Annotated in this window: 42 protein-coding genes (1 of these 42 running past the window's edge); 19 read left to right on the top strand and 23 right to left on the bottom strand. The window is 65.0% G+C overall.

Features of this window, described 5'->3' with window-relative positions; genetic code table 11:
- On the bottom strand, window positions 1-733 hold the 5' portion of the coding sequence (locus ABJO18_RS17630) for an ABC transporter ATP-binding protein (protein ID WP_348508437.1). The gene continues 8 nt to the left of window position 1, outside the view; the window shows 733 of its 741 coding nt (coding positions 1-733); it begins with the start codon at window positions 731-733; the stop codon falls past the left edge of the window.
- Window positions 734-944: 211 nt separating this feature from the next.
- On the opposite strand from ABJO18_RS17630, the gene ABJO18_RS17625 reads away from it, so the two are divergent.
- Complete coding sequence (locus tag ABJO18_RS17625; protein WP_348516039.1) at window positions 945-4,097, top strand: S8 family serine peptidase; 3,153 nt, start codon at window positions 945-947, stop codon at window positions 4,095-4,097.
- Window positions 4,098-4,242: 145 nt separating this feature from the next.
- Window positions 4,243-6,843 (top strand): EAL domain-containing protein, encoded by a 2,601-nt coding sequence (locus tag ABJO18_RS17620; protein WP_348516038.1) that lies wholly within the window; start codon window positions 4,243-4,245, stop codon window positions 6,841-6,843.
- Here ABJO18_RS17620 and ABJO18_RS17615 read toward each other — a convergent pair whose 3' ends face one another.
- The 7 genes from ABJO18_RS17615 to ABJO18_RS17585 form a co-directional block, all read right to left on the bottom strand.
- Window positions 6,844-8,928, bottom strand: a complete 2,085-nt coding sequence (locus tag ABJO18_RS17615) for a S9 family peptidase (RefSeq protein WP_348508440.1) — start codon at window positions 8,926-8,928, stop codon at window positions 6,844-6,846. It abuts the gene before it with no gap.
- Window positions 8,929-9,048: 120 nt separating this feature from the next.
- Window positions 9,049-11,952 carry a TonB-dependent receptor gene (locus tag ABJO18_RS17610; RefSeq protein ID WP_348508441.1) on the bottom strand — a complete coding sequence of 968 codons (2,904 nt, stop codon included), beginning with the start codon at window positions 11,950-11,952 and terminating at the stop codon, window positions 9,049-9,051.
- 125 nt (window positions 11,953-12,077) lie between these two features.
- Window positions 12,078-15,239, bottom strand: coding sequence for a TonB-dependent receptor (locus ABJO18_RS17605; protein ID WP_348508442.1), 3,162 nt, complete (start codon window positions 15,237-15,239; stop codon window positions 12,078-12,080).
- Between the two features lie 148 nt (window positions 15,240-15,387).
- Window positions 15,388-16,416 carry a FecR domain-containing protein gene (locus tag ABJO18_RS17600; RefSeq protein ID WP_348508443.1) on the bottom strand — a complete coding sequence of 343 codons (1,029 nt, stop codon included), beginning with the start codon at window positions 16,414-16,416 and terminating at the stop codon, window positions 15,388-15,390.
- Between the two features lie 7 nt (window positions 16,417-16,423).
- A complete protein-coding gene (locus ABJO18_RS17595) occupies window positions 16,424-17,002 on the bottom strand; it encodes a sigma-70 family RNA polymerase sigma factor (RefSeq protein ID WP_348508444.1) in 579 nt (192 codons plus the stop codon).
- A gap of 139 nt (window positions 17,003-17,141) precedes the next feature.
- The gene (locus ABJO18_RS17590; RefSeq protein WP_348516037.1) at window positions 17,142-18,548 is read right to left on the bottom strand and encodes a lyase family protein; all 1,407 of its coding nucleotides are present in this window, start codon (window positions 18,546-18,548) and stop codon (window positions 17,142-17,144) included.
- Window positions 18,545-19,849 carry a TetR/AcrR family transcriptional regulator gene (locus ABJO18_RS17585; protein WP_348509655.1) on the bottom strand — a complete coding sequence of 435 codons (1,305 nt, stop codon included), beginning with the start codon at window positions 19,847-19,849 and terminating at the stop codon, window positions 18,545-18,547. The genes ABJO18_RS17590 and ABJO18_RS17585 overlap by 4 nt, the downstream gene beginning before the upstream one ends.
- A 344-nt stretch (window positions 19,850-20,193) precedes the next feature.
- On the opposite strand from ABJO18_RS17585, the gene ABJO18_RS17580 reads away from it, so the two are divergent.
- From ABJO18_RS17580 to ABJO18_RS17565, 4 genes are all read left to right on the top strand, one after another.
- Window positions 20,194-21,108 carry a hypothetical protein gene (locus ABJO18_RS17580; RefSeq protein WP_348509654.1) on the top strand — a complete coding sequence of 305 codons (915 nt, stop codon included), beginning with the start codon at window positions 20,194-20,196 and terminating at the stop codon, window positions 21,106-21,108.
- 1 nt (window position 21,109) lies between these two features.
- Window positions 21,110-22,579 carry a DASS family sodium-coupled anion symporter gene (locus ABJO18_RS17575; protein ID WP_348509653.1) on the top strand — a complete coding sequence of 490 codons (1,470 nt, stop codon included), beginning with the start codon at window positions 21,110-21,112 and terminating at the stop codon, window positions 22,577-22,579.
- A gap of 269 nt (window positions 22,580-22,848) precedes the next feature.
- Entirely contained in the window at window positions 22,849-23,721 is an 873-nt protein-coding gene (locus ABJO18_RS17570) for a glycosyltransferase family 2 protein (protein ID WP_348509652.1), read from the top strand.
- A 3-nt stretch (window positions 23,722-23,724) separates the two neighbouring features.
- The gene (locus ABJO18_RS17565) at window positions 23,725-24,516 is read left to right on the top strand and encodes a glycosyltransferase domain-containing protein (RefSeq protein WP_348509651.1); all 792 of its coding nucleotides are present in this window, start codon (window positions 23,725-23,727) and stop codon (window positions 24,514-24,516) included.
- Here ABJO18_RS17565 and ABJO18_RS17560 read toward each other — a convergent pair.
- Genes ABJO18_RS17560 through ABJO18_RS17545 form a run of 4 tightly spaced genes read right to left on the bottom strand, consistent with a single transcriptional unit; the run spans window position 24,513 to window position 29,241 of the window.
- A complete protein-coding gene (locus ABJO18_RS17560; RefSeq protein ID WP_348509650.1) occupies window positions 24,513-25,052 on the bottom strand; it encodes a nuclear transport factor 2 family protein in 540 nt (179 codons plus the stop codon). The genes ABJO18_RS17565 and ABJO18_RS17560 overlap by 4 nt on opposite strands.
- Before the next feature lie 13 nt (window positions 25,053-25,065).
- Window positions 25,066-26,547: a carotenoid oxygenase family protein gene (locus tag ABJO18_RS17555; protein WP_348509649.1), complete on the bottom strand. Its 1,482-nt coding sequence runs from the start codon at window positions 26,545-26,547 to the stop codon at window positions 25,066-25,068.
- Between the two features lie 15 nt (window positions 26,548-26,562).
- The gene (locus tag ABJO18_RS17550) at window positions 26,563-27,369 is read right to left on the bottom strand and encodes a DUF1295 domain-containing protein (RefSeq protein WP_348509648.1); all 807 of its coding nucleotides are present in this window, start codon (window positions 27,367-27,369) and stop codon (window positions 26,563-26,565) included.
- A 27-nt stretch (window positions 27,370-27,396) separates the two neighbouring features.
- Window positions 27,397-29,241, bottom strand: a complete 1,845-nt coding sequence (locus tag ABJO18_RS17545; protein ID WP_348516036.1) for an AMP-binding protein — start codon at window positions 29,239-29,241, stop codon at window positions 27,397-27,399.
- Window positions 29,242-29,406: 165 nt separating this feature from the next.
- Here ABJO18_RS17545 and ABJO18_RS17540 point away from each other — a divergent pair, with 165 nt between their 5' ends.
- The 9 genes from ABJO18_RS17540 (at window position 29,407) to ABJO18_RS17500 (ending at window position 36,651) form a co-directional block, all read left to right on the top strand.
- The gene (locus ABJO18_RS17540) at window positions 29,407-29,835 is read left to right on the top strand and encodes a nuclear transport factor 2 family protein (protein ID WP_348509646.1); all 429 of its coding nucleotides are present in this window, start codon (window positions 29,407-29,409) and stop codon (window positions 29,833-29,835) included.
- Between the two features lie 57 nt (window positions 29,836-29,892).
- A complete protein-coding gene (locus tag ABJO18_RS17535) occupies window positions 29,893-30,381 on the top strand; it encodes a nuclear transport factor 2 family protein (protein WP_348509645.1) in 489 nt (162 codons plus the stop codon).
- Window positions 30,378-31,721, top strand: a complete 1,344-nt coding sequence (locus ABJO18_RS17530) for an MFS transporter (RefSeq protein WP_348509644.1) — start codon at window positions 30,378-30,380, stop codon at window positions 31,719-31,721. The genes ABJO18_RS17535 and ABJO18_RS17530 overlap by 4 nt, the downstream gene beginning before the upstream one ends.
- A 144-nt stretch (window positions 31,722-31,865) precedes the next feature.
- Window positions 31,866-32,831, top strand: a complete 966-nt coding sequence (locus tag ABJO18_RS17525) for a helix-turn-helix domain-containing protein (protein WP_348509643.1) — start codon at window positions 31,866-31,868, stop codon at window positions 32,829-32,831.
- Between the two features lie 63 nt (window positions 32,832-32,894).
- On the top strand, window positions 32,895-33,818 hold the full coding sequence (locus tag ABJO18_RS17520; protein WP_348509642.1) for an SDR family NAD(P)-dependent oxidoreductase: 924 nt from the start codon (window positions 32,895-32,897) through the stop codon (window positions 33,816-33,818).
- Entirely contained in the window at window positions 33,815-34,888 is a 1,074-nt protein-coding gene (locus ABJO18_RS17515; RefSeq protein ID WP_348509641.1) for a hypothetical protein, read from the top strand. The genes ABJO18_RS17520 and ABJO18_RS17515 overlap by 4 nt, the downstream gene beginning before the upstream one ends.
- A complete protein-coding gene (locus tag ABJO18_RS17510) occupies window positions 34,885-35,349 on the top strand; it encodes a limonene-1,2-epoxide hydrolase family protein (RefSeq protein WP_348509640.1) in 465 nt (154 codons plus the stop codon). Before ABJO18_RS17515 ends, ABJO18_RS17510 begins: the two co-directional genes overlap by 4 nt.
- Window positions 35,346-35,906, top strand: a complete 561-nt coding sequence (locus ABJO18_RS17505; protein ID WP_348509639.1) for a nuclear transport factor 2 family protein — start codon at window positions 35,346-35,348, stop codon at window positions 35,904-35,906. The genes ABJO18_RS17510 and ABJO18_RS17505 overlap by 4 nt, the downstream gene beginning before the upstream one ends.
- 1 nt (window position 35,907) lies before the next feature.
- Window positions 35,908-36,651: an SDR family oxidoreductase gene (locus ABJO18_RS17500; RefSeq protein ID WP_348509638.1), complete on the top strand. Its 744-nt coding sequence runs from the start codon at window positions 35,908-35,910 to the stop codon at window positions 36,649-36,651.
- 90 nt (window positions 36,652-36,741) lie between these two features.
- Here ABJO18_RS17500 and ABJO18_RS17495 read toward each other — a convergent pair whose 3' ends face one another.
- On the bottom strand, window positions 36,742-39,057 hold the full coding sequence (locus tag ABJO18_RS17495) for a TonB-dependent receptor (RefSeq protein WP_348509637.1): 2,316 nt from the start codon (window positions 39,055-39,057) through the stop codon (window positions 36,742-36,744).
- Window positions 39,058-39,565: 508 nt separating this feature from the next.
- Here ABJO18_RS17495 and ABJO18_RS17490 point away from each other — a divergent pair.
- Window positions 39,566-40,825: an acetyl-CoA acetyltransferase gene (locus ABJO18_RS17490; RefSeq protein ID WP_348509636.1), complete on the top strand. Its 1,260-nt coding sequence runs from the start codon at window positions 39,566-39,568 to the stop codon at window positions 40,823-40,825.
- A 6-nt stretch (window positions 40,826-40,831) separates the two neighbouring features.
- The gene (locus ABJO18_RS17485) at window positions 40,832-42,037 is read left to right on the top strand and encodes an acetyl-CoA C-acyltransferase (protein ID WP_348509635.1); all 1,206 of its coding nucleotides are present in this window, start codon (window positions 40,832-40,834) and stop codon (window positions 42,035-42,037) included.
- 21 nt (window positions 42,038-42,058) lie between these two features.
- Here ABJO18_RS17485 and ABJO18_RS17480 read toward each other — a convergent pair whose 3' ends face one another.
- From ABJO18_RS17480 to ABJO18_RS17455, 6 genes are all read right to left on the bottom strand, one after another.
- Window positions 42,059-43,294, bottom strand: coding sequence for an HlyD family efflux transporter periplasmic adaptor subunit (locus ABJO18_RS17480; RefSeq protein ID WP_348509634.1), 1,236 nt, complete (start codon window positions 43,292-43,294; stop codon window positions 42,059-42,061).
- A complete protein-coding gene (locus ABJO18_RS17475; protein ID WP_348509633.1) occupies window positions 43,270-44,751 on the bottom strand; it encodes a TolC family protein in 1,482 nt (493 codons plus the stop codon). The genes ABJO18_RS17480 and ABJO18_RS17475 overlap by 25 nt, the downstream gene beginning before the upstream one ends.
- Entirely contained in the window at window positions 44,741-45,937 is a 1,197-nt protein-coding gene (locus ABJO18_RS17470) for an ABC transporter permease (RefSeq protein WP_348509632.1), read from the bottom strand. Before ABJO18_RS17470 ends, ABJO18_RS17475 begins: the two co-directional genes overlap by 11 nt.
- Window positions 45,934-46,557, bottom strand: coding sequence for an ABC transporter ATP-binding protein (locus tag ABJO18_RS17465; RefSeq protein WP_348509631.1), 624 nt, complete (start codon window positions 46,555-46,557; stop codon window positions 45,934-45,936). The genes ABJO18_RS17470 and ABJO18_RS17465 overlap by 4 nt, the downstream gene beginning before the upstream one ends.
- Window positions 46,558-46,738: 181 nt before the next feature.
- Complete coding sequence (locus ABJO18_RS17460; protein WP_348516035.1) at window positions 46,739-47,176, bottom strand: hypothetical protein; 438 nt, start codon at window positions 47,174-47,176, stop codon at window positions 46,739-46,741.
- A 734-nt stretch (window positions 47,177-47,910) separates the two neighbouring features.
- Complete coding sequence (locus tag ABJO18_RS17455; protein ID WP_348508607.1) at window positions 47,911-50,937, bottom strand: TonB-dependent receptor; 3,027 nt, start codon at window positions 50,935-50,937, stop codon at window positions 47,911-47,913.
- A gap of 328 nt (window positions 50,938-51,265) precedes the next feature.
- Between ABJO18_RS17455 and ABJO18_RS17450 the strand changes: the two genes are divergently transcribed.
- Window positions 51,266-51,886 carry a TetR/AcrR family transcriptional regulator gene (locus tag ABJO18_RS17450; protein ID WP_348508608.1) on the top strand — a complete coding sequence of 207 codons (621 nt, stop codon included), beginning with the start codon at window positions 51,266-51,268 and terminating at the stop codon, window positions 51,884-51,886.
- Window positions 51,887-51,889: 3 nt separating this feature from the next.
- Here the strand turns inward: ABJO18_RS17450 and ABJO18_RS17445 are convergent, their stop codons facing one another.
- The 4 genes from ABJO18_RS17445 to ABJO18_RS17430 all read right to left on the bottom strand — a co-directional run bounded on the left by ABJO18_RS17445 (window position 51,890) and on the right by ABJO18_RS17430 (window position 55,000).
- The gene (locus ABJO18_RS17445; RefSeq protein WP_348508609.1) at window positions 51,890-52,318 is read right to left on the bottom strand and encodes a DUF2147 domain-containing protein; all 429 of its coding nucleotides are present in this window, start codon (window positions 52,316-52,318) and stop codon (window positions 51,890-51,892) included.
- A complete protein-coding gene (locus tag ABJO18_RS17440) occupies window positions 52,315-53,172 on the bottom strand; it encodes a metal-dependent hydrolase (protein WP_348508610.1) in 858 nt (285 codons plus the stop codon). The genes ABJO18_RS17445 and ABJO18_RS17440 overlap by 4 nt, the downstream gene beginning before the upstream one ends.
- Window positions 53,173-53,277: 105 nt before the next feature.
- Window positions 53,278-54,483 carry a gephyrin-like molybdotransferase Glp gene (gene glp, locus ABJO18_RS17435; RefSeq protein WP_348516034.1) on the bottom strand — a complete coding sequence of 402 codons (1,206 nt, stop codon included), beginning with the start codon at window positions 54,481-54,483 and terminating at the stop codon, window positions 53,278-53,280.
- Between the two features lies 1 nt (window position 54,484).
- Complete coding sequence (locus ABJO18_RS17430; RefSeq protein WP_348507492.1) at window positions 54,485-55,000, bottom strand: molybdenum cofactor synthesis domain-containing protein; 516 nt, start codon at window positions 54,998-55,000, stop codon at window positions 54,485-54,487.
- A gap of 250 nt (window positions 55,001-55,250) precedes the next feature.
- On the opposite strand from ABJO18_RS17430, the gene katG reads away from it, so the two are divergent.
- Window positions 55,251-57,425, top strand: coding sequence for a catalase/peroxidase HPI (gene katG, locus ABJO18_RS17425; RefSeq protein ID WP_348516042.1), 2,175 nt, complete (start codon window positions 55,251-55,253; stop codon window positions 57,423-57,425).
- Window positions 57,426-57,671: the final 246 nt, after the last annotated feature.

Here is a 57,671-nt window from a genome sequence, read left to right as displayed (position 1 = left end):
CCAGATCCTCCGGATTGGCGCGTTCGGTGTTGACGCGGACATTGCCGACCTGCCCGTCGGAAAAGGTGATGACGCGATGCGCCATGTCCGCGACGCCGGCATTGTGGGTGATGATGATCGTCGTCGCGCCCAGCGTCTCGTTGACGGTCTTGAGCGCCTGCAGCACGCGGATACCGGTCGCACTGTCGAGCGCGCCGGTCGGTTCGTCGCACAGCATGACCTCGGGCCGCTTGGCGATGGCCCGCGCGATCGCGACCCGCTGCTGCTCGCCGCCGGACAGTTCGGCGGGAAAATGATCGGCACGCTTTTCCAGACCGACCAGCTCGAGCGCCTCGCCGGCGGACAGACCGTTCTGCGCGATCTCGGTCACCAGCTCGACATTTTCCCGCGCCGTCAGCGAGGGCATCAGATTGTAGAACTGGAAGACGAAGCCGACATGCCGGCGCCGGTAGAGGGTCAGCGCCCGGGTCGAGGCCTGAGTGAGATTCTCACCCCGGAACAGGAATTCACCGCCGGTCGGCCGGTCCAGACCGCCCAGTATGTTGAGCAGCGTGGACTTTCCCGAACCGGACGGCCCCAGCAGGACCACCAGATCGCCCTCGGGAATGTCCAGATCGACGCCACGCAGGGCATGCACAGCAGACGCACCGCTGCCATAGACTTTCGTCAGGCCGCGCGTGCGAAAACACGCCGTGTCCCGGTCTCGACCGCTCTGGCCCTGCGTGTCCTGCATGGGCTCCATCCACCCTTCACCGGCTCTCTATAACACGATGCGGCAGGCAGGGTGTGCGCCCGGACGCCGCAGAGTTTCGCCTCGCGCCGGGGCCGCACACGCTGTCGGGCCCGATGTATAAAATATCGAGCATAAATTGCGCCTCGCCCCTAGCCGAGCCACTGAAAGCTCTGTTAATATTCTCTTAACGGGCCAAGCGAACGGGATGTCCATGAAACGTCAGTTGTTGAGCGGTGCGGCTGCAACCGCGCTCGTCGTGTCTTCCGCAATCTTCAGCCAGGGCGTTCTGGCGCAGGAAGCCACCGGCCAGGGGCCCGTCCGGGCCATGGGCGGCGACATCAATCCCTTTGGCGGGGACATCAATCCCTTCGGCGGGGACATCAATCCCTTTGGTGGTGACATCAACCCCTTTGGTGGTGACATCAATCCGTTCGGCGGGGACATCAATCCCTTTGGCGGCGACATCAATCCGTTCGGCGGGGACATCAATCCCTTTGGCGGCGACATCAATCCGTTCGGCGGGGACATCAACCCCTTCGGTGGCGACATCAATCCGTTCGGCGGGGACATCAACCCCTTCGGTGGCGACATCAATCCGTTCCAGGCGTCCCAGAGCCCGTTCTACGGTTTCGTCAGCCCGTTCTGGGGCAATGTCGAACCCTATTGGGGCGACATCAATCCCTTTGGCGGTGACATCAATCCGTTCGGTGGGGACATCAATCCCTTTGGCGGCGACATCAACCCCTTCGGTGGCGACATCAACCCCTTCGGTGGCGACATCAATCCGTTCTGGGGCGATCTCTCGACCGTGGGTGGCGACATCAATCCCTTCGGCGGGGACATCAACCCGTTCGGCGGGGACATCAATCCGTTCTGGGAGACCGCCGGCGGTGTCTGGGGTGTGATGAATCTCGGCTGGGACCAGATCGACCCGGAAACCGGCGACTACCAGCCGATCGCCGACGGTCTCAACCTGATCTTCGACGAGGCGGAAAACGTCTTCGGCGAGGCCATCCAGAGCGCGACCGGAAAGTCGATGAACGAGGCTTTCCTCAACGCGCTGCTCGACGATTTCGGCATCGATCCGGCCAATCCGGCCTCTCTGGCGAGCATGGATGCCGCCGACCGGTCCGAGTTTTTCCTGACCTTCTACGACAATCTGATGTCCTATACCGGTATCGACCATGTCGATCACTGGATGGCGGCGACCAACTGGTACCCGGCGCTCTCGCAGATGTATGGCGGCGGCGATCGCGTCCGCATCGGCCTGATGGACTTCTCCACGCGGTCGGGCGACGGCTATTTCCAGCTCAGCCAAGGCGATTTCGGCTCGCGTGACTTCCATCACGGCGCCGCTGTGCGCAGCCTGATCAACGCACCGCTCGACGGCAGCGGCGTGATGGGTGTGGCCCAGAATGCCGACCTCATCTCCTTCGACCCCTATGACGACACCCAGACCACCGACTGGGGCACGGTCGAACTGGGGATGAGCTATCTCGCCCTGATGCAGACGGACATCGTGAACCTGTCGATGGGCGTGTCCGGCTGGACGCTGGCGCCGGAATGGGAGCGTATCTTCACCAGCCCCTTCGTGCGCCTGTTCGGCGACGACACGCTTTTCGTCCTGGCCGCCGGCAATGACGGCGCTGCCCAGACGGTCGATGTGGACTGGACCGGCGTCAACACCGTCGAGAACCTCCTGATTGTTGGCTCTGTCGATCCGGGCGGCCATATCTCCAGCTTCTCCAACCGTCCGGGCGATGCGTGCCTGACGGTGCGCGGCAGCTGCCAGCCCGGCCATCGCCTGATGGACCGTTTCCTGGTCGCTCCGGGCGAGCTGATCCTGGTCGATGATAGCGATGGCGGTGTGGTCCGCGTGTCCGGCACGTCCTTCGCCGCACCGCTCGTTTCCGGCGCCGCCGCGCTGGTCAAGGGGCATTGGGGCTGGCTGGAAGGCGCCGACCTGGCCGATGTCCTGCTGCAATCTGCCACCGATCTGGGCGATGAGGGTGTCGACGCTGTCTACGGCCACGGCCTTCTGAACGTGGCCGGCGCCATGGCGCCCATCGATGCCGGCGATCTCTACGTCGTCGACCGCCGCGGCCGCCAGGTTTCGGCCAGCGACGTGATGATCGATGGCGGCCGCCTGCGCTTCCGCTACGGCTCCAGCGACACCGTCGTGCTGTTCGAGAACGTCAACGACACTTTCCGCGATTTCGAAATCTCGGTGGACGCGCTGACGGCCGGTTCCAGCCTGTCCGACAATGTCTCCAGCATCTATGCCGAGACCTATATCTACGAACGCACCACCGGCAGCTCGGGTGCCAGCTTCACCGATGCCGGCCTGATGGACCGCCCGGTCCTGCGCCGCGGCAATCTGGAAGTCACCGCCTTTGCCGGCGCCACCGATCTGCAGGGCCGCGGCCTGTCGCGCGAGCTGGGCTTCCAGACAGGCCTGCGCTTTGCCGACCGCAGCACGGGCCGCGATGTCATGCTGGGTGTCGGTGAAGGGGCGCTCGCCCTGACGGGGAATGACGGGTTCGGCCTGTTCTCGGATCACCGTCCGGAGACCGGCGGCGTGAACCCTGTCCTCGGCTTCGCATCGGGCGGCGTCTTTGCCGCCAGCGGCTTCCAGCTCTCCGAACGGACGCGCCTGACAGTCGGCTCGACCATGAATCACGAAGAGCGGACCTATCTGATCCCCGGCACGGGCGAGGAGCGGCCGCTGCATGACGGTCTGGCCGCCTATCAGGCAATGGCGCTGAACGTGGCGATTGAACACCGCCTGTCGGACACGACGACGCTGCATGGTGCAGTGACCCAGCTGCATGAAACCACCGGCCTTCTGGGGGCCCAGGGCACCGGTCCGCTGGACTTCTCCGGCGGTGCCGATACCAGCGCCTTCTCCATGGGCGTGGACACCGAACTCACGCCGCGCCTGCGGCTGAGCGCCTCGACCACGGCCGCCGTGACCCGTCAGACCGCGTTCGACAGCGGCCTGCTGGATCTCGACGACAATATCGTCTCGACCGCGGCGCAAATGAGCATCCAGTATTCCGGCATCGCCGGTGAAGCCGACGCCATCCGCGTCAGCCTGATGCAGCCGCTGCATGTGGAGACGGGCTCCCTGCGTTACACGGCAGCCCGCGTGACCGACCGGGAGACCGGGGCGCTGGGCTTTGACAGCCAGGTGTGGGAACTGGGTGGCGAGCGTCCGCTCTATACCGAGTTCCTCTATTCCACGCCGCTGCCCGGCATTATGGGCGAAGCCAGCCTGTTCGCCCGCCAGCAGGTCGCCGGCAATGCCTTCGACCGGGCCCGGAACGACCTGGCCGCCGGCGCCAGCTTCCGCATGCGCTTCTAAACATCATTTCCGCCCACCGGCGGACGTGATTTGCAAGATGAATCAAGGCCCTTTCGCAATCGCGAAGGGGTTTTGGTTTATATTAACTTGCATGCCCTAACTTCCGGCGCGGTGGACCTGCCGAGTTGGGGAGGCAAGTGAGTCAATGCAGCGGCTAATCCTGGCGATTGCAGGCGTGTGTCTGCTGCTCGGTGCAGTGTGCGAACCTGCGTCCGGTCATGTCCGCACGGACGATGCCCCGCCCGCAAGCAGCTATCGTCAGGCCGTTGAATCGGCCCAGGCGGTCATGATGGCCTCGCCGCAGGAAGCGCTTGAGCGCGCCCGCACGGCCGAAGCCCTGATCCCCACCATCACCGATTTCACCGATCCGGCCACGGCCCAGGCAACCGTCTGGTGGCTCCAGGCCGAAGCCCTTCTGCGCCTGGCGCGGTTCGAGGACGCCCTGCCCGTCGCCAGACGCGCGCTCGAGGCGCTGGGCGAAAATCCGCCGAACAGCAAGCTTCACGCAGATATCCTCACCGCGCTCGGCCGCATCAACAAGATGCTCGGCGGCCATGGCGAGGCGCTGGAAAACTACCAGAATGCCTATGACATCTATCGCGATATCGGCGAGCCGCGCAGCGAATCCATCACCCTGCAGGGCATTGCCTCGCTCTACACCGATGCCCGCCAGTATGAGCGCGCGGTCGAGTATTTCCGTCATGCGCTTGAACGCTATCAGGACCCGGCGCTCGGCCTGTCGGCCAACAATAATATCGCCAATGCGCTGACCCAGCTGGAACGCTATGACGAGGCGGAACTGGCCTTCGAGGCGGCGCTGACCCTCGCGCGCGACATGGAGAGCGCGTCGCTGGAGGCCCGGATTCTCGAAAACCTGGCGATCATGCAGGCCGAGGCCGGTCATTATGACGATGCCACTGCCAGTATCGACCTGGCCTTCGAGCGTGTCAGCGACATGCCGGACCTGGAATGGACGCGCTTCTTCTGGGGCGTGCGCTCCCAGATTGCCTATGCCCGCGGCGATATCTCGACCGCCATCCAGCACATGGAACGCGTCTTCGAAGGACGCGACCTGACAACGACCACGCAGGCCTACATCACCTATCACGAGATGGCGGCCCAGCTGTACGAGTCCGAAGGCGACTGGCGTCACGCCATGGCACACCTGCGTGCCTTCAAGCGCCTCGACGACGACCGCGCGGAGTTTGCCACCTCGGCCAATACGGCGCTGATCAACGCCCAGTTCGACTTCGCCATCCAGGAAATGGAGATCGACCGGCTGCGGATCGAGGGCCTGCAGCGCGAGCTCGCCCTGCAAAGCTCGCGTGCCAGCCAGCGCGTGATCGTCGCGACCGCGGCCTTGGCCCTGGTGCTGATGCTGCTGATCGTCGCCGTCGTGCGCCAGCGCTCGGCCAAGGAGCGTGCGCGGATCCTGGCCCGCACGCTGTACGAGGATTCCCAGACCGGCCTGCCGTCACGCGCCGCGCTTGAGCGCAGCCTTGAAGAGCGGGCCGTGCGTTCGGACGTGCCGCCGAATGTCATCGCCCTGCAGCTCAATCGCCGCAAGCATCTGGAAAGCGTTCTGGGCTTCACCAAATTCGCCGAGATCCAGGCCCGCATGGCCGCCCGCCTGCGCGAGATCGAGCCGGTCGACACGGTCTACAGCATCTCGCCCGGCATGCTGGGCATTCTGGCGACCTGCCGCACGGCCGACGACGCCCTGGCGCTGGCCCGGGCCTGTGTGGAACGGCTCGCCGAGCCCGTCCGGATTGCGGATCTGGATATCGATGTCTCGGTCCGCGGCGGTGTCGGGATTGGCGACGATCCGGAATTGTGCATCCGCCACGCCACGATCGCCGTTCACCAGGCGCAGCAGCACCGCGAGGCCGCCGCCCTGTTCGACGCTGGCCAGTACGGCGATCCGTCGCGCAATCTGACCTTGATGACCCGCATGCTCCAGGCGACCCGGTCGGGCGATATGAGCATGCACTACCAGCCCAAGCTCAACCTGCGCACCGGCCGCTACCAGTCCGCCGAAGCGCTGTGCCGCTGGTTCGATCCGCAGCAGGGCTTCATTCCGCCGGCGGCCTTTATCCATCAGGCCGAGGAGATGGGGCATATCCGCGCGCTCACCGAATGGGCCATCCAGCGGGTGATCGACGACCAGCGCCGCTTCGCCGAAGCTGGTCACGATATCTGCGTTGCGACCAATATTTCCGGCGCACTCGTCTGCGATACGGATTTCGTCAATATCGCCCTCGATCTGATCAAGACCGCCGCCGGCCGGATCACGTTCGAGATCACGGAAACCGCCGTGATGGACGATCCGGAACTGGCCATCGCCAACCTGAACCGCATCAATGAGGCGGGCGTGCGCCTGTCGATCGACGATTATGGTTCGGGCCTGTCCTCGCTGGCCTATCTGCGCACGCTGCCGGCGCGCGAACTGAAGCTGGACCGGGCCTTCGTGCAGCATGTGGCGACGTCGGAACGCGACCGCATGGTGGTGAAGTCGACCGTCGACCTCGCCCACAATCTGGGTCTCGATCTCGTCGCCGAAGGCGTCGAGGACGATGCAGGCCTGGCGATCGTGAAACTGCTGGGCTGTGACTGGGCACAGGGCTTCGGCCTGTCCAAGCCGCTGCCGGTGCCGGAACTGGTGGCCTTCCTCGATGCCGCAAAGGCGGCGGGAGCCGTCAACCTGCCGGCCCCCACCTTCACCCCGCGCCAGATCGGCACGCGGTAGTTACGCACCGTCATCCTCGTCATCGGGATCGACGGGCAGAGGCTGCCACTCATAGGCTTCCCGCCCCAGATGCCGGGCATACCAGTCCAGTTCGGCATTGATGCGGAACAGGCGGTGAGACAGGTCCGAGAAGGAATGCCCCTCGCCCGGCGCCAGGTAGAGCCGCGTCTCGACACCCAGATTGCGCAGCGCCTGGTAGAGCATGATGGATTGTGACGGGTGCACCCGCTCGTCATCCTCGCCGGCAAAGATCAGGGTCGGCGTGGTCACGCGGTAGAGATCCCGCAGCAGGGATTGCGGCTGGAACACGGTTTCCAGCGCCCCCTCGGCCCAGGCATCGGCGCCGAACAGCAGACGGCGGGCCTGGCGGGTGTCGCTGGTGAGATGGTGCACTGCCCAGTCGACAGCCCCGGCCCCGGACGAGGCCGCTCGGAAACGGTCGGTCGTGGTGATCAGCCGGTTGGTCATGTGACCGCCGGCGCTCCAGCCCGACATGATCAGCTGCTCCGGATCGGCGCGGCCGGTCTCGACCAGATAATCGACCCCGCTCATCACATCGCGGTCGGCATGGGCGAAATAGGTGCCGTGCATGGCCTGCATGAAGGCATCGCCATAACCGGTACCGCCGCGATAATTCACCCACAGCACGCCATAGCCCTGCGCCGTCATCACCGGCACATAGCGGCCCCATTTCCACATGCCGAACTCGTCTGCCGAGCGCGGCCCGCCATGGGCCTGCACCACCAGGGGCGGCGGACCGTCACCGGTGTGGACGAGCGGCGGGAAGTAGAAACCTTCGATCACCTGGCCGTCATGGCTGGGCCAGCGGATCAGCTGCTGTTCGGGCAGGTGATAGGGCGCGACGGTGGCCGCACCGATCGTCGTCAGGCGGGTTTCCGTACCGTCGGCCGTGATCCGCCAGAGATCGCCATTCGTCGTCGGCGTCTCGAACAGGGCGACGGCATTGCCCGCCGCATCCAGCGACCAGTCGGCCAGGTGGCGATCGTGCAGCGACAGCGCCGTCACCTCGCCGCTTTCTGCATCGATCCGCACCAGGCCGGAGCGCACGCCGGCCTGCACCGCCATGACCAGGCTCTCGCCATCGGGCAGCCAGGCCATGCCGTCCACTTCGAAATCGGCACCATCGGTCAGGATCCGGCTTTCATTGGTCTCCAGATCGATGACGATGAGATTGTTCTGCACATAGTCCAGCCCGGCGCCGCTGACGCGCGCCTTGTAGGCAATCCGCCGGCCATCGGGCGACAGGCGGGCATTGCTTTCCATCCAGTTGTTGGCGGTGATGCGGCGGAACTGGCCGCCCGGCTCGGGCGTCTCGCTGATCCACAGCTCGCTGTCATAGGCGGAGTCCAGATCGGCGGCCGGCGCGATCCGGATCAGCACGGCGCCGCTGGCAGCCACATCATAGCTGCGCACCGACCAGTCGCCCTGCGTCATGCGCTGGCGTGCGCCGCTGTCCACATCGACCCGCCAGAGATGACGGTGCCGCGTGGTCTCGAAATAGGGCTCGATCAGCTCGACCCGGTCACGCCGGTCGCGCTGCTCGTCACTGAGATCGTCGGTCGCCAGGTAGTAGATGAACTGCCCGTCCGGCGACCAGGACATGCTCTGCACAGCGGTGGGATGCCGGGTCAGCCGGCGCAGATCGCTGCCATCGGCATTGGCCAGGAAGACCTCGTCCTCCTTGCGACCCTCCGGCGGCTGGTCCGCCGCCAGCATCCGGCCGTCGGGCGAGAAGGCCACCGTATCAGCCTCGTCGAAGCCGGACAGATAGGCCAGCTCGCCGGAGGCGATATCAAGCACCCAGTACCGGTCGGCCCGTTCGTCCTCGACCCAGTCGGCATGGGTCAGCGTGACGATGGCGCGCCGGCCGTCATCGGCCAGCGAGACCTCGCCGATACTGCGAAGCGCCACCATCTCGACCGGTGTCATATACCGGTCGGCTACCGGGATGTCCGGCCGGGCTGCGAGCGTTGCAGGCAGCGGGTCTTCGGCGAAGGCAGGATGCAGGGATGCGCTCGCGGCCAGCATCGCGGCCACGGCGGAAGAAGCGAATTGGCGGAACATGTTATCCTCGCGACGCCTTGCCGGCGCCGTCCAGTCAAAGCGTTGGAAAAGTGCCCGGCACCCCGCCCTGCCATAAAGACAGGACAGAGTGCCGGACCCAATCGTCTCGGAGGAGGAGACTTAGAAGCGGGAGCGGAGGCCGACGTAGAACTGGCGTCCGATCGGATCGTTCTGCGGCCCCTTCAGGTTGGACGTGCTGCCCGAGTTGAAGTTGCTCGGCAGGAAGGTGCCGTAATCGTCGAACAGATTGTTGATGCCGGCATAGACCGTGGTGCGGTAGTCGTCGCCGAAGCGGTAGCGGGCATAGATGTTCGACACGAAGCGGTCGTCGGCCTCGAAGTAATACGGATCGCTCGGATCCACATCGAGATCGTCAATGCCGCCGGACTCATACTTCAGCGTATAGCTGGCGTAGAAGTCGCCGCGGCTCCAGGACAGGCGTGCCCGGGCTTCGTGGGTCGGGTCGTACATGGAGCCGTTGGAGTCCTCGCGCACCGGCGTACCGGCCTCACCGATGAACTCGTACTCGTCAGCCAGCGAGCGCGAATAGCGCAGGTCGAGGCCAAACTCGCCCGGCACGGACTGCACTTCAAAGTCCCACAGCACCGACACGTCGATGCCTTCGGACAGCAGCTCGTTGAGGTTCTCCTCGCGGTTGATCACCTCGATCACCCGGCCGTTCGACGTGTCGCGCGTGACGACATCGCAGAAACGGTTGTTCGGGAAGTTCGGCGAGCCATAGCAAAGGTCGACCGTGGTCTGGGTCGAGACCGAGCCGATCGCGTCTTCGACCTTGATATTGTAGTAGTCCACGATCAAGACGAGATCTTCGGCAAAGGACGGCGCCCACACCGCACCGATGGTGAAGGTGTCGGCGGTTTCCTCGGTCAGCGTGTTGTTGCCCGCGTTCGGCGCATTGACCGAACCGTCGAACTCGAACGGCTGTCCGGCATTGTTGGGATCGGCGAAAAAGGCCTGAATGCCCGGATTGCTGAGACAGTTGGCGGCGATCACGGCCGGATCGAAGCCGGTACCCGGCGGGGCGGTGACGCCCGAACCGTCCGGCCTCAGGCCATCACACGGATCGCGCAGATCGTCGGCGTCCTGACGCGGTGCCGAGTAGAATTCGGTGATCGTAGGTGCGCGTTGCGAGCGCGAATACTGCGTGCGGAAACGCAGCGTGTCGGTCGGTTCCCAGTAGCCGCCCACATTGTAGGACGAGATCGTGCCGATCGTGGAGTAGTCGGCCACCCGCGCGGCAAGCTGTGCCGTGACATTTTCCAGAACCGGGATCTCGACTTCGGCAAACGCTTCCACGACGTCGAAGCTGGCTTCGATTTCCGGGATCACCGACAGGCTGGTGGTCTCTTCCAGAATGATGGCGTCGACATTCGTGTCCTGGGTTTCTTCACGCCATTCCACACCGAAGGCGGCGGACACCGCACCGGCGGGGGCCTCGAAGAGCTCGCCATTCATCGAGCCGCCGATCACGGTCTGCTCGCGGATCTGCTGCACGTGACCGTCGATACGGATGTAGTCGGCCATTTCCGGCGTGATCGAGCCCTCACCGAAAATGTTCAGCGGGATACAGCCATCCGCACGGGCACCGGCATCGGCGCATTGATAGCCGCCGGCGCCATCGGACTCGACATCCAGCGCGTAGTGGATGTTGAGGTAATTCAGGTTGTTGCCCTGGATCTGGTTCTGCTCGAACCGGCCATAGGTGGCAAAGGCGTTCCACTGCCAGGTTTCACCCAGCTCGCCCGTCAGACCGGTGGCAAAGCGCATCGTCTCGCGCTCGTTGTCACGGGTTTCCTGGCCCACTTCGACAAAGCGGCGATACCAGCTCACCGAACCGGAGCGCGTCTCTTCGACGGCCGCCGGGATGAAGGGATGGTCGCTCGCGATCTGGCCGATATCGAACGTATTGCCGATCGGGCCGATATCCGTCGAATAGATCGCGGACTCGTAGGAGCCCTCATAAAGGCTGTCCACGCGCGACCAGAGCAGATCCGCAAACACCTCGATCCGCGGCGTCAGCTCGTAACGGCCACGGGCGGCGGCGGTGTAGGCCGTGACTTCCGGGGACAGGGTCCGGCCGGGGCGGTAGTTCCAGCCATCCAGTTCGGTTTCGAAGCCGATGGCCGGATCGCGGCCATCGTTCGGCGCCAGCGATTTGTCATTGTACCAGACGCCATCGACATTCCAGGCATCGTCGCTCTCGAAACGGCCGCCCGGCAGGTAGGAGGTCAGCGAGTAGTCATTGTACTCGCCATTTCCCGACCAGTCGTCGGTGCGCAGCGAGTCCGGACGCGTCTCGTCGGCATAGACCGCAGTCTCATGGTCGTAGCTCAGTGCCACCATGATATTGCCGCGGTCATTGTCGAAATTGCGGCCCATGGTCAGTTCGAGCGTGGTTTCCCGTTCGCCGCTCGCATCCGCCCAGCCATAGCGGGCGTCGACCTCGACGCCTTCCATGTTGCGCTCGAGGATGATGTTGGCCACGCCGGCAATGGCGTCGGAACCGTAGATCGCCGAGGCGCCGCCGGTGGTGACTTCGATACTGTCGACAAAGCCGGCCGGAATGGTCTGCAGGCTGACGCGTTCGCCATTGCCCGAGTTCGACACGGCGCGGCGGCCATCGATCAGGACCAGCGTCCGCTCGGAGCCCAGGCCCCGCAGATTGATCGTCGAGAGGCCCGAATTCTGGATGCTCAGATCGGTGCTTTCCGGCGACAGGCTGGAATCGACGCCCGGGATATCGACCAGGATTTCACCGACATCGACCGTGCCGGACTCGTCGATATCGTCCGTCGTGAAGATTTGTGTCGGGATTGCCGTGGTGGCGTTGGTCCGGCGGATGCGCGAGCCGGTGACCACGATCGTGTCTTCGCTGGACGCTTGCGGATCGGCGGAAGCGTCCTGCGCGACAGCGGCGCCGCCGAGCAGCATGGCGGCAGCGGACACACCGCCCATCAGCATGGCCCGGCCCGTGGTCCATGCGGTTCGATTACCCAAACTCATCGGAAATCCCCTTGTTTTTCGCACCGTCCCCTCGACTGCGCGTAGTGTTGGTAGAGGGGAGACACGCAAGGGACCGCATCGGGTACCCGGGTTGTCACAAATTTTGAGAAAAAGATGGCGGCGGCCTACCAGCGCGCCCGGATACCGGCATAGACGCGCCGCCCGGCTGCATCATAGCCCGGACTGAAATTGCGCCGGCCGCCGCTTTCCGTGCCACTTGGCAGGAAGGGGCCGTAATCGTGGAAGACATTGTTGATGCCGCCGAAAATCTGCAGCCGGCCATCAGCGCCGGCGAGATAGCGCACATGCAGGTCGTGCTGCATCCACGGATCGATTTCGAGGAAGAGCATATCCCCGGCATTGGCCTTTGCGGCGCGGTCATGCCCGTCGATTGCCGCCCCCTCATAGCGCACCCGCCACTGCACCAGCCAGGGCCCGCGCGTCACGCCCAGGCGCGCTGTCCAGCGATGGTGCGGCGCGCCAACCTCGCCGTCCCAGACCGATCGGCTGACATCGCCGTCCGAGCCTTCAAACACCTGCTCGAGACGGTCGGTATAGGCGTAGAGAATCCGCAAATCCCAGTCACCGGCCCAGATCGAGGCGGGCGACACCTGCCAGGCATAGTCCAGCGTCACGTCGGCTCCGGCAGACCGGATCTCGTTGAGATTGGCGACGCGGTTCTGCATCTCCAGCAGCTGGCCCGTCTCGCCGCGCTGGATGTCGGCGCAATACCGGTTGGCGGATATCGCGACCGGCGCGCCATAACATTCCGACAGCAGCGCCCGGCTGGACAGGGACGAGATCGCACCGGACACCCGGATGTCGTAGAGATCGACGGACAGGCTGAGCCCTTCGGCCCGCACCGGTGTGTAGACCAGCCCCAGCGTGACGGCATCCGAGCGCTCTTCCTCGAGATCCGGATTGCCCGAATTGGGCGCATAGACGCTGGTGATCGTCTGCTCGTAGATGCCGTCCTCGGCGATCGCCCGGGCAATACCCGGCTCGGAGCGGCAGTTTTCGGCGATCCGGCCGGAACTCGCGCCGGTCACGCCGTGGCAGGGGTCGCTGACGGTGTCATAGTCGCCGCGCGGCCCGGAATAGAGCTCGGTCAGGCTGGGCGCACGCTGGGCACGGGAGACCTGTCCGCGGAAAGCCAGCGCATCACTGGGCGACCACACACCGCCGAGGCGATAGCTGCCGACAAGGCCGACCCGGTCGATATCATAATGGGCCAGGCGCACGGCTGCGGTTACGTCGAAACGGTCCGGGACAACCGGCACCAGGGCCTCTGCGAAGACTTCGCTCGCATGGCCAACCGCATCCAGATCGGGAACGCCGACATAGCCGGTCTCGCGGTTCAGCGCCGCCGCATCGCCGCGCGTGCGCTGGCTGTCGACACGGTGTTCCGCCCCCCAGGCCAGCGAGATCACACGCCCGTCCGGCAGCGCGACATCGCCCAACGCCGACCCGCCCAGCGTCCATTGCTCGACCTCGACCTCCAGCCGGTCGGTGGCGCGGATATAGTCGGCCGCCTCTGCCGAGATCGCATTCACGCCGAACATGTCCAGAGGCGCACACCCGGCGGCGCGCGCAGCGGCGCTGACACAGCGATAATTGCCGGGACTCGCCGGATCGGCCTCAATGTCCAGAGCGTTTCGGATGCGGGCGTAATTCACCTCGCCGCTGCGCAGCTGATCCTGGTCGTAGCGGCCGTGGCCCAGGGCGATGTCCCAGCTCCAGATACCCGCCTCGCCCTGCAGCCCGGCCCAGAAGCGCTGTGTCGTCCGGTCGTTCCGGCGGTATTCCTCGCCCAGCTCGCTGAAACGCCGGCGCCAGGTGATGCCGGACAATCCCCCGTCCAGCGCGGCCTGGCGGATCGGTTCGGGCACCAGCGGATGGTCCACCGGAATCATGCCGATCCGCTCATTGTCGAGCCCGAAGCGCTCATTGTAATAGGCGGTCTGGGCTTCCCGCGAGGACAGGCTCTCGCTGTGCGAGAACAGGCCCGTAAAATAGGCCGACACGCCGCCATCGAAATCATAGTCGAGTTTCAGCGCGAACAGGTCCCGCTCGCGCGGCACCGAGATCGTGGCGAAGGAGCGGGTGTCATAGCCATCGACAGCGATATCGAAATCCGTCTGCAGCCCGGCCTCGTCATACCAGAAGTCATAGCCGATGAAGCGTCCGCCCGGCGTATAGCTCGACAGGTCCGCTTCCAGCGTCTCGCCATCGCCCGCCAGGCTGACCGGAACCTGCGCCCAGTCGCGGTCCTCGGCACCGATACGGCGCATGTGGTCACGGGTGACGTTGAACAGGAGGCGCCCCCGGCCATCACCGAACCGCCAGCCCTGCGTAGCGCTGAGCACGTGATACTGACCGCCGCCGTCCTGGGTCATGCCGGCCTGGGCGAGCAGGCGGCCGCCTTCCAGACTGTCGATCAGGACGAAATTGACCACGCCCGCAATCGCATCCGAGCCATAGACCGCAGACGCGCCGCCGGTGGAGATTTCCACCCGCTCGACAAACTCCGCCGGGATGGTGTCCGAGCCGAAGCGGCTGGCATTGCCGCTGTTTGCCACCGTGCGCCGCCCGTCGATCAGGACCAGCGTGCGCGTCGTGCCCAGACCGCGCAGCCCGATCGAGGACAGGCCGGCATTCTGGGCGCTGAGATGCGTGGAGGCGTTGGAGAACTCCAGCGTCGCCGGCGACTGGCTGGCGATCATCTCGCCGATCTCGATAGCGCCCGAGGTTTCCAGCGCCGTGCGGCCGATCACCTGCACCGGCAGCACCGCCGCCCGCCCGGCCCGCTCGAAGCGCGACCCGGTGACCAGGATCACTTCCTGCGGATCGATATAAGCGGACGCCGCGGGCGTTCCGGCCGGATCGTCACTCACCGGGTGCCCGGACAGGCGGACAATGCCGGGCCGCGCATCCGTAGACACACCCGCGGACGGATTGCCGGAGCGCCGCCCGAGCACATGGGTCCGGGCATCGACGGTGCTGAACTCCAGCCCGGTTCCGGCGAGTAGCCGTTCGAGCCCTTCCTCGGCGGAATACTGCCCCTCGGCACCCCGGGTCTGCACACCGGCGACCAGATGCGATTCCGCCAGCAATTGATGGCTCGTCACCAGGGCAAAGCGCGACAGCGCGGGCCCCAGCGGTCCGGCCGGAATGTCGAAGCTGAAAGCGTCCGGCGCGGCGGTTTGCGTCTCCTGGGACACAGCCGGGACGTGCGGCATCATCACCGGGAGCAGCGCACCGAGGAGGGCTGCCCGGACGCCTTTCATCCTGACTGATGTCCTGCCGCTGACGCGCATCCCCGCACCTCGATACGGGGACGCCCGATCCCCCTCATGTGACAACTTGCCAGAAGCCATGTGACATCGCTGTTACCGAAATGTCGCATTGCTGCCGGAAGATGCACGTGCGGGCCAGTCAGGGTTGTATATTTCCCTCGGACGCGTGGATCCGGATACCGTCGCCAACCCGCTCGATGCGCAGCGACTCGGTCGCCGACAGGGCCGCCAGGAACGCCTCGCTGTCGGACGGGTCGAAGGAGCCTGAGATCTGCAATTCGCCCAGCTGCCCGTCGGCGAAGGCAATGTCGAGATCGTTGTAGCGGCGGAATTCACTGACCACCTCGCTCAGGCGTCGCCCGTCGAACACAAGCCGCCCCTGACGCCACGCGGTCGCAGCGACGACATCGACCCGCGCCGGTTCGGGCGCCGGCTCACCCGGCACAAGCTCGACCTGGTCACCGGCGCGCAGCAGGGCCGCCGATGCCGGACCGCTCTCGATCCGCGTCTGCACCAGACCCTCGACCACCGTCACAACCGTACGCCCGTCATCGCGGGAATAGACGTTGAACGCGGTGCCCACGGCCCGGACTTCGTGTCCGCCCGCCTCGACGATGAAGGGCCGCGAGGGATCGTGCGAAACCTCGAACAGGGCCTCCCCCGCTTCCAGCACGACCCGGCGCTCATCGGTGGCAAAAGCCGTCGTGACCCGGGAACCGGTGTTCAGCGTCATCACCGACCCGTCCGGCAGGGCGATCTCCTGCCGGTCACCCCGCGCCGTGGAATAGGTTTCCAGAGCCGCGACCTGCACAGCTCCGTCAATGTCAGTCGGCCGATCCCCGCCCAGCATGCCTGTCCACACAGGCAAGGCAATCGCCAGGGCGAGCATCGCCGCCATGCCGATCACGGCCGGCACGATCCAGGCCGGACGGCCGGGCGCCTCGTCCGCCGTCAGTTCCGCCTCGGTGGCGGCGATCAGACCGTCGGCCCAGTCGCTGCCGTGCGCGGCATCGATCATGCCCTCGAGCTCGAGACAGGCATTGAGTGCCGCCTGGTGCTGCGGATCGGCCTGCAACCAGGCTTCCAGCTCGGCTTCGACGGCTGCGTCCAGCGCACCGTCGGCCATAAGACGCTCGGCCCAGACAGAGGCGGTGTCGAAGATGTTCATATCGCGATCAGCCGGCATCGTTCGCCGCCCTTGCTGTATCCCCGTTCCCGTCCGGCATCCCGTGCAGATGCTCGGCCAGACGCGCCATGCCGCGCTGAACGTGTTTCTTGACCATGTGGATCGAAATACCCATCCGCTCTGCGGCCTGCTGATAGGTCATCCCCTTCAGCTTGCAAAGCACGAAGGCGTGCCGGCATTTCGGCGGCAGCTGCCCGATGGCTTCGGACAGGGCCGCGCGCCGGGCCATGTCACGTTCTTCATCCGTTATGGTGTCCGCAGGCGGTGCGAATGGGGCAATAACGTCACTGTAATGATGCGCTACTGCGGCAGAATGGCGCCGCACCGTATTGCAGTGCCGCAGATGGTTTCGCGCAAGATTGGTCGCGATCGTCGTGACGAACGCGCCCTCATTCCGCACCGGTCCGGTATCGCCATCAACCTCGAGCAGGCGCTCGAACGCGGCGTGGGTGATGTCGTCCGCATCCTGGGCATTGCCGACAATGCGCCACACGATCCAGCGCACGCGCCGCCCGTGCACGCGGTACAACTCTTCCACATTTACGGCATCACTGACGGCCGCCACCATTCTTACGCTTCCCCGCAGCCGGCCGCCCCCTCTGGCGCCCTGTCCCAGGACAGTCCGGCATGCTCTACCAGAGCCGATGCAGGCGCAAGGTACCCGATCCGGAGCGTCGAGTGTCTCATATCGAATGCGGTGGAGTCTGTCAGTCGGCGGACGGGTCCGTCTCGCGCGCCGCACGCGCTGCGGCGATCACGGCATCGACCTGCTCTCCGGCCAGGCCGATATAGGTTTCCGGATCCAGCAGGGCCTCGACTTCCGCCTCGCCAAGCGCTTCGCGGATAACGGCATTTTCCATCGCCGCCTCACGAAGCCCGGCACCGTTTTCATGCGCCTCGGCGGCGAGATCGCGGATCAGTTCCTCCGCTTCGGTCCGGCCGATATGCGGCGCCAGCGCGAACACGAAACGCTGCGACAGTATCCAGCCGCCGGAGCGATCCAGATTGCGGCGCATCGCTTCGGCGTCGACATGCAATCGCCCCACAAGCCGGTTGGCCGCGGACAGCATGTCCTCGGCTTCGATCGACAGCTCGCCGATGGCGTCATTGGGCCGCGAAGTGTTGTCGCGCTCGAAGAAATTGATCATGTCGTCCGCGACGATGTCCGACAGCGCCGGAATGGTCCGGGAATAGTGGATCAGCGCCTCGGACAGGGACGGATTATTCTTGTGCGGCATCGTGCTCGATCCGACCGCCGTGCTGCTGCGCTGTTCGATAACCTCCGCGATATCGGTCATCTGCAACAGGAAGACCTCCTGCCCGACCCGACCGTAAAAGCGCGCGAGCAGACCCAGGGTGACGGCATATTCGGCAAACACGTCGCGCGAGGCGTGCCAGTCATCGGCATAGGGTTCCGACAGACCCAGTTCCTCACCGAACCGGCGCTCGACCGCCTGGGCCCGGTCGCCCAGACCGACATAGCTGCCGACCGCGCCCTTCATGATGGCTGACCGTTCGACCCGGTCGAGCAGGTCGGCAAGGCGCTCGATATGACGGCGGTTCTCGCCGATCCAGCCGGACACTTTCTTGCCAAACGTGATCGGCAGGGCATGCTGGCCCAGCGTGCGGCCGATCATCGGCGTGTCACGGTGCGTCTCGGCAAGATCGATCAGCTGCAGCTCGATCGCCCGCAAGTCCTCGATCAGAAGCAGGATCGACTGCCGCACCTGCAGGATCGCCGCCGTGTCATAGATGTCGACCGTGGTCGCGCCATAGTGGAGATAGTTGGCCGCGTCAGCGTCGAGCGAGCGCGAAAACACGTTGAGGAAGGCAACCATGCGGTGGCGGACGATCGCATATTCCGCCGCCAGCGCATCTGCCGGAACCGCTTCCGGCCGGGCTGCCGCCGTGATCGCGTCAGCCGCCGATTGCGGGATCACGCCTTCGGCCGCCTGGGCGCGCGCCAGGGCAGCCTCGATCTCCAGCACATAGGCATTCAGCCGCGCATCCGAGAAGACGTCCTCGATACTCTCAGACTGTGCGCCTGCAGCGCCGGGAGCCAGCCCCGCGCACAGGATGACCGCGGCGCAAACCGCCTGCCGCAGTCGGCTCACTGCCCGGCTCCCAGACCACGCATCAGGATGTAGACATAGTCGATGGTCGCGGTGAGCGGATCTTCGGATATCCGCCAGTCGGTGAAACTGTTCGCGGCGGCAATCGTGTAGCCGCCATTCAGGAAGACAGCGTGTGTCAGGATGCGCTCGGCCGCCTGGATATCCACCGGCCGCGCCTCACCGGCCTCGACGGCATGCTCCAGCGCGTCGCCGAAGCGCCGGGCGATATTGCGCAGCCTGGCCGCATGCCGGCGCTGGCGCGCTTCCGGCAGGGCTGCGGCCAGCGAGGGCCGCAGCAACGGTGTGACACCGCTGGCCTGCTGATAAATCAGGTCGCGAATGGCATGCTCGATCACACCGAGCCCGGAACGGCCGCCGCCCTCAGCCCGGTCCAGCGCCTGCTCGACAGCCGTGAAGGACCGTTCGAGACATTGCTCCAGCAGCTGCTCCTTGTCGGGGATGTGATAGTAGAACGCGCCGCGGGTGACCCCGAGCGAGGCGGCCACTTCCGACAGGGCAACACCGCCGAAGCCCTTCTTGTTGAAGAAGCGCGTGCCAGCCTTGAGGAAGGCTTCCCGCTTCATGCGGTTGCGGGCTTCGCGGTCAAAGACCTGCGGCACGCCGACATCGGGCGATCCAGGCTGAAGGGCGGCCGGCTGCCAGTCGCCGCCCGCCTTGAGACCGCCGGCGAGGATCTCGAGGAGTGTGTCTGCCGCCGTGTCGATATTCCAGTCGCGCTTGCGCCGCGGCCAGGACCCCATCCAGTCGAGCAGCTCGAAAACAAGGAAGGTCGCCGGTTCAGGCCGTCCGAGTGGCGCCCCGCTTTCCCGGACCCAGCTGGCGATCATGTTATTGACGTCCGAGACGCAGCGCGACAGCTCCGCCGCGATGCTCGCGTGGAGTTCGTCCCCCAGCGCATCGAGATCATTCATCGCCGCGAGATTATGCCGCCGGCCTTCCGACACGGCCCGCATGTGATCGGCGAAAACCTCGAACAGCTTGCGCAGCTGGGCGGCGGCACCGTCTGCCGTACGCGCAATCTCGACCGCCTCGGCCAGGGCCCGCGCCGCTGCACGGTAAACTTCGCCGGCCAGGTCTTCCTTGGACGCGAAATAATAGCTGATCCCGGTCTTCGTCAGCCCCAGATCCCCGGCGATGTCCTCGAGCCGCGTCGCATGGACACCTTCGGCGTCAAAGCGCCGCGCCGCCGCCGACAGGATGGCCGCCTCCTTGCGCTGTCGCTCCTGTTCGCGCGAAAACGGCGAAGAATGGTCGGGGAAGTCGGGACGGAGTACGCTCATAGATCGTGCCTCTTTCCTTTGAGTACGGAACCGGAAAAGACCGACCCCGCGGGCATTTGCGACGTTCCGAAGAGTCGCGCGCCCGTCTTGCTCCTCCCCATACAACCCCAGCCCGGCATTGTTGACAAGCCCGAGGGAAGGCAATTTGAACGACGTGTACGTTTTTTATTGACACCGTCGGAACTTCGCCGTCACTGTCATCGAAACACAAAATGCGGGGAGGGCAGCATGAATTCAAGGGCACGCTCGAAGTGTGACCAGTTCGCCCGCATGCTCAGCAACCGGGCGATCTAGCACGCCATACATCCAGCCTGCCCTCCCGGCCCGAATCCGGACCGTCTATCATGCGCTTCTCCCACATTGCCACGCTCGCCGCCCTGTCCGCGATGACAGGCATCGCTGCTGCACAAGGCACGGACTCGAGCTTTGCCATCCCCACGGGTCGCGCCTCGCTGGTCTATTCCGGATGGGGCGGGCCCGATCTCAGCGTCGAAACCTACCGGCCCGAAAACCTCCCCGCCGACGCCCCCATCATCTTCGTGATGCACGGTGTGAACCGCAATCCCGACGATTATCGAGACGCCTGGATCGACCTGGCCGACGCCTGCGGACTGGCAATCATCGCCCCCGGTTTCGACCAGGACGGCTTTCCAAGATCTTCCGGATATAATCTGGGCGAACCGCTTCGCGGCACCGATGCGGTCTCAGCCTTCGACGCCATCGAGCCCCTGTTCGCAACCATGCGTGCCGGACTGGGTTCGACACGCAACGGGTATTCGATATTCGGACATTCTGCCGGCGCGCAATTCGTCCATCGTTTCCTGATGCTGACACCGGATACGCACGTCGAAGCCGCAGTGGTCGCCAATGCCGGCTGGTACACCTGGCCGGACATGTCGGCCGAATGGCCGTACGGGTTTGCCGGCGCGCCGCGCACGCCGCTCGATCCGGGCGATATTGCCGCCCTGCCGGTCACCCTGCTTCTGGGCGAGGCCGACAATGATCCGAATGCATCCAATCTGCGCCAGACCCCCGAGGCCCGGGCCCAGGGCGCACACCGGTTCGAGCGCGGCCTGAATACTGCCGCCCTGGTGGATCGATTGGCTGCCGATGCCGGACTGGAACACGGATGGGCGGTCGCGACCGTGCCCGGCGTAGCCCACGACAACACCCGGATGGCGCCCGCCGCCGTCCGCTATCTGGTGTCCGAACCGGTCTACAATACAGCCGCCTGCCAGCTTGCCACGAACGGAGACTGACATGACTGACGCGACGCATGACGACGCGCCCGCCCTCTATCAGCGCATCGGACTGGCCGCCGGCCCGCTGGCTGCAATCCTGATCGGTCTCTTTCTGCGCCCGGAAGGCCTGTCGAACGAAGGCGTGTTCGTCGCCGCAATCGGCGCCTGGATGGCGATCTGGTGGGCAACTGAGGCGATTCCGGTCGCGATCACGGCCTTCCTGCCGCTGGTCCTGTTTCCCGTCCTCGGCGTTTCGACGATCGGCGAGATCTCGTCACCCTACGCCCATCCGATCATCTATCTTTTCTTTGGCGGCTTCGTCGTGGCCCTGGCCATTGAGCGGTGTGGCCTGCACCGGCGCATCGCGCTCGGCGTCTTCCGCATGGTGGGCACGAATGCACGCGCACTGGTCGGCGGTTTCATGCTAGCAGCGGCGATCGTCAGCATGTGGATCTCCAACACGTCGACGACGCTGATGCTGCTGCCCATCGCAGTTTCCGTGGTCACGGTGATCGGCGAGACCATGCCGGATCTGGACGTTCGCCAGCGGAGCAATTTCTCGATCGCACTCCTGCTCGGACTCGCCTACGGGGCCACGCTGGGCGGTGTCGCCACCCTCGTCGGCACCCCGCCTAACGCATTCATGGTCGGCTTCATGTCAGACAGCTATGGCGTCGAGGTCGACTTCGCGCGCTGGATGCTGGTGGGCGTTCCGGTGAGCGCCGTGCTGCTCCCGATCGCCTGGCTGACGCTCACCCGCATCATCTTCCCGGTCAGCTTCACCGCCTCCGCAGACGCCATGAAGCATATCGGCCATATGCGCACAGCCCTCGGCCCGATGAGCACGGCCGAGGTGCGCACGGCCATGCTGTTCGCCTTTCTGGTGATCGGCTGGGTCGGACGGGGCTTCCTGTCGGGCGTGCCGGTGATCGGTTCGATCTCGGACACCGGCGTTGCCATGATCGCTGCAGTCGGCGCCTTCCTCATTCCCTCCGGCAAGGACGGAAAGGCGCTCATGGTCTGGGAGGACATGGGCAAGCTGCCCTGGGGCGTGCTGATCCTGTTCGGCGGCGGCCTGGCGCTGGCCTCGGCCGTCGCCAGTTCGGGCCTCGCGCTCTGGCTGGGTGAACAACTGGCGCCGCTCGGCGCGCTGAACCTCGCCCTGCTGGTGATCGTCGCGACAGCGCTCGTGATCTTCCTGACCGAACTGACCAGCAATCTCGCGACCACCGCGACCTTCCTGCCGGTCATCGCCGCGATTGCGGTGGAAACCGGTCAGGATCCGCTGGTCTTTGTCATCCCGGTCACGCTGGCGGCCAGCTGTGCCTTCATGCTGCCGGTGGCGACACCGCCGAATGCCATCGTGTTCAGCTCGGGCCTTGTCTCGATCCCGCACATGGCCCGGGCCGGCTTCCTTCTGAACATCGTCGCCATCGCCGTCCTGGCCATGGCCGCGCTCTGGCTCTCGCCGGTCGTGTTTGGGGGGTAGGGACACCGTTAAGCCGCGAAATCCGGAACGAAACGCAGGTCCGTGGGGCCTGATGCGGCTTGTCCGTCTTTCCCTGATATGCAATCAAGACCAGTGGGTTCCGGGCGCATTGATTGGGGCGTTGTTGTGTCGAGCATCAGAGGTCGATCAGACGCTGTAGCAAAGGCTCTGCGCCCGGACCGAGCCTCCACCTTTGTATACAAATCAGGACGCTCATGGCGAGCGCACGAGCAGGCCTTTTGCAGCGCTGCCGAAAAGGTCTGACCAAGATGCCTTCCCTTTCGATCGTTGTAACGACCTACAATCGCAAGGATCTCGTCGCGCAGCTGATCGCCGAGCTGGAACAGCAGTCTGATCCGGATTTCCAGCTGATCGTCGCGATTGACGGATCGACGGATGGCACAGCCGACATGCTTGCCGGAAGCCGGACACCTTTCGACCTGAAGTGGATTGACACCGAATGCCGCGACTATGGCCTCGCCGTGGCGCGCAATCGGGGCATCCTTGCCGCCGACGGCGAAGCCGTTGTCATCCTCGATGACGACAGCTTTCCCGAACCGGATTTCGTTGCGGAGCACAAGGCCTGCGTCGCTGACGGCGTCATGACAGGCGGCCCGCGCCACCCGTCCGATCCGCGCGAAACGCGCATGGTCTGGAAGATGCAGGAACTGGCCAAACTGCCGCCCTGCACCCCGCTCGACTTCGAGACCCTGCATCGCGACTGGCCGAACGCGTACATGATCGAAAACAACCTCTGCATGCGCCGCCAAGACTGGATATCAGCCGGCCTCTTCAGCGAGCGGCTGAAGATGTACGGGTTCATTGGCCAGGAGTTCTTTGCCCGCGCCCGGCACCTCAAGCTCCTCTACCAATTCAATCCACGCGCCGCTGTGTGTCACCGGGGCGAGTACGAAGGCAATAACGGATTGCAACGCAAGGACAAGACCTTCCAGACCCGATTGGCGTCAGTCCTGCGGCCCGCCCTGATGAAGCCCAAGCACTATCGCGCCCAGATTGCCTGGAGCCGGGCGCTCGCGGACAATGTGCCCCCCCCCGGAATGCCGGCTTACTGGCCCGATGTCGCGACGAGTGTCATGGCGCGAGGTGCACGGCGGGCTGGCCGGATTATCGCAGGCCGCTAGCTCATGCGCCTGCTCGTCTACACCGCAGTCTTCGGAGATTACGACCGCGTCTACCCGCCCGTAGAAGCGGATCCGGAGATTGACTACGTCATCATAACCGACGACCCCGACATGCAGGTCCATGGCTGGACCACTCGCGCAGTCGACGCTGGAGCGTTTGCGACGCCAAAGGCCGCAAACCTCTATCACCGCGCTTTGATACAGCGGATTCTGCCAGGCTACGACGCTTCTATCTACGTCGATGGTAATATCAGGGTTCTCGGTTCGACACGAGCGCTCTTCAGGTCCTTTCTGGCGGCCGGTAAAGCAGTTGGGACATTCCCGCACCCCTTGCGCAAGAACGTCGCCGAAGAGGTCGAAAGCTGCATTCAGAACAAGAAGGCTGAAGGCGCTGAAAGGCTGAGACAGGAATATCAGGCGTATCTGGAAAGCGGTTTCGATGATCATGTTGGGCTGTTCGAGACCGGAGTTCTTTTGAAAAATCACAAGGTGATCGAACTCGATACGGCGATGGAATGCTGGAACGCTTGCTTTGCAGCCTATCGCTTGAGAGACCAGGTCAGCCTCCCCTACGCCCTGTGGCGCTCCGGCGTTGAGCCGCATCGCATGAACTTCAATTTTCGCGAAAGAAACCCGTATTTCGGCATCTACCCGCACAAACGCGGCCGCGACGTCAATCCGATCTACGCGCACGTGTATGCCCGGTCATATGACAGCTGGGTCTATGCCGGCATCCTGCGCGCCTGGCAGTTGTTCTGGTCAGTAAAGCGCCTACTGCGAGGCTCCGGCCGCTAGAACCGGCTGTAGGACAGGTCTTCCTTGCCGCGCTTGCCCATGACCATTTTGGGGTCGTCGGGATTGAACAGGCCCAGGCACCAGGTCTCGTTGGCCGGGGCGTCGCGGTTCCAGTCGAAGGCCATCTTGCGGTGAGCGATCCGCCAGATCCCGCCGCGGCGCTCGAAACGGTCGGCCAGCCGGCCGCCGGTCAGCGTGTCATGCGCCTGGCCCGACTTGTCGTCGAAGCGCGCGAAGGTGAGCACATAGCTCTCGACCCAGGCCGTCTCGCCATCGTCGGAGAACTCGACGTGGACATTGCTGACATAGTGCGCCATCGGATGGCTCAGCTTTGCCAGACGCTCGACCGCGCCCAGCACGTATTCGTGCGCGGGACCCTTGTAGGTGCTGCCATGCTCCTCGATCGCATCAGCGTGATAGCAGGACAGGAGCAGGTCGGCGTCGGCCCGGTCCACACCCCGGGCATAGCGCGCGAGGACGTCCTGTATGTCCTGTTTGGCGATCAGGGTCTCAAGCGTGTTCGGCGGATAGCTCATGTCCAATCTCCGTTCAGGCTGCTGACTGGGCTGCACGCACGGTCGGGCCGTCGGCCCAGCTTGCGTGCGTGCCGCTGGAAATCCGGTGGGGCAGGATGATCCGGCACACCGGACCGTCGGCAATGTTCTGCGCGTCGATCAGGACGCATTCCGAGCGGTTTTCGACCATGTCCGTGATGAAGGAGACGATGTAGCCATCATCCTCCGACCTGGCGCCGACGCGCGGCGCAAACGGCGCCTCGCTGCCGAACCGGCCCTCACCGAAGTTGAGCGTCTCGCTCTTGCCGGTCTCGAAGTCGTGCTTCACGAGACCCTCGAACAGGAACCAGCCCGGCTTGGTGAAGGTGGAGTAGAGATAGCGCGACTTCTCGCCACCATACGTCTGGTTGAAACTTCCGAATTCAAGCAGCCGGTCGTCGAGATGGCTTTCGCTGACCGCGCCGGTCTTCAGGTTGAAGCGCCAGCGATGCAGCTTCGGCTTGAAGGAGTTCTCGTCCAGATAGGCCATCAGCTGGCCGAGGCGCGGATCGCCGCCGGGCGCCTCAAGCGGTTTGGGCGCCGGGTCTTCCTGGAAATAGCCGTCGAGCACGATCTCGTCGCCCTCTTCCCAGGCATTCATCCAGTGCAGCACATAGGTCGGATCGGCCTCGAACCAGCGGATGTCTTCCGGCTGGCCGTAGCGCGGCACGATGGCGAAGCGGGTCGGGATGTCGCGGTGGAAGCGCGCGGCATGGCGCCCCTTGGCCAGAATATCGGCATCCCAGAACAGCGGCAGATCCGCGATGATCGAATAGTTTTTTGTGAAGGCCATGTCGTGCGGCAGGCGCGGGCCCGGCACGGGGATCGGGATGTAGTGCTTGAGCTTGTTGTCCGGCCCGACGACGCCGTAATGCATGTAGGGCGCGTGGGTGGAGTAGTTGAAGAAGAGCAGCTCGCCCGTGTTCTCGTCCAGCTTGGGGTGTGCCGAGATACCGTCGAGCGGCACCCAGCCTTCCGTCCCGAACTGTTCCATCGTGTAGGGGTCGAGCCGATAGCCCTCCCCGCATTGATAGAAGGTCGACAGGATCTTGCCGGCATGCACGACGACATCGGTCGAGGATGAGTCCTTGATGCCGCCATGCGCGCCCCAGCCCGGCCGGGTCGACAGGCGCGGATCCTCGGCAATGCCGGCCCAGAGCGGCTTGCCCGCCTCGATCTCGGCCATCAGCCCCTTGGTCCGCACAAAGCGGTTCTTGTAACTCGCCTTGCCGTCGCGGAAGGACATGGTGTGGATCATGCCATCGCCGTCGAACGGGTGATAAAGACCGATCGAACCGAAAGCCGGATTCTCGCTGTTCCGGACGTAGATCCCGTCGATATCCTTCGGGATCTCGCCGATCACTTCGAGATCGTCGGCGTCATACTCGTCGAACACCGGCGTCCAGGCACCGGACGTATAGGGATGGTTCGGATCGGGATCGCGGTGCGGGACCGTGCCGAGCTTCACAACAGACATCGGGGACTCCTGTGATCAGGCCGTTTCGCCGCTATCGCGGCGCGGCGGCATCGGAATGAAGGAACTGGTGCGGCGGATATAGGCCTCGTATTCGGGCCGCGACCGCTTGAGACGGCGCTCCAGGAGGGCGGCACCGCTCCACTGGACGAGCAGGAAGGTGAGCAGCATCGGGCCGACGATCGCGAACAGGCCCAGCGTCGTCTCCGCCGCGATCAGGAACAGGCCCCACCAGACACAGGCATCGCCGAAATAGTTGGGATGCCGCGTATAGCGCCACAGGCCCTGGTCCATGACCTTGCCGGCATTGTCCGGATTGCCCTTGAACCGCGCCATCTGCCAGTCGCCGACGGTCTCGAAGAAGATGCCTATGATCGCCAGCGCGGCGCCTGCCCAGGCCAGCCAGCTGACGCCGGCCGGCTGCGCCGGCACCTGGCCCAGCTGCACCGGCAGCGAGACGATCCACAAGAGGACACCCTGCAGCAGGAAGACCTTCGTCAGACTGGTCATGTGCGGATTGCCCTTGGCCTTGCCGAGCAGAGCGACATAGCGCTTGTCCGGCCCTTCCTTGCGCCAGCGCCAGAGCAGGTAGCCGGCCAGGCGCAGCCCCCACACCGTCGTGATCGCCAGCAGCAGGAGCTTGCGCTGGGCGTCGCCGTCAGGGGTGAGGAAATGGGTCACAAAGGCCACGAGCACAAAGCCCGCCGCCCAGAAGGAGTCGATGAAGCTGACATCGCCAATGGCAACGCTGATCAGCCAGAGGGCCAGCATGGTACCGATCAGGACGGCGAAGTTGACGCCGATCACAAACACAAATTCAGGCATGTCTTGCTCCGTTGGTCAGGCAGGTCGTCAGCGTGCGATTTCCACCACGCCCGCGTCGGGCGTGTCGGCATAGAGACGCTCCACATCGGCGGCGCGATGACGCCGGGCCGCCTCCTGATTGATCGTTCCCTTGTCAGATACTTCGTGGCGTTCGGCATTCGGCGGGTCTGACAGCAGGGCAAACCGGCGAATGCGTTCGCTCGACCCGGAGCACGCCGCATTGTGTGCCGCAAGGCGCGCTTCGATAGCGGCCAGGGCGCGCGGATCGCGTACCAGGTCGGCGGGTGGCATGTCCGGCAGTCCGGCTTCGGCTGCCAGCGCCCCGGCGTTGGGCCAGATCAGGGCGGACAGGTAGGACCGGTTTTCACCGCACAGCACGAGATCTGTGATCAGCGGCGCGCCGACGCGCACCAGTTCGGCCCGCAGCTCGCCGCCGCTGACAAATGTACCGGTATCGAGCTTGAATTCCTCGGCCAGCCGGCCGGCAAAGGCGAGGCCCTGGGCGGGGTCGGCCGGATCGTGAAAGCGGGCTGTGTCGCCGATCCTGTAGAAGCCGTCCTCGTCGCGGATCTGGCTTTCCAGGTCCGGCCGGCCGAGATAGCCCGGCGTCACCATCGGTCCCTTCATGCGCAGTTCGAAACGGGTCTCGTCCAGCGGGACAAGCTTTACCTGAAGCCCCGGCATCGGCAGACCGATCCCGACTTTTTCCGAATGGAAATAGATCGACATACAGCCCGATGTGGTCTCGGTGGCGCCGTATCCGGTCGTCATGAAGACGCGATTTCCGGTCTCCGCCTCGGCGATCGCCTGCAGGCGATCATAGACGGGCTGCGGCAGACCCGCTCCGCCATAGAGCATCAGACGCAGCTTCTCGAAGAAGGTCTTGCGCAGCGCCTCATCCTTCTCCAGCGCCTCGGTGAGCATCGCATAGCCAGCGGGCACATTGGTGAAGTAGGTCAGTGGAACTTCGCGCAGATTCTCGATCGTCTCGTCGAACAGACCGGGCAAGGGCTTGCCGTTGTCGATGTAGAAAGTACCGCCGAAGATCGCCGCGGCCATCGAGGAAAAGGCGCCGGAGACATGGCTCCAGGGCAGCCATTCCAGCAGCACATCGTCCCAGCCGGCAGCGCGGCCGAGCACCTGCCATCCCTGATAGAGATTGGAGGTGATCATGCGCTGGGTGTGGATCACGGCCTTGGGCTTTCCGGTCGAGCCGGACGTCAGCATGTAGGCCGCCGGCGCATCGGGATCGAGCGCAGCGATCCGGTCTTCGATGTCGTCTCCGGCCGGTGCGGACAGCACGTCGGCCAGATCGCTTGCTGGCGTCCTGAAAGCGTCGGGGGCCCGGCTCAACACCACCGCATCGGCCGGCGCCGTCGCGTCGACTGCGGGGGCATAAGCCGCCGTTTCCGCGAAAACGAAGCCCGGATTGACCATGTCCATCACGTGGCGCAGGCGCTCGAACCCGCCGGCTGCGCCCAGCAGGGCATAATTCGCACTGACCGGACACACCGGCACACCTGCCCCCATCGCGCCATAGCGCACAACGGCGTGGTCGATCGAATTGCCCGAAACGATCACCAGCGGTCTGGCCGGGTCGACGCCCCGGTCGAGCAGGAAGCGGGTCAGCGCGTCTGCCCGCGCCTTCACCTCGGCAAAGCTCGCCGTCACCCAGGGCTCGCCCCGTGCCGGGCGGGCCGCCAGATGCACCTTGTCCGGCTGCAGCCGCGCCTGACGCGCCAGACCCGCCGGGACGGAAGCATCCCTGACATCGAGCGGCTCGCGCGGCGTCATCACGATCGTCCCGTCGGGACGGCGGTCTATTTCAAGGTCAACCGGCGGGAATTCCACGGCGCGGTAGTCTGCGGGCATGACGACATCCAGGTATTATTATGCAATTCATGTCACGTTAGAGCGCTCTTCGCGGGACTGTCAATCGATGAACGGACCAACCCGAAAACCCGCCACGCGATATGACTTGCATTACGTTACCTGAAATGACTAGGCTGCGCTCGCAACTCACCGAAGGGCGGCGCAATGGCGCATATCGACACCGTTCATCGCATCATCGAAGCCTGGAAGCGCGGCGACATCGAAACCGTGCTGGACGCTGTCTGCGAGGATGTTGTCTACCACTATCATGTCGGCTCCCGCCCGCTGGAGGGCCGCGACGCCATCCGCCGCTTTCTCGAAAAATTCGGTGCTGGTCAGACGGAGATCGCCTGGTCGATCACCCGGCACAGCGAAACCGGCGACCTGCTGATGGTCGAGGGCGTCGATGATTATGTGAATGCCGAGGGCGTGCGCATCCGCACCCCCTATGCCGGCGTTTTCGAGTTCCGCGACGGCCGCATCTGGCGCTGGCGGGATTATGTCGACAGCGCCGCGATTGCTGCGGCGCGCGCAGGCGAGCCTGTGCCGGCCTGGGTCGAGCCTCTGCTGGCTGGCGAATCCGGTTCTGCTTGACGCACCGGATTTCTCCCGCTCTTATGACTTGCACAATAAAACCTATGGGAGGAATTCATGCGTAATCTTGTCGTCGCTCTCGCGCTGAGCGTAGCTATGCCTGCCGGGGCCGCGCTTGCCGACACCGGCACGCAGCAGACCTCTGACAATCCGAAGGTCCAGGTCGTTCTGGACATGGTCGATGCCTGGAACACGCAGGACTGGGACCGCGTCGTCTCGATGTTTGCCGAGGACGGTTCGCTGCATTCGATGATGGTCGACCCGATCGTGGGCCATGAAGCCCTCGCAGCCCGCATCGGCCATATCGGCGCCGGCATCGAGGAGATCACGCTGAATGTCCGGAATATCGGCCAGGTCGGCGACGTCGTCTTCATCGAGCGGGTCGACGAGTTCGTCTATAACGGTCATGCGGGCGCCGTACCGGTGGTCGGCGTCATCGAGATCAATGATGACGGCTCCATCCAGGAGTGGCGGGAATATTATGACCGCGCCGAGCTTCTCGAAGCCATGGGCATTCACACCGACTTCGACGCAGAAGCCCGGTGAGTGACGCAACGGCCGGCGGCCCGGGCGGGGCCGCCGCCAGCGAGGACGGTTACCCCGCGCCGGCCGTGGCCTGGGCGATGGTGGCCGTTCTCTTCATCGCCTACATCTTCTCCTTCATCGACCGGATGATCATCGGTCTTCTGGTCGAGCCCCTCAAGGCCGACCTCGACCTGACGGACACGCAGGTCAGCCTGCTGCAGGGTTTCGCCTTTGCGATCTTCTACACCGTGATGGGCCTGCCGCTGGGCCGGCTGATCGACCGCTCGACGCGCCTGCCCATCGTTGCTGCCGGTGTGGCGCTGTGGAGCGTGATGACCGCGTCCTGCGGTCTGGCCGTACACTACTGGCAGCTCTTCCTGGCACGCATGGGCGTGGGCGTCGGCGAAGCGACCCTGTCGCCGGCCGCCTATTCGATCATCTCGGATTCCTTTCCGCAGAAACGCCTCGGCCTTGCCATGGGCGTTTACGGTCTGGGGTCGGCCGTCGGCGCGGGCCTGGCCTTCCTGATCGGCGCCGTCGTGATCGAGATGGTTGCCAATGCGGGGTCGATTTCCCTGCCCCTGTTCGGCGAACTCAGCGCCTGGCAGGCAACCTTCATCATCGTCGGGATGCCCGGCCTGCTGATTGCGGGCCTGTTCATGATCCTGCCCGAGCCGCCCCGTCACGGCGTCGCCGCCGGGACTGTGCGCGAAGCGGTGCCGATGCGCGAGGTGATGAGCTTTATCCGCAAACGCGCGGGTGCCGTTCTGGGCCTGTGCTTCGCGGTCGGCATGGTCAATTTCGCCGTGTTCGCCGCGGTCTCCTGGTTCCCGGTCTTCCTGATCCGCGTGCACGGCATGGACCTGGCGTCAGCCGGCCACCTCGCCGGCGGCGCGCTGATCATCGGCGGACTGATCGGCCTGGTGGGCGGCGGCTGGGCGACAGACCGTTTCGGCGGCGGGACGGCAGCGGGGCGCCTTGCCTTCTGCGGCTTTGCGGGCCTTGCGGGGACCGTGTTTGCCGTGATCTTCCCGCTCGCCGGATCGCCCGCGCTGTCGGCCGTTGCCTTCGTGGTCTTCTTCTCGGCAGCAGCCGTGCCCATCGGCGCCGCCGCGAGCGCGCTTCAGCAGCTCACACCCAACCGGATGCGGGCCACCCTGTCGGCGATCTACCTCTTCGTGGTGAACCTGGTCGGGCTGGGCGCCGGACCGACCGCCACCGCGCTGGTGGGCGACACCTTCTTCCCGTTCGACGAGGGGGTGCGTTACGCCATCGCGATCGTGTCGCCAATCGGCTTTGCGATTGCCACCGGCCTCTTCTTCCTGTCGGCCGGCTATGCCCGGCGGGAGGTCGACGTCTGAGGCCTGTGCGGCCGGTCTGATTGTCGCAGACCGGCCGGCAGCCTTGCGATGACGGGCCATGGCGCTTAACAGGTATCACTGCGCAAGCGGAGCGCGGATTCGGGCTCCGCATCAGATCAACAGGAACCCATCGCGCCTCACGACATGTCCGACCGCAAATTCATTCGTACCTGCTCGATCTGGCGCGCCCTCGAAGTCGTCGGCGACACCTCGATCCTGCTGATCCTGGAAGCAAACTGGCTCGGCGCGCGCCGGTTCGAGGAGCTGCGCAACCGGACCGGCCTGCTCAAGCCGCTCCTGTCCGACCGCCTGAAGCGCCTCATGGCGGCCGGCGTACTGGAAAAGACCCCCTACAGCACCTCGCCCAAACGGTTCGAGTACCGGCTGACCGAGAAGGGCCGCGGGCTTTACTGGACCGCACTGATGATGCTGCGCTGGGAGCGCCGTTGGGGCCCCAGCGAGGGCAAGATCTCGATCACCCTGCGCCACACAGGCTGCGGCCACGAGTTCGAGCCCGTACCCGCGTGCGGCGATTGCGGCGGCGAGATCCATGCGCGCGAGATGGCCTGGAGTGAAGGCCCGGGCCTGGGCTGGATGACACCGACCTATTCGCGCCGGCGCCGCCACCGCGACACGGCGACGAACCGCGAGGCCGCCTCCATCCTGCTGGACCATGTCGCCCAGATCACCGGCGACCGCTGGGCAAGCCTGGTCCTGCGGTCGATCTTCACCGGCCTGCGCAAGTTCGACGAAATCTGCGAAGACACCGCGATCGCCACCAATATCCTGTCCGAGCGCCTCAACTGGCTCTGCCAGATCGGCATGCTGGAGATGCACCCCTATTCCACGCGGCCCAACCGCTATGAGTACCGGCTGACGGAAAAGGCGATCGACTACTACCCGATCCTGCTGATGCTGCTGCAATGGGGCGACACCTATTACGTCTCTCCGGAGGGCCCGCCGCTGCTGCTGACGCACAAGCCCTGCGGCCATGAACTGACCCCGGTCGTCGTCTGCTCGCACTGCCGCGAGCCTGTGGCGCCGGAAGAGGTGACTTTCGAGATCGCCGAGGGCCCGGGCCGCGCCCCGGACATCACCGGCAGCGCCTGACCAAAATCGGTCGCCGCGCCGAAACTGGCTTGCACTATAAAACCATCGTTTTATAGTTTGTTTATGCAAGCTTCAAATCCCTCCCAACGGCCGCTGGAAGGCCGGGTCGCAATCGTCACCGGCGCCGGCAAGGGGCTGGGGGCGGCATTCGCCCGCGAGCTCGCCCGCCAGGGCGCCCGCATCGTCGTCAACAACCGCCTCAAGCCGGGCCGCGCCGACGAAGCCGCAGCCGTCGCAGCGGAGATCCGCGATGCCGGCGGCGAGGCCGTCGCCGAACACTCCGACATCACCGATCCCCAGGCCGGCGAACGCCTCGCCAAGGCGGCGCTCGATGCGTTCGGGCAGCTGGACATCATCGTCTGCAATGCGGGCATCACCGGACCGGCCGCCAGGTTCTCGCCCGAGGGTCCGGCGACGATCCGCGCTGTGATGGACACCAACCTCTTTGCCACGGCTGACATCCTCGCCGCATGCCAACCGGCCCTCGAGGCGTCGTCTGCTGCGCGCGTGCTGATGATCTCGTCCTCGGCCGGGCTCTATGGCGTGCGCGGCCGGGCGGCCTATGCCGCCTCCAAGGGCGCCATGAATGCCTTCGCGCTGACCCTGGCCGACGAATGGCGCAAGCCGGGCATTCTTGTGAACGTGCTGTGCCCCTATGCGGCCACCCAGATGACGGCGGATGTGAGCCGGCCGGACGAGATCGACCCGCGGCTTCTGCCCGAGCATATCGCCCCCGCAGCGGCCTGGCTGGTCTCGCCGGCCCTCACCCGCACGGGCGAGATCTGGCTTGGCGGGGCTGGCTGGCTGCGCAAGGTCAGGATCGTCGAGACCGAAGGCGGGCCGATGCCACAGGCGCTCGACGCGTTCGACGCCTTTGCCGAGACCCAGTCCGGCCTGGAAACCGCACGCGGTTTCCCCGGTGCGGAACCGGCCTTCGCCGACCTCTACAAGACCATGGCGCGCCACAATTCGGAGACCGGCACATGACCCTTCGCGTGATCCAGTGGGCGACGGGCGCCATGGGACGGACCTGCCTGCAGGCGGTGATCGACAGCCCCCAGACCGAACTTGTCGGACTTTATGTCTATGGCGAGCGCAAGGCCGGCCGCGATGCGGGCGATATCGCGCGCCGGGCCCCGGTGGGCGTCGCGGCAACCCGCGATATCGAGGACATCCTGAAACTGGACGCCGATGTGGTGATCCATGCCGCCCGGCTGGATCCACCTTTCGAGCGCCATGACGAAGACATCCAGCGCCTGCTGCGTTCCGGCAAGAATGTCGTCAGCATCAATGGCGGCACCAATCCCGACTATTGGCCCAAGGCCCGCCGGGACGCGTTCGAAGCGGCGGGACGGGACGGCAATGCCACCTTCATGGGCGCCGGTCTCAATCCCGGTTTTGCCGCGGAAAAACTGGCTGTCCTGGCAACCGGTGTCTGCAGCGATGTCAAACGCGTCTCCATTCACGAGATTGTCGACTGCCGCGCCGTCAAGAGCCCGGAATACGTCTTCGACGTGATCGGCTTCGGCGCCGAGGTCGACACCGTCGACCCCAATTCCCCGGACTGGGCACCCGCCGGCATGATGAACGCCCTGTTCGAGGAAGTGACCGCCTGTGTAGCAGAACGGCTGGGCTGGACCGCTGACCGCGTCGTCAAGGGACACAGCCTGCGGCCGGCCCGCGAAGCCCTCGAAATCGCCGCGGGGCGGATCGAACCTGGACGTGCGGCCCGCATTGACTGGCTGTGGCAGGCGGAGGCCGATGACGCCGTGCGCGTCGAACTCGGTGTGTCCTGGACCATGGAGCCGCCGGACCCGGCCGAGGCCGAGCCGGGCCTGTGGTCGATCCGGGTCGAGGGCACGCCCAGTGTTGCGCTGAGCTTCGGCCTGGAACCGCCGGACGGCTGGACCGAACGCACCACGCCGGAAATGCTCGGCGTTGCCGGTGCCGTCCTCAACACGCTTCGCCACGCGGTTGACGCAGAACCCGGCGTTTCACAGACACCACTCACCCTGGCCTGGCAGGCACCGGGCGCTGCCGGAGGAGGCCGTAAATGAGCCGCAAGACCGAGATTCTCCAGTCCATCATCAATGTCTGGTGTCGCGATCAGGATATCGACGCCGTGCTGGCCCATCTCAGTGATGACCTGGTCTGGCACTATTCCGCGATCTCGCTGCCCCCAAAGCACGGCAAGACCGGAGCCCGGGAATTCCTGGAGGCCTACAAGGCGAAGGTTCGCAATCCGCGCTGGCGCATCTTCAGGATCGCCGAGACCGAGGACGCCCTGTTCGTTGAAGGCGTCGATGAGTTCGACACGGCAGACGGTCATCACGCGGTCGTTCCCTATATGGGCATTCTCGAATTTGACGGCGATCTGATCACCGGCTGGCGCGACTATTTCGACCGCGGCTCCGCCGATCGCAGCGCCGCAGGCACACCCTTGCCCGATTTCACAGCCGCGCTGACCGCGCGACCGGCCGCGCTTGCGCCGGCCAGCCAGACGAGGAATCCGACATGACCGACACTCCCGCAAATGCCGACGCTGCGATGATGAGCGAGCTCCGCGCGCTCCTCGACAAACAGGCGATCTACGAGGTCCTTGTCAGCTATTGCCGCGGCGCTGATAGGGGCGATGCCGATCTGATTGCGGCCGCCTATCACGACGACGCCATCGAGGACCATGGCGGCACGTTCAAGGGCCCGGCTTCGGAGTATGTGGCCACGATGCGCAAGGTCCTGCCCAAAGCGCCGCGCATGACCCACGCCGTTACCAACATCATGATCGAGCTGGACGGCGATCGCGCCCTGACCGAGTGCTACATCATGACCTTCTCCCGCCGCGATACCGGCGTCGACGATCCGTTCGACAGCCTCACCATGGCGCGCGTGATCGACCGCTTCGAGCGCCGCGACGGCCGCTGGGCAATCGCCCATCGCCGCCTCGCCTGGGAGTGGAACCACGAAATGCCGCTGCATGAGAGCTGGGGCCGCGGTGCGATCGCGCCGGATCCGGCGGCTCTCGTGCGCGGCGCCAAGAAACCCGACGACATTCTCTACAGCCAGGACTGGAGCTGACATGAAGATCGAAGGCTGCACAGCGATCGTTACCGGCGGCAACCGCGGCATCGGCCTCGGCTTTGTCGAAGAGCTGCTCGACCATGGCGCGGCACGCGTCTATGTCGGCGCGCGCAAGCTGGCCGATGCTGAAGACGTCGCAAAAACGGATCCGTCGCGGATTGTACCCGTCGAGCTGGACGTGACCCGGCCCGAGCAGGTCGCGGCCGCCGCGCAAAAGGCGCGGGACGTCACGCTTGTGGTCAACAATGCCGGCGCGTTCGAGATGCAGCGCCTCTATGGCACTGACGACCCCGATGCGGCCCGGCGCGAGATGGAAGTCAATTATTTCGGCGTCCTGTCGATGAGCCGGGCCTTCGCGCCGGTTATCGCCGCGAACGGGGGCGGCGGCATCATCAACGTGCTGTCGGCCGGCGGTATCGTCGCCGTTCCGGACATGGGCGGCTACAGCCCGTCCAAGTTTGCAGCCCGAGCAGCATCGGACTGCCTGCGCGCCGAATTGGCGCCGCTGGGCGTCGGCGTGACGGCCCTGATCGTCGGCTCGGTCGACACCCGGATGGCCGCGCATGTGAAGGTGAAGAAGTCCCAGCCGCGCGATATCGGCAAGGCCGGTCTCTGGGCCATCGCAAACGCCGTCGCCGAGCACGACACCGATCCGCATTCCATCGCCGTGCGCGCGCATCTGGCCCGCGACCCCTACGGTCTCGCCAAGTCGATGGCCGACCGGATGGCCCCGAAGACCTGAGACGCCCAAAAAAGAGAGCCGGCCCGTCATTGACGGCCGGCTCAGGCGGGAGTGCAGCCCCGGCGCCATGGCGCCGGGGCTTTTGCATGTCTAGAAGGTCGTCGAGAGCTCGATCCCGTAAGTGCGCGGCGCGCCCAGGCGGGACACCTCATCGCCGAAGAAGGCGATGATATTGGTGCGATAGATCTCGTCGGTCAGATTCTTGCCCCACACCGAGACGGTCCAGTCCCGATCCGGCGGCGTCAGGGTGACACGCCCATCGAGCAGGCCGTATGCGTCTTCCGTCTGGGCGTTGTCCGGTGCCCAGAACATCTCGCCCTGATAGCTGTAATTGCCACGGATGGAGAGCGCGTCCCGCCAGGTGCCGACATCGAGCGTCAGCTCGGCACCGACATTGAACTGGGTCTCCGGCGTGCGCTGAAGCGTGTTGCCGGACGTGTCGAGACCGTTGCTGTCGACGAAGTCGACATATTCGGTTTCCAGCACCGTGGCGCCCGCCCACATCATCAGGCGGTCGGTGGCGGCAAACTGGAACTCGGCCTCGATACCCATGATCTCGGCATCGGCCGCATTGTCGGTGATGTTGCACAGGCAACCATCATCGGTCTGCGTCACCTGCAGGTCCTGATAATCCATCATGAAGGCAGCAACGTTGAGCCGGGCCCGCCGGTCGAAGAAGTCCAGCTTGGCGCCGAACTCGATATTCTCGACCGTCTCCGGATCATAGCCGGCCTGGGCGGCCGCCGGGTTGGCCGGGTCGTCTTCGAACCCGCCGCCCTTATAGCCGCGCGACCAGGTCAGATAGAACAGGGCATTGTCATTGGGCTCGTATTCCGCCGTCACCTGCGGCGTCACTTCTTCCCATTCCATGCCGTAGTTCGCCGAGAAGGTATCGCCTTCCACATAGGTGCCGGCGAGCGGCGTCAGGGCCACCTGGTCGGTCGGGTTGAAGGCGTCGCCACCTTCCACAGCCCGCGCGAACACGGTGCCGGACTTTTCATCCCGCGTGTAGCGGATACCCGCCACGACCCGGAAGTTCTCGGTGAACTGGTAGCCCAGCTGACCGAAGACGGCAGCAGAGGTGGTTTCCGCGAAGTTGTCCCAGTGCGATTCACCGGACAGGGTTGCCAGCGCCGGGAAGGGAACTTCCGCCCAGAACCGGTCGAACTTCTCGACTTCGTCGTGCTGGTAGTAGGCGCCGACGATCCAGTCGAAATTGCTGTCGCCAAGATCGGAGACAAGCCGGAATTCCTGGGTGAACTGGCTGATCTCTTCGCGCTCATTGACCGGAAAGCGGAACAGAAGCGGCGAAACAATGCCATAGCCGCTGTTCGGCCCCATGCCGGTCTGGTCATAGAGATTGTAGGCGTGACCCTGGCGATAGCCGGTGATGCTGGTCAGGGTGGCGAAGTCGCCGATATCCCGGTCGATGTCGAGCGAGACACCCCAGGCTTCACGCCGCAGCGCCTGCGGGGACTCCACCGTGTCACCCGCATAGATCGGGTGTTCCGGGAAGCTCTCGCGGATATCGAGCGGCCGGCCGCGGGCGGTACCGATCAGCTCGCGCATGGCGCTCCACGGGCCCTGCGTCGCTGGATCGGGGCCGTCGATTGCCACGGAATGGAAGCCGTTCGACTCGTCGTCCATATAGTCGATGACCAGGCGAGCCGACACATTTCCGTCAATCGGCTGGAACAGCAGCTGAGCCCGGGCCTGCAAGGAGCGCAGATCGTCCAGCTCGCGGTCATGCAGCAGGTCGTGATTGAAGCCGCCCCGATCGCGGGACGAGAAGGAAATCCGGCCTGCAAGCACCTCGTTGATCGGACCGGTCACATGGCCCCGCACGAGCGTTTCATTGTAATTGCCCAGGGACACCGACAGCGCACCGCTGGTCTCGAATTCCGGGCTGGCGGTCACGATGCTGATGGCACCGCCGACCACATTGCGTCCCAGAAGCACGCCCTGGGGGCCGCGCACGACCTCGACCCGTTCAATGTCGTACATGTCGGCATTGAACAACCCCGACCGGCCCACATAGACATCGTCCAGGAAGATGCCGATCGACTGGTCTGCCGACGGTGAGTCGAGACGGGTATTGGTGATGCCGCGGACGTTGAATTCCTGGTCCAGCGGCGACAGTGCGGTGAAGGACAGCGATGTCACGCTGCCTGCCAGATCCTCGAAGCTGAGGATCCGGTCTTTTTCGAGGTTTTCCCCGCTGATCGCCGAAACAGCGATGGCGGAATCCTGGACGCTTGCCGCACGGCGTTGCGCCGTGATCTCGATCACGTCGAGCTGCGGGCCCGATCCGGTCTCTTCCGGCTCGGCATTCTGGGCATGAGCACCGGCTGTCCCGGTCATGCCGAGTATCAGAGCCAGTGCCGTCATTTGTTTGAACTTATTCACGGTATTCCTCCCCTTCGGTGCACCCGAAGCTGCCTTGCCAGCGCTATTGGTTTGAGGGTCACACCGGAAGGAACGCTACACGCAGCGAGCTAGGTTCGTCAATGCAAGTTAGTACGGATTCTTCGAACCGGGCGATAAATCGCGATATATAAGGGACTTGCCGCCATTATTCGGCATTTGTGCACTTGCGCACTGAAACCAGAAAATCGGCTGTCTGACCGTGCACGCTGAACGTCCCGCGCCCCGGAACGGACTTGCGAATTCAAACCCCGGATGGCCCTGCACAGATGCTGCAACAGGCCACACAGTCTGGGCTTTATCGCGACCGCAAACTGACTTGCACAGACCACAAGCACCGTGCCCGCAGCTCTCCACTTGCTCCACGACCATAGCATCGATAAAGTGGGTTTGACTACGCAAGTTAATTCATTGTCAGATTGCCCGACCAGACCATCATCGCCTGACGGCCGGAGTGCCCAGAGCCGCAGAACACCGAAAAGGGGACGCCATGACCTATCGATCGACCGCCCGGACCAGCGCCCCGCCCGTCTTCATTCTCGGCGGCGCCCAGAGCGATTTCGCGCGCAACTGGACGCGCGAGAACAAGGGCCTGTTCGACATGATCGCCGAGACGACCGAGGCCGCGCTCGAGGATGCGCGGATCGATGCCGGCGATGTCGAAGTGCTCCATGTCGGCAATTTCGCGGCGGAACTCTTCTGCGGCCAGGGTCTGCTGGGCGGCATGGCCGTCCACGCCAATCCCGCCTTCGCCGGCCTGCCCACCAGCCGGCACGAAGCCGCCTGCGCTTCCGGCTCCATGGCGATCCTGGCGGCCATGGCGGATATCGAGGCCGGCCGCTATGGACTGGCTGGCGTCATCGGCGTCGAGATGATGCGCAATGTGCCCGGCCAGACCGCAGCGGAGAATCTTGGCGCCGCGGCCTGGGCCGGACGCGAGGCCATCGGCGCCCGCTACCTCTGGCCGGCCATGTTCTCCAATCTCGCTGCTGAGTACGACCGCCGCTACGGGCTGAACCCGGAACACCTCGCGGAGATCTCGAAGATCAACTTCGCCAACGGCCGCCGCAATCCGAACGCCCAGACGCGGAACTGGGAGTTTACCGAGCGCAGCTTTGCCCAGGACGATGAAGCCAATCCGGTGATCGAGGGCTGGATGCGCAAGAGCGATTGCGGCCAGGTCACCGACGGTGCGGCCGTGATCTTCCTCGCCTCAGAAGAGGTGGCCCGGGAGTATGCCGACGCCCGCGGCCTCGATCTGGAAGACATTCCGCGACTGAAAGGCTGGGGCCACACCACGGCGCCGCTTCTGCTTGAGTCAAAGCTGGCGGAGAGCGCCGGCACCGACGGCTATATCTTCCCCTGGGTGCGCAAGGCGATCACCGATGCCTACGCCCGGGCAGGCCTGTCGGGGCCCGACGATCTCGACCTTGTTGAAACCCATGACTGTTTCTCGGTCACCGAATACATGGCGATCGAGCATTTCGGCCTGTCCGCTCCGGGCGAGGCCTGGAAACCGGTCGAGGACGGCGTCATCGCGCCCGGCGGCAAGCTTCCCTTCAACCCGTCGGGCGGTCTGATCGGCCTTGGCCATCCCGTCGGCGCGACCGGCGTGCGCATGGCACTGGATGCAGCCCGCCAGACCTCGGGCCGGGCGGGGGACTGCCAGGTCGAGGGCGCCCGCACAGCGGCGACCTATAATGTCGGCGGATCGACGACCGCCAGTGTCAGTCTGGTGATCGGGGTCTGATCGGGCATGGAAGTCTATGTTTACGACGCGGTGCGGACGCCGCGCGGCAAGTCGAAGGCCACCGGAGGCCTTGCCGAATTCACACCGCAGGAACTGGTCAGCCAGCTGATCGATGCGCTCAGGACCCGCACCGGCGAAGACACGATCGGTCGGGCGGCCGGGCTGACGCTGGGCTGTGTCGGCCAGATCGGCGCCCAGGGCGGACATATCGCGCTGGTCAGCCGGCTACACGCCAATCTGCCGCCGGAGATGCGGGCGCTTTCACTCAACAATTTCTGCGTTTCCGGCCTCACCGCCGTCGGCCTGTCTGCCAGCGACGCCCTCGCGCTTGGCGACGACCGGCTGCGCATTGCCGGCGGTGTCGAGATGATGTCGCGCGTGCCCTTCATGGGCGACCACGCTTTCTATTATGACGACCCGGAAACCGCCGCCCGCCTGCGCTATGTGCCGGTGGTCCTGTCCGCCGACCTGATGGCCACGATGAACGGCTATGACAAGGCGGACCTCGACGCCGTGACGCTGCGCTCGCACCAGCGCGCAGCAGCCGCCTGGGCGCGCGGCGATCTGGGGGGCGTTGTGCCGATCGTCCGCGCGGACGGATCGGTCGCCCTCGCCCATGATGAAGGCATCCGCCCCGACACAACGGCAGAAAGCCTCGCCGCGATGGAACCGGCCTTCGCCGGAATGGGCGCAAAAGGATTCGACGCCATCATGCTCGCGGCGCGGCCGGAACTCGACGCGATCCGGCACGTGCATTCCGTGGCCAACTGCCCGCCGACCTGCGACGGCGCCGGACTGGTGCTGATCGGGTCACGGGCGGCTGGCGAGGCCGCCGGCCTCGCCCCGCGCGCGCGGATTCGCGGCTTTGCCGAAGCCACCGCCGATCCCGTGCTGCAACTCACCGCCGGCTTCGCCGCGATGGACAGTGTTCTCGCGCAGACCGGGCTCGCGATCGGCGATTTCGACCGGATCGAGTTCATGGAGGCCTTCGCCGCCACGCCGGTCCGCTTCGAGCGCGAATACGCACCCGATCCCGACAGGGTCAATCCCGATGGCGGACACCTGGCGATGGGGCACCCGATGGGGGCCTCAGGTGCCATCCTGCTGGGCACGCTTGTTGACGGTATGGAGCGCCAAGGGGGCAGTCTTGGATTGGTTGTGGTGCACGGCGGTTCGGGCGTCGGCAGCGCCATGGTGGTCGAACGGGTGTAGCCGCGCCTCGCCGGCGCCAGTTCAGTTCTGCCAGACGACCGTGTCGCCCGCAGCAACGCCCTCCCCCACTACGACACCGGCAGGACCGGTTGCCCGGATCTCCACCTGTACGCGGCGCGGCGGCGCGCCGGGCGCGTCCCTGACATGAACCCAGGCATCCCCCGGCGAGCCCTCGACTGCCTGTGCCGGGACCAGGAGAGCCGCATCATCGGCAAACACCACAACATCGATGTCGGCCGTCATGCCGATCCTTACCGACTCAGCGGCTGGCTCCGGCAGGGGATCCAGACGGGCCGTAGCCGTGAACTCGGCCAGCTGCCCCGCGGCCGAGGCCTCCGCCTGACCGGCGACGGCCGTGAGCGTACCGGTCAGCTCCACCCCCGGAAAGCCCGGCCCTGTAACCCGCACAGGAGCACCGGGAAGGAGCGCTGTCACATCGCCCTCGTCGAGCCTGAAACTCGCATCAAGCGCATCCGGACGCGCAATAATCAGCAATGGCCGGCCGCGGCTGACACGGCTGCCGGCGCGTAGCGGCTCGCCCAGCTCACCATCGGCATCGGGGGGCCGCACCACGAGACCGGCGACCGGCGCACGAAGGGTTGAATTGGCCAGCTCGACCTCGATCCGCTCAAGACGCTCTCGCGCCAGATCGCGCTCGAGCAACGCAATCCGGCGCTGGCTTCCGGTACCTCGCTCACGGGTCGCATCCAGCTGTTCAAGCGCCTGGTCCAGCTGCATGACCAGATCGCGGCGCTGCTGCACCAGCCCGTCATACTCCCCGCGGGGGACCAGTCCACGCTCCAGCAAGGCCGCGGTTTCCTCGAGACGCCGCTCAAGATCCGACAGGTCTGCCCGGGCGCCCGCCACATCACGACGAGCCCGGGACATTTCCGGACCGTTCTCCCAATCCTCCAGCTCGGCGGCGTCGGCCTCGGCGCGGAGAAGCGCCGCCTCGGCCTGCGCGCGTTCGCGCTGCAGGTCTGCCGGATTGAGCGTGACGAGCGCATCCCCCGCAGCGACCCGGTCGCCCACATGCACGTGAAGGGTCTCGATCACGCCTTCATAGGGTGCGAGCAGATCCGCACGGTCGCCGGGACTGATGCGGCCGGTGAAACCCAGCACAATCTCGACGGGACGGGGTTCCAGGACCAGGCTTTGCGTCGCACCGGTCACAGGTGCACCTGCTCCCGGACCGCACCCGGGGGACAGCATGAGCAGCGCCGCAGCGGCAATCAGGGTTCGAGCGTGATGCGCCATGTTTCAAGCGTACTCCCGATTTGCTGGTCCAGCGCGGTCAGCGCGTTGAGGTAGGCGATCTCGGCTGCGAGCGCCTGGATGTCGGCCGTGCGAAGCCCTGCCTGGAGCGAGAGAATCTCGAAATTCGAGGTCCGGCCGGCCTGCAGCTTTTCCTGCTCCAGTTCCAGGGCGCGTTCAGCGAGGTCCCGCGCCCGGCGTGCCGTCTCCACCTGACGCCATCGCGCCTCGACCTGCTGCACCGCGTCGCGCACCTGAACCTCGACGGCCTGGGCCAGATCCGCCGATCGCAGTTCCGCCAGATCGAGGCTGGTGCGGGCGCGCACCACGCCCTGTTCGGCTGACACATCACCCAAGGGAATCTCCACGCGCACGCCAGCCGTTACATCCGTCTCGTCCTCATAGATTTCCGCCAGCCCCTGTTCGGCGCCCCGCTGCGTAACAGCACCGAACAGGGAGACATCCCAGCGCCGGCGATCACGTGCAAGCACAAGGGATTGACGGGCCTGCTGGACGGCAATGTCCTGCGCCAGCACATCCACACGATTGTCCAGGGCCAGCTGTACCGCGCGAACAGTGTCGACGGCGACATATTCTGCATCGACAGGGCCAGCGGCCTGGATGTTGGTTCGCGGGTCGAGCGCAAGAAGACGTGTCAACGCTAGCTGGGCACTGTTGAGGTTCTGCTCGGCCTGCAGGCGGGCAACATCCTGGGCCGCGACAGCTGACTCGGTCTGCACGATGTCGGCCGCCGCCATCCGGCCTGCCTCGACGAGGCGGCGATTGGTCTCCAGCAGGGCCCGTGCACGTTCCAGCGATATGTCGGCCAGCCGTACCTGTTCCTGCGCCTGCATCAAGGCGCGATAGGCAAAGACGATCGCGGTAATCGTATCCGAAACCGTGCCCTCCAGCCGGAGACGGTTGATCCGCTCCTGCAGCCGCGCGATCCGGACCGGAGCAAGATTGACCTCGGGCCCAGCACCGCGGACCAGTGGCTGGCTGACACTCACGGTCGCCGATTGGGACAGACCGCCACCGGCACCGCCGAGCCGTTCGGTGAGCTGCCAGGTAAAATCGATCTGCGTGCCCAGCGGCGTCACAAGGCCTATCCCCGGCGAGACCGATGCCTCGGACCGGGTGACACCGCCGGAGACCCGGCGAACGACTTCCGCACGCAATTCACCGCGCGGCGCAAAGGCCCGCTCGGCGACATAGAGATCGAACCGTTCGGCCGCGCGCTGCAGATGGGCAGCCTGGACAGTCCGGTTCCGGCGGAGCCCCAGCGCGACAGCCTCGTCGAGCGTGATCTCGATCACCTGTCCGCCCGGAACGGGATTGTCCGGCGGTGACGGCACACCGGCGAGCGGGTCCGGTTGAGGTAACCGTTGCCGGGCCTCCGCCGGAGCCCAGTGCACCGCCAGGGCGGCCACCGCAAGGAGAAGGGCAGGACTATTCCGCACGCAAGGCCTCGATCGGATCGACCCGGGCAGCAGCGAAGGCGGGATAAAGACCAAAGGCACCGCCGACGAGAACCGCCACGGCAGGGCCGAGCATGGGTATCCACCACGCCGCCGCATAGTCCCAGCCGGACAGAAAGGAAAACAATACGGTAACGCTCATACCCAATGCCGCCCCCAGCATCCCTCCGCCAAGCGACAGGATCGCGGCCTCGATCGCGAACAGGGAGCGTATATCGGCTGGAGTGGCGCCAAGCGCCGCCCGCAGACCGATCTCGCGGCGGCGTTCCATCACACTCATCAGCATGACATTCAGCACGCCAATCCCGCCGACAACCAGCGATATCCCTCCGATCCCCGCCAGCAAACGTGCAATGAGACCCGTTTGGCGCTTCATGGCCGCGATCATCTCGCGCGCGCTGCGCACGGTCACCGTCGCGGTCGCATTGCCCAGCGCCGCCGCGAGACGCGGCCCTGTCCGGTCTGGATCGGCTTCGGGCTGCAACCTGACGAGTGCCACGGTGGGGTCCCCGGCGGCCAGGGCGCGCCGGGCGCAGGAGAGCGGGATCAGGATCGACCGGTCATAGTCGACCGGGCTGAGCGCCTCCAGCGGCGCCGGTTCAAGCACGCCGACCAGCGTGAAGACATAACCCGCCAGGCTGAGCCGTTCGCCCGGTTCGAGGTGGGCCTGGCCGGCCGTCAGATCGCGCGCGACGACTGATCCGGCAACGGCGACAGGGACACAGGCATCGAACGGACCCAGCGCGCGGCCGCGCGCAATGCCCAGCCCGGCAACCTGGAAGATGGCCGGGGTAACAGCGACGATCATGGCGTCTTCTTCCGCCGCCTGCCTCCTGTTCAACGGCCGGACCCCGTCCCGCCCGACAGCCAACGGTGTGGCTTCAATCACGTCGGGATCGCTTGCAGGGAGCCGCTCGATCGTTTCCCGATCGAGACGGACCGGGCCTTCGCCGGCCGGAATACCGCGCAGAACCAGCATATCGACCCCCATCTGCTCGAACCGCTTCAGCGTCTCGGCCTGAGCGACATGTCCGAGATTGGTCAGCGCCACGATCGCTGCGGCACCGATCACAATGCCCAGTAGCGCCAGCAATGAGCGCGCACCCTGCCCCCTCAGATTGGTCAGTGCTTCCAGGGCAAGCGCTGCCGGTGGCGGACCCGCCCTCATGCCGCCTCCCCGGCCACCCGGCCGTCCCGGATATTGATCGTGCGGTCGCAGCGGGCTGCTGCTTCACGGTCATGCGTGACCATGACGATGGTGACGCCCAGACGCACATTCACATCGCGCAGGAGATCGAGCGCGGCGCCGGCACTGACGCTGTCCAGGCTGCCGGTCGGCTCGTCTGCCAGCATCAGCGCGGGCTCGCCGACCAGCGCGCGGGCCAGCGCAACGCGCTGGCGCTGGCCGCCGGACAGGGCCTCCGGTCGATGCGTGGCCCGGTCCGACAAACCGACCTTGTCGAGCGCAGCGAGTGCCTTTACCCGGCGCTCGTCCCGCCCGACGCCGCGATGGAACAGCGGCAAGGCCACGTTCTCCCAGGCTGTCAGGCGGGGCAGAAGCTGGAAGGACTGGAAGACGAAGCCGATGAGCCGGTTGCGCAGTCGGGCCGCCTCTGCCCGGCCGGCAAGCACGACCCGCTCGCCACCGAGCGACACATCCCCGGCATCCGGCTTGTCCAGCAAGCCGATGATGTTGAGCAAAGTACTCTTGCCGGACCCGGACGGTCCGCACACGGCCACAAAACCACCGGCTTCCACATGGAGCGACACATCGTCGAGCGCGGTCACACGACCTGCGCCGTCGCCATAAGTTTTCGTGACACCTGTCAACGCCAGCAAACCGTGTCCTCCAGCACAGATGCTACCTCCACTGTGCTCCACTTCAAGCCCGAGCATGAACGACGAAGGAGCCGGGCACGCGATACGTGCCCGACTCCCGTCGTGTTCCACCAGAAAGTGGAGACCGAACTCAGCTCAGGGAGCCGTCAACGTAGCAATCGCTCGGCGTTCCCGACACGGTCACATTGTTGAAGGTGAGCGTATTGGTGGTGTGGTCGAAATCGGCCACCACCGTATCGAAGCAGGAGCCAAGGACAGAGGACGCGCCGATCGAGAGCGTCACTTCATTGGCTCCGGGGCCCCAAGCGGCCGTCCAGGTACCAGACGGCGAAACCACGCCGCCGCACAGGAAACTGCCCGGCGCAAAGCTGCGGCCGGTAATCGTCGGGTCGCCGGATCCGTCAATGCTCAGATTGACGGTGACAACACAGTCGATCTGGATGCTCTGCTCCAGGCTGAGCGTGCCGGAAATCGTCTGGTTGGTGTTCGGCGGCCAGGCAGCCAGAGCCGGGGCGGCGGTGACGGCCATGCCGAATACGGCGGCCATGAGCGTGGTCTTGATTTTCATTGTATTTCCTCCATTTGAGACGCGGTCAGCGCGGGCCCGTCTGACGATTGATTTCACTGAACGCTTGAACAGATCCGGCACCGCGCCTTCCGGGCCCGGGAAAGGCGCCGGGCGCAGAGGGGCGCGCCCGGCACGAGGTGCAGGAGGAGAGGCAGACCTGCCTCTCACGATCGCACGCACCTCACGGCACGAGCGATACGGCCAGCTCCGGACACACGCTCCGGAGCAATTCATGCAGATGAAGTTCGCGACCTCAGCCGCTGATGACACAGGACGAATGCATCCGTCCGGCTAGCCTTCATCTGCCCGTTGCGAAACTTTGGGTAGCATGCACGCACAGCACCCTGGAGTCAAATTATTATTTGAAAACAAATACTTAAGTAAATTTGTATATAGATACTTGCCCCACGGAGATGCCTCCGAAGGAAGTGACGATCCGCACCGCAGATGGCGGCCGGAACAGCACTGGCCCACACGCCGGATCCGGTGGATCCGGGCATCACCACTACGCGAGCCCTTGCCTCGCGGCAGGCTCGCCCCCCTATCGGCTAACTGTCTGCGGGCCCCGGAATTGGTCCGCTGATCTTGCATGGCCGCCGCAAGGCCGCAGGAGCGTCCCTCTCCCGCTTTCGTCGCGGACCGCCTGGCGGAATCAGGCCTGGCACCGTTTGAAGGAAGCCCGGCCGGACACGGTGCAGGGCGGGCACCCGAGGTGCCCGCCCCTCGCCTGACGGCTAAAAGGCTGCCCGTACGCTGACACCCCAGATCTGGGGATCGAGCGTGAACACATTGGTCGAAAGACCCGTATCGTCGCTGTTGGTGAAGGCGTCGACGATCGGCGCATCGTCGAACACGTTCTTGATATAGCCCTCGATGACGAAACCATCGCGCGGCCGCATCAGGGTCACCGAGACGTTGAGGTTCTCCCAGGACTCCAGCTGGTCGTATTCGGTGTTGTAGACCCGGAAATAGCTTTCGCCCTGCCAGTAGTAGTCGGCCCGCGGGGTCAGCTCCCATTCACCGAGATGGAAGGTGTACTGGGCCCCGACATTCAGCGTCCAGTTGGGCGCATTGGGCAGTTCATTGCCGCTCAGATCGGTCTCGAAACCACGCCCGCCGTTGGGGGCATCTTCCAGCGGATTGTACTCGAATCCATAGAACAGCCAGTAAGGCAGAGTGGTATTGAAGTCCGGATCGAAGGCGCCGAACCGCGCCGCACCACCGCAGAGCGCGGAGAGGGCGTTGGAGGTCACCACTCCGAAGATCGGCGCCCTTTGAAGTATGGTCTCGACATGCTCGGTCGGCGCAATGCAGTTCGACGGGACCTGCACCCAGGGCCGGATCACGGTCCAGCCATCATTTCCCGCCGTCCGGTTCATGACATCGATGGACCCTTCGCCATCGGCGATGCGGGTGTTGAGGTAACCGAGATTTCCGTCGATCTGGAAGTCGGGCGTCGGACGGTACATCGCCTCCAGCTCCAGCCCCCAGATCCGGGCGTCGAAATTTTCGTTGAGCGAGATGCGGTCGACGATCTGCGACACCTGGTAGTCTTCATAATCGTACCAGAAACCCGTCAGATTCAGCATGCCGCGCCCGTTGGCGAAGGTATTTTTGGTGCCGACTTCGAAGGCGTTGACATATTCCGGCTCGAACGTGCCTTCGAGCGGCTGATACTGGATCACTTCAGGGTTGATCTCGGCCCGCGGCGGATTTGTGCCGCCGCCCTTATAGCCACGCGAGAACGACGCATAGACAAGCGTATCCTCGGTAAAGGACAAATCCGGCATCCAGTCGATCACGGCCCGGCCGGTCAGGGCCTCCCAGCCCAGTTCGACATCGGGGTCGGCCTGATAACCGCGGCGGGAATACCCGCCGGAAGACGGACCCGGACCGCCATCCGACTGCGCACCCAGCAGAAGCTGGCTGGGATAGGGGGTCGCAGTCTTCTGGTCGTCCGTATAGCGAAGGCCGAGCGTCAGACGCAGTTCGGGGCTGAGTTCCCAATACCCCTCGCCGAAGACGGCCCAGGAACGGGTCTCCACAACATTCCGGCTGCGGAAATAGTTATGTCCGTCGCCAGCCAGATTGTCTATCGGCGTCGGGTCGACATAAACGCATTCCGTGGCGCTCGGATCAGATCCGGCCTTGTAGTTCTCGTCGCAGGGGCTCGTCGAGCCAATTCCCCCGTCCTGATTATAGTAGTATTCAGACAACGCCGTGAAAAGATTGTTGAAAACGAAGTAGTCATCCTGCGACTCGAACTCCAGATAATTCGCACCCAGGCTGAAATTGAAGCTCCCTTCGAAGTCGGATTGCAGCCGCACTTCCTGATACCATTGCGAATTGTCCGAACGACTCAGATCGGCCGACAGCATACGGGACGACGCGCCGAGTTGCGGGTCGGTATAGATGCCACCCGGCGACAGAGGCGACGGCGCGGGGTTGCCACTATTGTCCACCCGCAGGCTGGTGTCCGGGAAAATGGGATCGGACAGGAAACGTCCGTAATCCTGCGTCGCCCAGTAGTCGTCTTTGGCATAGGCTGTCTGCGAGTACAGCGTCAGATCATCGGTCAGTTCGAACGCCAGATTGAGCTGAAAGACGTCGTTCTCGGCCCGGAAACGCGGGTCGATCGCAGCATGGATCTCCCGCAGGTCGCGGGAAACGGTCGCTCCTGCATACGGATCCGTACCGAAGGTGGGAATGTCGAGGCGCGTGCCGTCGGACGAGAGTCCCTGATAGAGCAGCATGCTGCCGGCCCGAACGATGGTCAGGGATCCGCCATTGGGCGCATCGAAGGCTGCGTCCTCGAACAGGGAGCTCGGCAGGCAGCCCTGGCTCAGCTGGTTTTGCAGAAGATCACCGGAATCGATCGTCCCGGCGACGAAAGTCGGTACCGTCGTGCTGCCCACCTGGGTCGGCCCCGGATCCGTCGTGCACAATTGCTTGCCGGTGCGCGAACGGTTGTCGTCTTCCTCGAAATGTTCCCAGATCAGGCTGGCGCTGAAGCGTTCGGTCGGTTCCCAAAGGGCGGAGACCCGCGTGGACCACAGGTCGCGGTCATTCACATGCCGGTCCGTGAAGCTGTTGTAGTCGAAACCCTCGCGCTGGGTGGAGGCCCCGGCCACTCGCAGGGCGAACGTGTCGCCGACCGGAATGTTTATGTATCCACGCAGGCGGCGGCTGTCATACCCACCGACCTCGGCCTCGATCGATCCGTCGAACACGCCGGTTTCCGGCAGGTTGGGGAGCATGTTGACCACACCGCCGGTCGCATTGCGGCCGTAGAGCGTGCCTTGCGGCCCGCGCAGCACCTCGACGCGCTGTACGTCGAAATACTCCTGCTCGAACAGCCGGTTCCGGATCAGAGGCACATTGTTGAAGCTGATCGCGACGGCCGGATCGCTGGCCGCGGAGATCGCCTTGGTCCCGATCCCGCGGATCGAGAAGTTGAACATCGAGAAGTTGTTCTTCGAAAAGGCGACGTTCGGGATGGCCCGAAGCAGTTCCGACCCGCCCTCGATGCCGCGCAGGTTGAGATCCTCGGCCGTGAAGGCCGACACCGCAATCGGCACATCCTGGATCACTTCCTCGCGCTTCTGCGCCGTTACGGTGATGACGTCGCCGGAAAAGCGGCGCTCATTCTCGGTTTCCGTCTCGTCCGCGGACTGCGCGAAGGCAGCACCCCCCGCCAGAACAAGAACAGCAGTCGATACGCCAGCCTTCAGACAGGCGCGCCCGGTTGCGATAGCTCGCATTTATCTTCCTCCCTCTTGCCGATCCCCGGCAGCCACTCTTGAGGCGGCCTTGGCAGGGGGCACGGCGATCCGCCGGTTCTTTTCCTCGCTGACAGCGGCGGCTCTGCCCTCGAGCGCATATCGGTGCAGTTATTCACGACAGTGTCAATACTATTGATATCAATGTCAGTAAGATTTTTTCCATCACTGCGTGCTCAAGGCCGCGTCTCGCGAAAAGGTTCCGCTGCGCGCAGGCCTTCCTGGCAAGGCTTCGGGCCCTCGCCGCTTGTGTTAACCCGGTGTTCAGTCTAGGAGACAGCCGCTATCTACATCGAAGTAACCAACCAACATGCCAAAAGAAAAGACCGTTCAGAAACGCCGGCGGCGAACGCCGGACGAGGCACGAAGCGAAGCCCTCGCCGCGGCGCGCTCCCTGCTGCTCCAGGCCGGACCGGATGCCGTCACACTGTCGGCTGTGGCCAAGAAGATCGGCGTGACCCACGCCAACCTGATCCACCACTTCGGATCGGCTTCCGACCTGCAGGCGGCCCTGATGGGGTCGATGGTGGACGATCTGCGCGATGCGCTCGATGCAGCCGTCGCCCGGCTTCGCACGGACGAGAGCGCGCCCCGCGAACTGGTCGATGCCGTATTCGACGCCTTCGGCGAAGGCGGTGCAGGCCGGCTTGCGTCCTGGATCGTGATGACCGGTGACACATCCCGGCTCGAGCCAGTCCGGCAGGCTGTACTGGGCGTAGTCGATGCAGTCGACGAGATGGCCGGACACGATCCGCAGCTGCCCCGCGAGCGGATCAAGGCAGCGGTTCTCTTCATTGCGCTGACCGCCTTCGGCGATGCCCTTATCGGTCTGCCGCTGCGGGACATTCTCGGCCAGGATGACAAGGCCAGCCGCCGGATCATGGCCGACTTGCTGCCGGCCTTCCTGGAGCGCCCGAAAGGTACGGGCTGACCCTCAGTCAGCCCGCGTCCAGACCCGGGTCCGGCAGAAGAAGGCAACACACCCCTTCACTTCCAGACTTCCGTCTTCGCGCAGGCGCAGCTCTCCATTGCGGGCACCGTCGCCGGACTGGGGGTCATAGACCGGACCGCCTTCCCACTCGCGTGGTCCACCGGAGAAGTCCTGCAGCACGACGAGCCCGTCCAGACGCCGGTCGCGCAAGCTGCGGTCCGAGTTGCGCACATCCAGCTGGTCGGGATTTTCCCGCAGCGCATCGGCATCGACGATCCGGCCGCACAGCGCGTCGTCGCAGCGATAGATTTCCACCTTGCCACCCTCCGAGCCGGTCGCCCAGACGCCGGTGATGTCCGGCATGCTGTCAGCATGGGCGGCCGGCGTAGCGATCAGCAGACCGGCCAGCAAAGGCAGGTATCCGGACATCATGCGGGACTCTCCTGCTCCGTGAACATGTTCAGCGACTCCAGGGCGCCTTCGACCAGTTCGCGATCGTCCGTGTGCCAGGGGTGAAAGCCGGGGCGCATATATCCGAACGCACCCTGTACCAGCACCCGCATCGGACCGGGACGACCATACAGGAAACCGAGCAGACGCATCCAGGTTCCAAAATTGTTCAGCCCGTCCTGTTTGAGCAGATCGGCGGTGTTGCGAAAGATAACCCAGTGGAACCGGACGGTCGCCGTCGCCATCACGACACAGCGCCGGGCCCAGCGGCGAATGCCGGGCAGGTTGCGGGTCACGCTGTTCCAGGTATCGAAGGCCACAGCCTTGTGCTCGATCTCCTCGATTGCATGCCAGCGCCACAGACGCAGCGCCTCCGGGCTGACCCCGTCGAGATATTTCGGGTCGGCCAGCACGCCATGGGCCAGCACGGCCGTGAAGTGCTCGAGCGCGCACGTCGCGGCCAACTGAATCTGGTGCGGTCGCGACTTGGCCCAGCTCACCGTGACCCGCGTGCGCTCTTCCAGCGGCCGGATGTCATAACCGGCATCCTCGGCCTGCCGGTTGAAGACGGCATGCTCCCGCGAATGCATGGATTCCTGGTACATGAAGTCGTCGATCTGGCTGCGCAGCGGCTCTTCGGTGCGATCGCGATAGCGCTTGATCGACTGCATGAAGAACTTCTCGCCAAGCGGGAAGGTCGAGGACAGCGCATTGAAGAAGGCCGTACGTCCCGGGTCCCCCCCGTGCCACCAGCGCGGATTGGGCGTATCGCGGCCAAATCGCATGTCGCGCCGCTGGATGACCAGATCGCTGGGAGTTCCGGAATTGGATGCCATGGGTGTCTCTCTCGCGTCGCTATTTACATTGACGTTAATGTAAATAGCGAAATGGCCAGACTTTGACAAGGCCTGCCGGGTATTACAAAAGCGACAGAGGCGCGTTCAGGCGCGATCGGAAAGGACAAGTATCTCGACCCGCTCGCCAGCTGCTAGCGCGGGGGCACCGGCCGGCCGCCGGATCAGGCAGTCGGCCTGTACGAGCGCGGAGAGTGCCGAGGAGTCCTGGTTGGGCAGCGGCGCAACGCGGCCGGCTTCATCGCGCGTTGCGCGCAGATAGCTTTCCCGCCAATCATTCGCTTCGAGCGTCACGGCCAGGGGAGCCTCTACGAAGACGGCAGCCGCTGCACCGCCGCCCAGCCGCGCCAGCGCCGGCCGGAGAAAGAGGCGCGCCATGACCAGGGCCGAAACCGGATTGCCCGGCAAGCCGAGCACCGGATGCTCTGCGATTGTGCCGAACCAGGTCGGCTTGCCCGGCCGGGCCGCAATCCGCTCGAATACGAAGTGGCCACCATCGGCCTGGAAGACCGCGCGCAGATGATCATGCCCGCCAACCGACGCCCCGCCGACCGTCACCGTCAGGTCGCAGTCGCGCCCGCGTCGAAGCGCGTCACGGACCGCTTCGGGCCGGTCTTGGGCGATGCCCAGATAGACCGGTTCCCCACCCCAGATACGGACCAGTTCCACGAGCCCGGGCGCGACCGAGTTGACGATCTGCGAAGGCCCGGCGGGTGCACCGGGTTCGACCAGCTCGTCACCCGTCGCCAGGATCGCCACGCGGGGTCGCGGGTGAATATGAAGGGTTGCAACACGCGCCGCGGCCGCAAGTGCGACAGCCTCCGGCGACAGGCGTCGCTCGGCCTCTATAAGACGATCTCCGCGGGAGAAGTCCGTACCCGCCGGCCGGATATTCGCCATCGGGCGCACCGTATCGTCGAGCCGGACGGTATCGCCCGCACGCGAGGCCTTTTCCTGCATCACCACCTGATCGGCACCGTCCGGCACCGGCGCTCCGGTGGAAATCCGCACCGCCTCGCCCGGCCCGACCGGCCGGCCAAAGGCATGCCCGGCCGCCGCCTCGCCAACCAGGCGCAGCGCTTCGGATCCTGCCGCAAGATCGGCCGAGCGGACGGCATAACCGTCCATGGCTGACGCGGCGAAAGGCGGCTGTGTCCATTGCGCGACCAGCGGCTCGGCCAGGAAAGCGCCCCCGCAGTCCGCGAGCGGTCGCCTCACCGGAGCCAGCGGCGACAGCGCGGACAGCATCGCATCCAGGGCTGCATCGACGGTCAGCATGGCGGAGTCGCTCATCTCAGCGCTCCGTCAGGCGGGGGATGAGCTCGACCAGATTGCAGGGCCGGTGCGTGCGGTCGAATTCGATCCTCAGCACCTTCTCCCAGGCGTCCCGGCAGCCGCCGCTCGAGCCCGGCACGGCAAACAGGTAGGTGCCACCGGCGATGCCGGCCGTTGCCCGCGATTGTATCGTCGACACGCCAACCGAGGCATAGCTGACCTGGTGAAAGACCGCGGCAAACCCGTCCATCTCCTTGTCATAGACACCGCGAAAGGCCTCCGGCGTGACGTCACGCCCGGTCAGACCGGTTCCGCCTGTGGCGATTACGGCGTGAATGTCGGGATTGGCGATCCAGGCGCCCAGCTGTTTGCGGATCGCCGGAACATCATCCGGGACAATGGCGTGATCCACAACGCGGTGACCGTCGGCCGAGATGGCCGCGCGCAACCAGGGGCCTGTCTTGTCCGTAGCTGCATCGCGCGTATCGGACACGGTCATGACGGCAAAACCGACCTGATCCGGAATCGCACCCATTCACACGCTCCCTTGCTTGATCACCGTCGAAGTGGGCCTGTTTTGCCGCGGGCACAAGTGGCCGGGCAAACCCGGACGCCGCAGCAGGCGCAAATGACTGTCACAAGGTCGCGAGCGGCCATGACAGTGAAACAATCTATGGGATCGCCTGATAAAATCGATTTGATTCATAGAACTCCTCCCGTCATCCTTCCCGCAGTATTGATGAGTAAATCTACATCCACGCACAAAAGACATGATCGGAGACATCATGGACGGCAATGATACGCAATCACTCGGCAAATGCCCGGTGATGCACGGAGGAATGACATCTGGCCGCGCATCGGTGATGGATTGGTGGCCCAACGCGCTGAACCTCGACATTCTTCACCAGCACGACACCAAGACGAACCCGCTGGGCAAGGCCTTCAACTATCGCGAAGCCCTGAAAACCCTGGACGTCGAGGCCCTCAAGAAGGACGTCACCGACCTCATGACCGACAGCCAGGACTGGTGGCCGGCCGACTGGGGTCACTATGGCGGCCTGATGATCCGCATGGCCTGGCACGCAGCCGGCTCCTACCGGCTGGCTGACGGCCGCGGCGGCGGCGGCACCGGCAATCAGCGTTTCGCCCCGCTGAACTCCTGGCCCGACAATGTCAGTCTCGACAAGGCACGCCGCCTGCTCTGGCCGATCAAGAAGAAGTACGGCAATGCCGTTTCCTGGGCCGACCTGATCATCCTGGCCGGCAATATCGCCTATGAATCCATGGGACTGAAGACATTCGGCTTCGCCTTCGGGCGGGAAGACATCTGGCACCCGGAGAAGGACACCTATTGGGGCGCCGAGAAGGAATGGCTCGCCCCGAGCGATGGCCGCTACGACAATGTCGACGATCCGTCGACGATGGAAAACCCGCTGGCCGCCGTGCAGATGGGCCTGATCTACGTCAATCCGGAAGGCGTCAACGGTCAGCCGGACCCGCTGAAGACCGCGTCACAGGTGCGCGAGACCTTTGCCCGCATGGCGATGGATGACGAGGAAACCGCCGCACTCACCGCCGGTGGCCACACCGTCGGCAAGACGCATGGCAATGGCGATGCCGGTGCGCTTGGCCCCGATCCGGAATCGGCCGGTGTCGAGGAGCAGGGTTTCGGCTGGAGCAATCCCAATATGGGCGGCAAGGCGGCCAATGCGGTCACCTCGGGCCTGGAAGGCGCCTGGACCACCCATCCGACCACATTCGACATGGGCTATTTCGACTTGCTGTTCGGCTATGAGTGGGAGCTCAAGAAGAGCCCTGCCGGTGCCTGGCAGTGGGAACCGGTCGACATCAAGGAAGAGGACAAGCCGGTCGATGCGACCGACCCGTCCATCCGTCACAACCCCATGATGACCGATGCCGACATGGCGATGAAGATGGATCCGGCCTACCGGGCCATCTGCGAGAAATTCATGGCCGATCCGGCCTATTTCCGCGACGCCTTCGCCCGGGCCTGGTTCAAGCTGACGCACCGCGACATGGGTCCCAAGGCCCGCTATGTCGGCCCGGACGTGCCGGCCGAAGACCTGATCTGGCAGGACCCGGTTCCGGCCGGCCCGGCGAATTACGATATCGGGGCTATCAAGTCGAAGATCGCTGCGAGCGGCCTCACGACATCAGAGCTTGTCGCCACCGCCTGGGACAGCGCCCGCACCTATCGCGGGTCGGACATGCGCGGCGGCGCAAACGGAGCCCGTATCCGTCTGGCGCCCCAGAAGGACTGGGAGGGCAATGAGCCGCAGCGTCTCGCCAGGGTGCTGGGCGTTCTCGAACCCATCGCGAAGGAATACGGGGCCAGCCTGGCCGATGTCATCGTGCTGGGCGGCAATGTCGGTGTCGAGCGTGCGGCAGCCGCCGCAGGCGTCGACATCACCGTGCCCTTCTCACCGGGCCGCGGCGACGCCACCGACGAGATGACCGACGCCGACAGCTTCGACGTTCTCGAACCCATTCATGACGGCTACCGCAACTGGCTGAAGAAGGACTATGCGGTCAGCCCGGAAGAGCTGATGCTCGACCGGACCCAGCTGATGACACTGACGGCGCCGGAGATGACGGTACTGGTCGGCGGGATGCGGGTGCTCGGCACCAATCACGGCGGCACCAAGCATGGTGTCTTCACCGACCGCGAAGGCGCCCTGACGACCGACTTCTTCGTCAACCTCACCGATATGGCAAATGCCTGGAAGCCGGCAGGCGACGGGATCTATGAGATCCGTGACCGCAAGACCGGCCAGACGAAGTGGACCGCGACCCGGCTCGACCTGGTGTTCGGCTCCAATTCGGTCCTGCGGGCCTATGCCGAGGTCTATGCCCAGAACGACGCGCAGGAAAAGTTCGTGAAGGACTTCGTGGCGGCCTGGACCAAGGTGATGGACCTCGACCGGTTCGACCTGCGCTGACGCCGGCGGGAAACGATCCCGAAAACAACAAGGAGCGGACCCGGCCGGGCCCGCTCCTTTTTTGTTCGCCGCTCGAAACTACCGCCCGAGGCTCAACGGGACGCGGAGATTGATCCGCGCCGAATTGGCCTCGAAGTCTCCGTCACCGATGCCGGCGAGGCTGACTTCCAGGCCGAGCATGGCGCCATTGGCGAAGACTGCGCCGGCGCCGAAGCGGCCATCGGCGCGCAGATCGCTCTGCCCGCC

It is taken from the genome of Maricaulis sp. (assembly GCF_039978735.1).
GTDB lineage: Bacteria > Pseudomonadota > Alphaproteobacteria > Caulobacterales > Maricaulaceae > Maricaulis.
The sequence above is the reverse complement of the archived record's forward strand: the minus strand, read 5'-3'. Positions and strand labels throughout refer to the sequence as shown.

What these genes read in the sequence shown, in the direction of transcription:
- ABJO18_RS17585 (WP_348509655.1), bottom strand. Translation starts at nt 19,849, where the DNA reads ATGAGCGTACTCCGTCCCGACTTCCCCGACCATTCTTCGCCGTTTTCG.
- ABJO18_RS17540 (WP_348509646.1), top strand. Translation starts at nt 29,407, where the DNA reads ATGGCGCATATCGACACCGTTCATCGCATCATCGAAGCCTGGAAGCGC.
- ABJO18_RS17510 (WP_348509640.1), top strand. Translation starts at nt 34,885, where the DNA reads ATGAGCCGCAAGACCGAGATTCTCCAGTCCATCATCAATGTCTGGTGT.
- ABJO18_RS17580 (WP_348509654.1), top strand. Translation starts at nt 20,194, where the DNA reads ATGCGCTTCTCCCACATTGCCACGCTCGCCGCCCTGTCCGCGATGACA.
- glp (WP_348516034.1), bottom strand. Translation starts at nt 54,483, where the DNA reads ATGAGCGACTCCGCCATGCTGACCGTCGATGCAGCCCTGGATGCGATG.
- ABJO18_RS17560 (WP_348509650.1), bottom strand. Translation starts at nt 25,052, where the DNA reads ATGAGCTATCCGCCGAACACGCTTGAGACCCTGATCGCCAAACAGGAC.
- ABJO18_RS17620 (WP_348516038.1), top strand. Translation starts at nt 4,243, where the DNA reads ATGCAGCGGCTAATCCTGGCGATTGCAGGCGTGTGTCTGCTGCTCGGT.
- ABJO18_RS17550 (WP_348509648.1), bottom strand. Translation starts at nt 27,369, where the DNA reads ATGCCTGAATTTGTGTTTGTGATCGGCGTCAACTTCGCCGTCCTGATC.
- ABJO18_RS17610 (WP_348508441.1), bottom strand. Translation starts at nt 11,952, where the DNA reads ATGAGTTTGGGTAATCGAACCGCATGGACCACGGGCCGGGCCATGCTG.
- ABJO18_RS17520 (WP_348509642.1), top strand. Translation starts at nt 32,895, where the DNA reads ATGCAAGCTTCAAATCCCTCCCAACGGCCGCTGGAAGGCCGGGTCGCA.
- ABJO18_RS17600 (WP_348508443.1), bottom strand. Translation starts at nt 16,416, where the DNA reads ATGAACATCTTCGACACCGCCTCTGTCTGGGCCGAGCGTCTTATGGCC.
- katG (WP_348516042.1), top strand. Translation starts at nt 55,251, where the DNA reads ATGGACGGCAATGATACGCAATCACTCGGCAAATGCCCGGTGATGCAC.
- ABJO18_RS17430 (WP_348507492.1), bottom strand. Translation starts at nt 55,000, where the DNA reads ATGGGTGCGATTCCGGATCAGGTCGGTTTTGCCGTCATGACCGTGTCC.
- ABJO18_RS17480 (WP_348509634.1), bottom strand. Translation starts at nt 43,294, where the DNA reads ATGGCGCATCACGCTCGAACCCTGATTGCCGCTGCGGCGCTGCTCATG.
- ABJO18_RS17565 (WP_348509651.1), top strand. Translation starts at nt 23,725, where the DNA reads ATGCGCCTGCTCGTCTACACCGCAGTCTTCGGAGATTACGACCGCGTC.
- ABJO18_RS17485 (WP_348509635.1), top strand. Translation starts at nt 40,832, where the DNA reads ATGGAAGTCTATGTTTACGACGCGGTGCGGACGCCGCGCGGCAAGTCG.
- ABJO18_RS17625 (WP_348516039.1), top strand. Translation starts at nt 945, where the DNA reads ATGAAACGTCAGTTGTTGAGCGGTGCGGCTGCAACCGCGCTCGTCGTG.
- ABJO18_RS17490 (WP_348509636.1), top strand. Translation starts at nt 39,566, where the DNA reads ATGACCTATCGATCGACCGCCCGGACCAGCGCCCCGCCCGTCTTCATT.
- ABJO18_RS17440 (WP_348508610.1), bottom strand. Translation starts at nt 53,172, where the DNA reads ATGGCATCCAATTCCGGAACTCCCAGCGATCTGGTCATCCAGCGGCGC.
- ABJO18_RS17535 (WP_348509645.1), top strand. Translation starts at nt 29,893, where the DNA reads ATGCGTAATCTTGTCGTCGCTCTCGCGCTGAGCGTAGCTATGCCTGCC.
- ABJO18_RS17500 (WP_348509638.1), top strand. Translation starts at nt 35,908, where the DNA reads ATGAAGATCGAAGGCTGCACAGCGATCGTTACCGGCGGCAACCGCGGC.
- ABJO18_RS17470 (WP_348509632.1), bottom strand. Translation starts at nt 45,937, where the DNA reads ATGAGGGCGGGTCCGCCACCGGCAGCGCTTGCCCTGGAAGCACTGACC.
- ABJO18_RS17450 (WP_348508608.1), top strand. Translation starts at nt 51,266, where the DNA reads ATGCCAAAAGAAAAGACCGTTCAGAAACGCCGGCGGCGAACGCCGGAC.
- ABJO18_RS17615 (WP_348508440.1), bottom strand. Translation starts at nt 8,928, where the DNA reads ATGTTCCGCCAATTCGCTTCTTCCGCCGTGGCCGCGATGCTGGCCGCG.
- ABJO18_RS17460 (WP_348516035.1), bottom strand. Translation starts at nt 47,176, where the DNA reads ATGAAAATCAAGACCACGCTCATGGCCGCCGTATTCGGCATGGCCGTC.
- ABJO18_RS17555 (WP_348509649.1), bottom strand. Translation starts at nt 26,547, where the DNA reads ATGTCTGTTGTGAAGCTCGGCACGGTCCCGCACCGCGATCCCGATCCG.
- ABJO18_RS17455 (WP_348508607.1), bottom strand. Translation starts at nt 50,937, where the DNA reads ATGCGAGCTATCGCAACCGGGCGCGCCTGTCTGAAGGCTGGCGTATCG.
- ABJO18_RS17575 (WP_348509653.1), top strand. Translation starts at nt 21,110, where the DNA reads ATGACTGACGCGACGCATGACGACGCGCCCGCCCTCTATCAGCGCATC.
- ABJO18_RS17445 (WP_348508609.1), bottom strand. Translation starts at nt 52,318, where the DNA reads ATGATGTCCGGATACCTGCCTTTGCTGGCCGGTCTGCTGATCGCTACG.
- ABJO18_RS17505 (WP_348509639.1), top strand. Translation starts at nt 35,346, where the DNA reads ATGACCGACACTCCCGCAAATGCCGACGCTGCGATGATGAGCGAGCTC.
- ABJO18_RS17570 (WP_348509652.1), top strand. Translation starts at nt 22,849, where the DNA reads ATGCCTTCCCTTTCGATCGTTGTAACGACCTACAATCGCAAGGATCTC.
- ABJO18_RS17605 (WP_348508442.1), bottom strand. Translation starts at nt 15,239, where the DNA reads ATGAAAGGCGTCCGGGCAGCCCTCCTCGGTGCGCTGCTCCCGGTGATG.
- ABJO18_RS17515 (WP_348509641.1), top strand. Translation starts at nt 33,815, where the DNA reads ATGACCCTTCGCGTGATCCAGTGGGCGACGGGCGCCATGGGACGGACC.
- ABJO18_RS17595 (WP_348508444.1), bottom strand. Translation starts at nt 17,002, where the DNA reads ATGGTGGCGGCCGTCAGTGATGCCGTAAATGTGGAAGAGTTGTACCGC.
- ABJO18_RS17545 (WP_348516036.1), bottom strand. Translation starts at nt 29,241, where the DNA reads ATGCCCGCAGACTACCGCGCCGTGGAATTCCCGCCGGTTGACCTTGAA.
- ABJO18_RS17525 (WP_348509643.1), top strand. Translation starts at nt 31,866, where the DNA reads ATGTCCGACCGCAAATTCATTCGTACCTGCTCGATCTGGCGCGCCCTC.